The following is a 57671-nucleotide window of genomic DNA, read 5'->3' as shown; positions in this document are numbered from 1 at the left end:
TTAAGTTTCCGGCGACCATTTCCCACCAGGCCGCGCTGCGCAACTGCGGGGACTTAACGGAAGAATTTTTCACGCGCATGTCGCCGCTGGCGAACCGAATTGGACAATACTGGCTCCAGCTTCCCGCCACGTTTGGCCCGCGCGATCTGCCCGCCCTGTGGCAGTTCCTGGATGCCCTGCCCCGCGAATTCACCTACGGCGTGGAAGTCCGACATCAGGACTTCTTTGCGAAAGGCGAAGCCGAAAAAACGCTCAACCGGGGCCTGCTGGATCGTTCCGTTAACCGGGTGATCCTCGACAGTCGTCCGGTGCACAGCGCGGTACCGCATAACGAGGCCATCGTTGATGCTCAGCGTAAAAAACCGAAAGTGCCGGTCCACGCCATCGTGACCGCACAGAACCCGATGGTCAGGTTCATCGGCAGCGACAATATGCAGCAAAATCAGGCGATGTTCGCCGTCTGGCTGCAAAAACTCGCGAGCTGGGAGCACACCACCACGCCGTACCTCTTTTTGCACACGCCGGATATTGCTCAGGCGCCCGAACTGGTCGATGCTCTGTGGCAGGCCTTGCAGGCCGCGGTGCCGTCCGTGGGCAGTGTCCCTTCCATCCCACAACAATCTTCTCTTTTCTGATATCACCCCCTATCATAGTGAAGTGCCATCTGCCAAAAAACAGGGAGTTAGTATGGTCAGCGCGCTGTATGCGGTGTTAGGTGCATTACTGCTGATTAAATTTTCGTTTGATGTTGTGCGCCTCAGGATGCAGTACCGCGTCTCTTACGGCGACGGCGGTTTCTCCGAACTGCAAAGCGCTATTCGCATTCACGGTAATGCGGTGGAATACATTCCCGTTGCTCTCATCCTGCTGCTGTTTATGGAGATGAATGGCGCGGAAACCTGGATGGTGCATATTTGTGGCCTGATGCTTATTGCTGGCCGGTTAATGCATTATTACGGCTTTCACCACCGTTTATTCCGCTGGCGTCGTTCCGGCATGAGCGCGACCTGGTGTTCGCTTTTGCTGATGGTGCTGGCTAACCTGTGGTATATGCCGTGGGAGTTGGTTTTCTCCCTCCATTAGCGCACAATACGCCACTTTATTTTTCCCGGATTTTTACGTTATGTCAGATCGCGACACGCTTTTTTCCGCGCCTATCGCCAGCCTGGGCGACTGGACCTTCGATGAACGGGTAGCCGAAGTCTTCCCGGATATGATCCAGCGCTCTGTTCCCGGTTATTCCAATATTATCTCTATGATCGGTATGCTGGCTGAGCGCTTCGTTCAACCCGGTACGCAGGTCTATGACCTGGGCTGCTCGCTCGGCGCGGCAACGCTGTCGGTACGTCGTAACATTCATCACGATGGCTGCCGAATCATTGCCGTCGATAACTCCCCGGCCATGGTGGAACGCTGCCGTCGCCATATTGACGCGTACAAAGCCCCCGTTCCGGTGGACGTGGTGGAAGGCGATATCCGCGAGATCGAGATTAACAACGCCTCGATGGTAGTGCTGAATTTTACCCTGCAGTTCCTGGTGCCTGAAGACCGCCAGCTGCTGCTGGACAAAATTTACCAGGGGCTGAATCCCGGCGGCGCGCTGGTGCTTTCTGAAAAATTCAGCTTTGAGGATGCCAAAGTAGGCGAGCTGCTGTTCAACATGCACCACGATTTCAAACGGGCGAACGGCTACAGCGAGCTGGAGATCAGCCAGAAGCGCAGCATGCTGGAAAACGTGATGCTGACGGACTCCGTGGAAACCCATAAAGCGCGCCTGCACAAAGCCGGTTTTGAGCACAGCGAACTGTGGTTCCAGTGCTTTAACTTTGGCTCTCTGGTGGCGCTAAAAGCCGGGGATGCCGCATGATTGAATTCAGAAACTTTTATCAGCTGATTGCTAAAAATCATCTTTCCCACTGGCTGGAGACCCTGCCGGCGCAGATTGCCGCCTGGCAGCGCGATCAGCAGCACGGTCTGTTAAAGCAGTGGTCAAATGCCGTGGAGTATCTGCCGGAGCTAACACCGCATCGTCTGGATTTACTGCACAGCGTGACGGCGGAAAGCGCAGAGCCGCTCCCTGCCGGGCAGATCAACCGCATCGAAACGCTGATGCGTAATTTAATGCCGTGGCGCAAAGGGCCGTTCTCGCTGTACGGCGTGAACATCAATACCGAGTGGCGCTCAGACTGGAAGTGGGATCGCGTACTGCCGCACCTTTCCGACCTGACCGGGCGCACCATTCTGGACGTAGGCTGCGGCAGCGGTTACCACATGTGGCGCATGATTGGCGCGGGAGCCCATTTGGCGGTCGGCATCGACCCGATGCAGCTCTTCCTGTGCCAGTTTGAGGCGGTGCGAAAACTGCTCGGCAACGACCAGCGCGCGCATCTGCTGCCGCTGGGCATAGAGCAGCTCCCTGCCCTGAAAGCGTTCGATACCGTCTTCTCGATGGGCGTGCTGTATCATCGTCGTTCCCCGCTTGAACACCTGTGGCAGCTCAAAGATCAGCTGGTCAGCGGCGGCGAGCTGGTGCTGGAAACGCTGGTGATTGAAGGCGATGAGCATGCGGTTCTGGTTCCGGGCGATCGCTACGCGCAGATGCGCAACGTTTACTTCATCCCGTCCGCGCTGGCGCTGAAAAACTGGCTGGAGAAATGCGGATTTGTGGATGTGCGCATTGCCGATGTTTGCGTAACGTCTATCGAAGAGCAGCGCCGCACCGACTGGATGATCACCGAATCGCTGGAGCAGTTCCTCGACCCGGCCGACCACAGCAAAACCGTTGAAGGCTATCCTGCACCGATGCGTGCGGTGTTGATTGCGACCAAGCCGTAGTTTTCCCCTCTCCCCTGTGGGGTGAGGGGATAAAAAAAGGCCCCTGTTGAAATTGCAGGGGCCTGGTACAAGCAAGCATCATATTGGGCGACATGATGCGCGGTAAAAATCGGTACGTTGCTACACGTGATGACGCTCAATCAGCGACTTCATTTCCGCAACCGACTCTCCCTCTACGCCGTAGCGAGAATATTCATCCGCTTCAGCATCCGTCGACATTGACAGCCCTGTATTGCGATAACGCATGGGTGAAGGTATCCATTTCCCCGCAGAGCTGTGAAGCTCTTCCACCCCGGCGTTTAAAAACCGTTCCAGATTGCTGGCACGGACTCCCGCCCCCGCCATTATTATTGGAACACCGGAATGTGCTTTTAGTTCCGTAATTAATTGCAGACCTTTTTCCGCCGAAGACTGCTGTCCCGATGTCAGGACGCGCGCTACGCCAAGTTCGGCAAGCGTATCAAACGCTTGCAGGGGATCTTTGCACATATCAAACGCACGATGAAAGGTGACGGCCATTCCTTTCGCGGCGTCCATCACCTTACGCATCCGCGGCAGGTCGACGTGACCATCTTCATCAAGCAGGCCGGTAACCAGCCCCGGGAAGCCCAGGTCACGAACCAGCGCGATATCTTCAAGCATGGCACTGAACTCGCCCGCCGTGTAACAAAAATCGCCGCCGCGAGGCCGAATAATCGGGTGGACCGGGATGGTGACGGCCTGGCGGGCAGACTTCAACACGCCGTATGAAGGCGTTAACCCCCCTTCTTTCGGGGCGGCGCATAGCTCAATACGGTCAGCTCCCATCTGTTGCGCCGTAACGGCACACGCCACGCTGTAACAACAAATCTCCAGCAGCGCCATCTGCTTCTCCTTAAAATCAGCTTAACGCGCCATCATGGCACGCCTCTCGTTTCGTGTCTCAGCGACGAATCACAACTCTCAGGCTTCGCTGGCAACGATCTGCTCAATGGTCCAGGGATGAAATTTCACGGTCACCTGCCCGTCCGTCACGGCCAGCGTCGGGTTAGGCAGACGCTCGCGCTCGCCTTTGGGTGAACTCGTCTTCACAAAAATTCCCGGCTTGCTTAACCCGTCGTCTGACAGCAGGGCCAGAGCCCGCGAGTTCAACGTTTCCGGCTCACCCGGCAGGACGATTTCGATATGCTCCCAGCCTTCGTGCGGATAGCGTTTCTCGCCCGGCCACGGCAGTTCAACCACGGTGAACTGCCAGTGCGCCACGTTCACCGGCTCATGCAGTTTGAACAGGCAAATGGGGCGTCCATTGATGATGTTCTCAGAGAGCAGCTCGCCGCACTGTTCAAACCCGCGACGCCAGCGCTCGGCGGTGGCATTCTGGTGGCAGCGCAAGGAAATGTGATCCGCCTCAAGCGGCACGATATCCAGACCAAGACGGGTGGCAAGTTCTGTGAACGCCTTTGTGAAGCGCGGTAAATCTGCGGAAATATCATGCAGTTCGTCAATGGATTGCCAGTTCGCCATAAGTCAGTCTCTTTTCGTGTCGCAAAGCCGCTAATTTACTCCGTTGCCCCGTTTTGACCAACCGCAGAATCCGGCTTTTTATGACTGCATGGTTATGCACGCTTTCTTAGCCTGGATTCTGAGCAATCTTCGGGCCCCGCAATGCTGACGCCAGAAGGCATTTGCAGTATACTCCCGCCCTAAATTCTTTAACTGGCGCGGGCGGTTGTAAGCCCGCATCAAAAACGTAAGGTATCCAGGTGAATATTCAGGCTCTTCTCTCCGAAAAAGTCAGTCAGGCACTGATTGCCGCAGGCGCACCTGCGGATTGCGAACCGCAGGTTCGTCAGTCAGCAAAAGTACAGTTTGGCGACTATCAGGCTAATGGCGTGATGGCAGTGGCTAAAAAACTGGGCATGCCGCCGCGACAGCTCGCTGAGCAGGTACTGACGCATCTGGATCTCTCCGGCATTGCCAGCAAAACCGAAATTGCTGGTCCGGGCTTTATCAATATTTTCCTTGAGCCTGCGTTCCTGTCGAGCCACGTTGACGCGGCGCTGAAGTCTGACCGTCTGGGCGTTTCCCAGCCGGAAGCGCAGACCGTGGTGGTCGACTACTCAGCCCCGAACGTGGCGAAGGAGATGCACGTAGGCCACCTGCGCTCCACCATCATCGGTGACGCCGCGGTACGCACCCTTGAGTTCCTCGGTCACAAGGTGATCCGCGCGAACCACGTGGGCGACTGGGGCACCCAGTTCGGCATGCTGATTGCTTACCTGGAAAAACAGCAGCAGGAAAACGCGGGTGAAATGGCGCTGGCGGACCTGGAAGGGTTCTACCGCGAAGCCAAAAAGCACTATGACGAAGACGAAGCCTTTGCCGAGCGCGCGCGCAGCTACGTGGTGAAGCTGCAGGGCGGGGATCAATACTTCCTCGAGATGTGGCGCAAGCTGGTTGACATCACCATGTCCCAGAACCAGCTTACCTATAACCGTCTGAACGTGACCCTGACTCGCGACGACGTGATGGGTGAAAGCCTGTACAACCCGATGCTGCCAGGCATTGTGGCGGACCTGAAAGCCAAAAACCTGGCGGTGGAGAGCGAAGGCGCAACGGTAGTGTTCCTTGATGAATACAAAAACAAGGAAGGCGAACCGATGGGCGTGATTATCCAGAAAAAGGATGGCGGCTATCTCTACACCACCACGGACATCGCGTGTGCGAAATACCGTTACGAAACCCTGCATGCGGACCGCGTGCTGTACTACATCGACTCCCGTCAGCACCAGCACCTGATGCAGGCGTGGACTATCGTGCGTAAAGCCGGTTACGTGCCGGACTGCGTGCCGCTGGAACACCACATGTTCGGCATGATGCTGGGTAAAGACGGCAAGCCGTTCAAAACCCGCGCGGGCGGTACCGTGAAGCTTTCCGATCTGCTGGACGAAGCGCTGGAGCGCGCCCGTCGCCTGGTGGCAGAGAAGAACCCGGACATGCCTGCTGACGAACTGGAAAAACTGGCCAACGCCGTCGGTATCGGCGCGGTGAAATACGCGGATCTTTCCAAGAACCGCACCACCGACTACATCTTCGACTGGGACAACATGCTGGCGTTTGAAGGCAACACGGCGCCGTACATGCAGTACGCCTATACCCGCGTGCTCTCCGTGTTCCGCAAGGCGAACATTGATGAAAGCGTGCTGGCTAATGCGACAGTGACCATCACGGAAGATCGTGAAGCACAGCTGGCGGCGCGTCTGCTGCAGTTCGAAGAGACGCTGACGGTTGTCGCGCGTGACGGCACGCCGCACGTGATGTGTGCTTACCTGTACGATCTGGCGGGTCTGTTCTCCGGCTTCTACGAGCACTGTCCTATTCTCTCTGCAGAAAATGAATCGGTGCGTAACAGCCGCCTGAAGCTGGCTCAGCTGACGGCGAAGACCCTGAAGCTGGGTCTGGATACCCTGGGTATCGAAACCGTAGAACGTATGTAAAAAAGAAACCCGGCGGTCGCCGGGTTTTTTTATGAATGATTGCGGTTAGTCGTGAACGAGCACCTGGAAGGTATCTAATTCATACTCTCTGCCGTTATAACCGATGCAGCATCCTCTGCTAAGGTGGCTTCCTGCTTTACCAACAAAGAGGCCATTATCGAATTTTGCACGTGCAACGTAGAGCTTAGCACCATTGGCTTCATGCCCCGCCTCAACCATATTCGGTGGGAAATTTTTCCCCTTAACGTCTACCCATTTTAACGCGCCCACGTAAATTTCAAATTCATTACACAGGTGCTCGCTCCCTCCCCACGGGACCCAAGCAGTATTGCCGAACACCCATTTACCCGGATGAATACCATTATTCAGTTTTGCGCGAATAACAAATAACGGTGAAGGTCCTTTAATACCTGGCACCCCAATTTCATAACCGGCCACAGGCGCGTCCAACGGAATAAATTCATCTCTTTTCGCTGATTTCCACATAATGATTTCCTTTTCAGTTTAAATAATTATCCGTAAATAAAATGATTAGAATTCTGAGATCGAATGAATAGCCAACTCATTGTTCAGGCTTTGAAAAATAATGACCTTAACCAGTGATTTTTCCTGCCCCTTTGCATGCATGAAACGGCGAAGCGCAATAAAGGTATGCAGTTGGCCAGCCACGAGCTGGCTACCGACAAACAGTAGCGGGGTATAGCCCGCGCCGTCGATATCATTGAAAACCGATTCGAACATTTGAAGATGTTCATCCGACATTTTATCGGCATGCATATTTACAGAAGGATTAATAACAATACTGCCCATTGCATTTTCCATTGCGTCACTCCTTAAATGTGTATTGGAAGAGTCTTAATGCAATTAAAAAATAGGATAAATACGGAATGCATTTTGTGAAGAAAATCACATATTAATAACAGCCTGAATTTATTTTAATTGTATTATTCATGTCGTAAATATAAACGGAACATCATATTTATGGCGTATTATATTTACCCGCCGTTATTATAAAAAAAGCCCCTTTAAGGAGGGGCTTTGCAGTAATGAAATTATTAAGCAGCCGTCAGAAATATTTGCGTAAATACTCCGTCAGGCACAGAATCGCCATTGCCTGGCCATACGGCATCGACGTCAGCGGTATTTGACGATAAAAATCGAGATCGCTGCCCATTCCCGTCCCGAACGAGGTTTGCAGCAGCTCCCCTTCCGGCGAGATATTTTGCACAATACCGCGAATCGCTTTCTCCGCCACCTCAGCGTACTCTGCGCCGACATAACGCTTGCGCACGGCCTTCAGAATTCCGTAGGCAAACCCTGCCGTGGCCGACGCCTCCAGATAAGAATCAGGATCGTCCAGCAGCGTATGCCACAACCCGCTTTCGTCCTGACATTTTGCCAGCGCGGCGATCTGCGCATTCAGCACCTGCACCAGATAACGGCGCACGGCGTTGTTTTCAGGCAGATCAACCAGTTCGAGGAAGTCGGGGATCACGATGGTGAGCCAGCTGTTGCCGCGCGCCCAGCGGGCCCGGGCAAAGTTATGGTTGCCGTCGTAGCTCCAGCCGTGGAACCACAGCCCCGTCTCCCGGTCCATCAGGTTCTGCACGTGGAGCAGGAACTGATAAATCGCCTCCTCTACGTACTCCGGCTTATTCAGCAGCCTGCCGATTTTCGCCAGCGGCAGCACCGTCATCATCAGCGTGTCGTCCCACATCTGTTGATGATTCTCTTCCGCCAGCGTGATGTGCTGCATGCCGCCGTGTTCGGTGCGTGGCATTTCAGTCATCGCCCACTCCGCCCAGCTTTCCAGCCACGGCAGCCAGGCCGGGTTTTTGCTCTCTTCGTAGCGATAGGCCAGCGTCAGAAACGGCGACATCGTATTGACGTTTTTGGTGGTGGCGCCTTCCGCAAAGCGGTCGGCAAACCAGCTGTCGATAATGTTGCGCATCCCTTCGTCACCGGTCTGGCAGTAGTACTGCCAGATGCCATACAGGCCGACGCCGTGCGTCCACTCCCATCCGGCCCAGCCTTTGGTGTCGATCACGCGCCCGTCGTCCAGCCGCAGCAAAAATTCACCCGTTTTGTCGTGGATATTGACCAGGTTGTGCGTCACTTTTTGAATCAGTGATTTCAGCTCGTCCCGGGCGATAAAGCGCTCTGGCTGACGCAATAGCGGGCTATGTTTGACAGGCCAAACTTTCATCATCTTAACCTCTGTTGTATGTCGAATTGAGTACCGCGCGATCCTTCAGCGAAGATGCAGCTGGCTTATTGCGATTCAGATAACCGATGTTGTTATTGCCCCACAGTGACTCATAAGGCATACCGGCCAGCATCTCGACGGTGGCGCGGGCGTGTGGCGTCGCTGACTCCGGCATCGCATGACCACACTCACGCATTTTCGCGGTCTCCTCGCGCAGCGTGCTGTGGGTCTGCAAATTAAGCCTGAAGCGCAGGGAAACGAGGAAACCGCAGAACAGCACCAGGATGGTGCCCACGCTCAGGATCAGCAGAATGGTGTGGCTCACTTCCGCAGGCTGTACCTTCTGACCGCTGACAAAGCCGGACATTTGCATCACGATGCCTACCAGCATCACCGCACCGGCCTGTGACGCCTTACGGGTCAGGGTCATGATGCCAGCGAAAATCCCTTCCCGGCGCTGGCCGGTGATCGCTTCATCCACGTCAGCAATGTAGGTATAGGTATTCCATGGCACGTAGTTAATACCGCCGCGACCCAGCCCAGCCACCGCAGAGATCAGCAACAGCAGAGCGTAGACGTCGCTCAGACCGGCGTAATAGAGCATGGCGTAAGAGAGAGACGCCAGGCCAAACAGCACCACCACCATGCGGTAGGACGGCGCAGGTCCGAAGCGAATACACAGCGGGATCATCCCGATCACGGCGAGGAACTGGAAGATAGCCATCGTGCCCAGCAGGTTGGACGCCATTGACGCTTCCTGCATCAGCACAAACACCACGTAGTAGGTGAAGACTGCGTTAAATACGTCCTGTGCGATGTAGCCGCCGAGGTACATGCCAAGATGCTGGCGGAAAATCTTGATGCGCAGCGTAGAGCTTAATTCGACAAACAGACGATTGATGCTTTGCCCCAGCGTCAGTTTCTTCTTCTCTTCTTCGGCACGCAGCGCCGCTTCAGACCACTCCTCACGCGGGCGCTCCCAGGTAAAGAACCAGACAAAGGTCAGCATCAGGGCGCACAGCACGGAGAAAACCAGGCTTGCGTAAAAGAATGAGATGGCGTTGTCTTTACCGAAGTGGGTGAGCAGGATCCCCGGCAGGAAGGAGGCCAGAATCGCTGACATCTGCGCCATAGAAATACGCGCCCCGGAGAACTTGGTTTTCTGTTTGAAGTCGTCGGTCATTTCCGGCACCAGCGTCTCGTAAGGCACCAGAATCATGGTGTAGACAATATCAAACACCAGATAGGTCAGCAGGTAGTACCAGAAATTCATGTCCCCTACCCACATCAACGAGTAGCTGAACACGCACGGAATGCCTAGCAGGATAAAGAACTTACGGCGACCAAAGCGCTTTCCAGGCCAGGTCGTACCGAAGTTATCCGTCAAAAAGCCCATTAACGGGCTGACAACAGCATCCAGCACCCTCGCAGCGGCAAAGATGAAGGTTGCTTCAATCGGTGTGAGTCCACAGAAGGTGGTATAAAAATACAAAAGCCAGGCCGCCGTCAGAGCGGTCGTACCAGCCCCGAGAAAATCGCCTGCCCCGTAAGCAAGATAATTTGCGAGTCCAATTTTACGTGTTTTCATTGCCGTCAACCCTAAGCAAATTTGGGAGACTCCCTGCAAGTAAGGCTCATCGGGGAGTTTTTACACGGCTACAGTAAATGCAACGACGTCCTGATACCTTTCTGTTTCTGCCATCACGGGCAGGGTAAATGGCAAAAATGCAAAGAGTCGCGTCACGCGTGTCACTAATTTATAAAACAGCGTTTCTGTTGCATCAAAAGGTGAGGTCAATTTTGCGAGACAGCCATCAGAATTGACTGATGGCTGGTGACAAAGGCAGGCAGCTAGCGGTAGTTGACGATGACAGAATTGCTCTGCACCTTCAGCGCCGGGATCAAACGTCCTCCGCCCGGCACTTCCCAGATAAAACGTAAAGGTTCAATGGCCGGCACGCCGTTGAACGCCTGCGTTGTGCCATTTTCGCCGTCGATTTCCGTGCAGCGGGTCTGTGAGCAGAGGCGCACCCGCAGTCCGGCTGGCGTTGGGCCAATCAGCCTGTAGTTCCACACCACCATCCCCATCTGACCAGAAACCGTTTCAGAGGGCGACAGCGGATTAGAAGACATGGCGACACCCCGGTTGCTGAGGGTCACGCCCATGCTGCTTGCCTGCCAGGTCCCTTCCCCGGCGGCCTGAGCCGCCAGCGGGAAGAGCAAAATCCATAGCCATTTCATTATTTTCCTCCAATCGTTGCCGTCATGCGGATATGGCGGTTATCCGACAGTTCCAGATTCGACAGCACAACAAGCTGATTCAGGCTGCGGCGCAGGAAGCGCGACAGCAGCGGACGCAGCGCGTGGTTGACCAGCAGCACCGGCGGCGCGCCCAGCATCTCCTGACGCGCCAGCGCCTCCTGAGTTTGCTCCAGCAGGCGATCCGCCAGGCCAGGCTCGAGGCCGCCGCCGCCCTGCAGGGCCTGCAGCAGCAGGCGTTCAAGCGGCGTATCGAGGCCAATCACCTGGACTTCGCCGGTTCCCGGGAACCACTGCTGGGTGATCGCACGCCCCAGCGCCACGCGCACCACCGCTGTCAGCTCGTGCGGATCGCTCTGCAGCGGCGCATGCTCGGCAAGGGTTTCCAGGATGGTACGCATATCGCGGATCGGCACTTTTTCCTCAAGCAGGTTTTGCAGCACCTTGTGCAGCGTGGTTAACGTCAGCACGCCCGGCACCAGGTCTTCCGTCAGCTTCGGCATCTCCTGCGTCACGCGATCGAGAAGCTGCTGCGCTTCCTGACGGCCAAACAGCTCTGCCGAGAATTGCCCAATCAGATGATTAAGGTGGGTTGCCACCACGGTACTGGCTTCGACAACCGTATAACCCTGAATTTGCGCCTGCTCTTTCAGCGCGCTTTCAATCCAGATTGCCGCCAGGCCAAAGGCCGGATCGACGGTCTGCTCGCCCGGCAGCGTGCCTGCTGCAGTGCCAGGGTTAATCGCCAGCCAGCGTCCCGGGTAAGCATCGCCGCTGCCAATTTCAACACCCTTCATCAGAATACGATAGCGCGCAGGCGGCAGGTCCATATTGTCCTTGATATGCACCACCGGCGGCAGGAAGCCCATGTCCTGGGCGAATTTTTTACGGATGCTGCGGATGCGGCCGAGCAGCTCGCCATCCTGCTGGAAATCCACCATCGGGATCAGGCGATACCCCACTTCCATTCCCAGGGAATCTTCCAGTTGAACGTCGTTCCAGGTCGCTTCTACGGCCTGGGTGTTCTCCGGCATTTTCACCGGAACCGGATCCGCAGCTGGCCTGGTCTCACGGCCACGCATCCACCAGGCCAGCCCCAGCAGCCCCGCCGTAAACAGCAGGAACACGAGGTTTGGCATCCCCGGCACCAGGCCGAGCAGCCCAAGCACCGCAGCCGCCAGCAGCATCACGCGCGGGTTACTGAAGAGCTGGCCCACCATCTGCTCGCCAACGTCCTGATCGGTACTGACGCGGGTCACGATAACGCCCGCCGCAGTGGAGATAACCAGCGCCGGGATCTGTGCGACCAGACCGTCACCAATGGTCAGCAGCGTATAGCTTTCCGCCGCGTGGCCCATGTCCATCCCGTGCTGCAGTACCCCCACCAACAGGCCGCCGACCACGTTAATCACCATGATCAGGATGCCCGCGATGGCATCCCCGCGCACAAACTTACTTGCACCGTCCATGGAGCCGTAGAAGTCCGCTTCCTGGGTCACTTCCGCGCGGCGCTTTTTCGCTTCATCTTCGGCGATAAGCCCGGCGTTCAGATCGGCGTCGATCGCCATCTGCTTGCCCGGCATCCCGTCCAGCACAAAACGCGCGCCCACTTCCGCGATACGCCCGGCACCCTTGGTGATAACCATAAAGTTGATGATCACGAGGATAACGAACACCACGATACCGATAGCGAAGTTCCCGCCCACCAGGAAGTGGCCGAAGGCCTCGACCACCTTACCCGCCGCTGCCGCGCCGGTGTGGCCCTCCATCAGGATGATACGCGTGGAGGCCACGTTCAGCGCCAGCCGCAGCAAGGTGGTAAACAGCAGAATGGTCGGGAACGCGGCGAACTCCAGCGTGCGCTGGGTGAACATCGCCACCAGCAGCACCATAATGGACAGCGCAATATTGAAGGTGAAAAGCAGATCGAGGATGAACGCCGGGAGCGGCAGTACCATCATCGACAGAATTAACAGGATGAGGATCGGCCCGGCAAGGATCTGCCATTGGGTCGATTTCAGGTTGCCGGGCAGGCGCAACATTGCCACCAGATTAGCCATCAGTGTCCTTCTCGTTCATAAAATCCAGCGCGGCAGGCACCGGAAGGTTCTCAGGTTTGACAGGCCGTTGACCGCCGGCCAGACGCCAGCGCTTCAACTGCCATACCCAGGCCAGCACTTCCGCCACCGCGGCGTAGAGCTGACCAGGGATCTGTTGTCCGATATCCGCGTGGCGGTAGAGGGCTCGCGCCAGCGGAGGCGCTTCCAGGATCGGCACGCGATTTTCGGTACCAATTTCCCTGATGCGCAATGCAATCAGCCCCGCCCCTTTTGCCACCACTTTCGGCGCGCTCATTTTGTTTTCGTCATAGCGCAGCGCCACGGAATAGTGCGTCGGGTTGGTAACGATGACGTCCGCCTTCGGCACATCTTCCATCATGCGGCGACGGGCGGCGGCACGCTGCATCTGCCGGATGCGCCCCTTCACGTGCGGGTCACCTTCCATCTGCTTATATTCGTCGCGGATGTCCTGACGTGACATTCGCAGTTTCTTGAAGTGGGAATAGAGCTGGAAGATAACGTCAAAACCCACCATCGGAATAATGCTGAGCACCACCAGCAGCGCGCAAAGCCCGACCAGGTTCAGCGCATTGCTCATCGCGGTAAGGGGCGACTCGCTGATAAGGCGCATCATTTCGGGCCAGTGGTACCAGAGGAAAAATCCTGCGGAACTGCCCATCAGCACCGATTTGAGAATAGCCTTGAGCAGCTCGGCCCCGGTCTGCGCCGAGAACATTTTCGCAATGCCCGGCAGCGGGTTCAGTTTTGAAAATTTGGGTTGCAGCGATTTACCGCTAAAGACCAGCCCGCCCAGCATCACCGGGGAGACCAGCGCCACCAGCACCACGCCGGTAATCAGGGGCAGTAGCGCAACCATGGCCCCTTTTATCAGCTGAATAATCTGGCTGAGGATCAGATTCGGGTCGTTGACCATGCTGTGGTCAAAACGTAAGCCGGTGGAGAGCATCCCCGCCAGCTTGCGGGCGAGCGACTCCCCACCCCACCAGATAATGCACACGCCTACGATAAGGATCAGCAGGGAGGTCAATTCTCGGGATCGGGGGATCTGCCCTTCCTCACGCGCCTTTTCAAGTCGGTGGGGTGTGGGGGCTTCCGTTTTGTCGTCGTTCTCTTCTGCCACAGTGCATGCTCAGCCCATTACGTCACGGGTATCATGCCAGCGCAGCGGAAATCCAATGGCGGGAAAAGCCCGTTTATTCGGGCTCTTTTCGGTGATTTTGTCGTAAACCGCCTCAGGCGGCGTAACCCCCCTGAGGCGGAATGGACAATCAGAAGCCGAGGCTGTCCAGCAGGTCGTCCACCTGGTCCTGGCTTGCCACGACGCCCGCCTTGCTGGCGTCGAGCTGCGGGCCATTGAGCAGGCTTTCGTTCTCGCGTTTTGGACGGGCAGCCGGTTCCGGGATGTTCTCCAGCAGCACCATCAGCAGCTGGCGCTCAATCTCCTGAATCACATCCATCATGCGCTTGATGACCTGACCGGTCAGATCCTGGAAATCCTGCGCCATCATGATGTCCAGCAGTTGGGCGTTGGTGAAGCTGGTGTGGCCCGGCACATCCCCCAGGAACTGACGGGTGTCGGTCACCAGTTCGCGGGCATCCGCCAGCTCGATGGGATTCTCAAACCACTCATCCCAGCGTTGGGTCAGGGCTTTCGCGCCCTTTTCCATCGCATCCTGGTGCGGCTGTGAGGCTTCAACGCTGTTCAGCGCGCGTTCAGCTGCCTGAGCGGTCATCTGCACAACGTAGTCCAGACGGTCGCGGGCGTCCGGGATCGCTTCCGCCGCTTCGGCAATGGCCTGATCCAGCCCCAGTTCACGCAGGCTGTCACGCAGCATGCGCGTCAGGCTGCCGATGCGGACGATGATGTCGCTCGGCGAGTGTTCTTCAACGGGTTTCATTGCAGGTTGCATCATCACCAACACCTCACATGCCGAGTTTCTCGAAGATCTTACCGAGCTTCTCTTCCAGGGTCGCTGCGGTGAATGGCTTCACCACGTAGCCGCTTGCGCCCGCCTGTGCAGCGGCAATGATGTTCTCTTTTTTCGCTTCTGCAGTGACCATCAGCACCGGCATAGACGCCATGCCCGCGTCTGCACGAATGGTTTTCAGTAGCTCCAGACCGTCCATATTCGGCATGTTCCAGTCGGAGATGACAAAACCAAACCCGCCAGCCTGCAGTTTGTTCAGCGCATCCACGCCGTCTTCTGCTTCTTCAACGTTGTTGAAGCCCAACTCTTTCAGCAGGTTGCGCACAATGCGACGCATGGTGGAAAAGTCATCCACAACCAAAAACTTAAGCTCTTTATCCGCCATAAAATAATACTCCTGAGTCAAATACGTATTGCCTGTCCGGCACTGATTTTCGCCAGCATCTGCTGGCTTACCTGGCTAAGATCGACCACTTCGCTCACGCCACCCATATTGATGGCCTCGCGCGGCATGCCGAACACCACACAACTTGCTTCATTCTGCGCAATCGTCCAGGCGCCAGCCTGGTGCATTGCAAGCATTCCGGCGGCACCGTCGTTGCCCATCCCCGTCAGGATCACCCCAACGGCGTTGCGCCCCGCATGTTTCGCCACCGAATGAAACAGCACATCCACCGACGGACGGTGCCGGTTAACCGGCGGTCCGTCATGAATTTTGATTTGATAGTTAGCGCCGCTGCGCGCCAGTTCCATATGCTTGTCCCCCGGCGCGATATACGCATGTCCCGGCAGCACGCGCTCGCCGTCTTCCGCCTCTTTCACGCTGATCTGGCACAGCTTGTTCAGACGTTCGGCGAAGGAGCGGGTAAAGCCAGGCGGCATATGCTGCGTGATCAGAATACCCGGACTTGAAAGCGGCAATGGCTGGAGTACATGGCGAATTGCCTCTGTTCCTCCGGTTGACGCCCCAATAACCAGCAGTTTTTCCGAGCTGAGTAACGGTCCGGCCTTCAGGGTTGCCGGCGCGGCCATCGGCTTGTGGGCCGCGAGCTTCGCGCGCGAGGCGGTGCGAATTTTCTCGGCGATCATCTCGCTGTACGCCAGCATCCCCTCGCGAATGCCGAGCTGCGGTTTGGTGACAAAATCCACCGCTCCCAGCTCCAGCGCGCGCAGAGTGATTTCCGATCCTTTCCCGGTCAGGGAGGAGACCATCACCACCGGCATGGGACGCAGGCGCATCAATTTCTCAAGAAAATCTATGCCATCCATGCGCGGCATCTCGACATCCAGCGTTAGTACGTCGGGGTTATATTTTTTAATTAAATCCCTCGCTACCAGCGGATCGGGCGCAGTGGCCACCATCTCCATGTCGCTGTGGCTATTGATGATTTCAGTCATGATCTGACGCATCAGCGCTGAATCATCGACAGACAATACCCTGATTTTACTCATGCTTTTTCCTTACTCAGCGCATATACCGTTTGCCCACGCAGGCTAAACTCACGCGCGAGGTTGCTGAAGTTTTCCGAATGCCCGGCAAACAGTAAACCGTCAGGCTTGAGCAACGGAACAAACCGACGCAGAATGTCCTGTTGCGTCGTTTTATCAAAATAGATCATGACGTTACGGCAAAAAATGGCGTCGAAAGGCCCCGGCACGTTGTACTGCTTATCGAGCAGGTTAACGGGCGCGAATTCGACGCAGTTCGCCAGCTCCTGGCGTACGCGAACCAGGCCTTCATGCGGCCCCGTACCGCGCATGAAGTAACGCTGCAGCTGCTGCGGCGACAGCGTTTTCAGCTCGTCCTGGCGATACACGCCGTTGCGCGCTTTCTCCAGCACCTCGGTGTCGATATCGCTGGCGTAGACTTTCCAGCGTCCCGGCGCCATGCCCAGCGTGTCTGCAAGGGTGATCGCCAGCGAGTACGGCTCTTCGCCCGTTGAGGCGGCCGCACTCCATACGCGATACTCCCCGGTGCGACGGCGCGCGTGCTCGGCCAGAACCGGAAAGTGGTGGGCTTCACGGAAAAAGGCCGTCAGGTTGGTCGTGAGTGAGTTAATAAAAGCCTGCCACTCCGCGCTGTTCTGGTTCGCTTCGAGCATGCTCAGATAGCGGCCAAAATCATCCAGCCCCAGCGTACGCAAGCGCCGCACCAGTCGGTTGTAGACCATGTCCCGCTTATGATCCGCAAGCACGATCCCCGCACGCTGGTAGATTAACTGACATATCCGACGAAAATGCGCGTCGGACAGCGCGAGGCGCTGTGTCATCTGCAACAATAATGACGTTTGCCCAGGGGGCATTGGTGATGTCATAGCGCCTTCTTAATTACATTCAGGATACAACTGGCACGGCCTGCGACCGCCCGACTTCTGTTACTGCTTCAACGTGCTCTTTCACATTAAATACCGCGACCAGCCCGGTGAGACGATCCGCCTGGCTGGCCAGCTGATCGGTTGCCGCTGCCGCTTCCTCAACTAACGAGGCATTCTGTTGCGTCACCTGATCCATCTGGCTAACGGCCTGAGCCACCTGCTCTATCCCGCGACGCTGTTCGTCCGACGCCGAGGCAATTTCGCCCATGATGTCGTTAACCCGCGTCACCGAGGTGACGATCTCGTGCATGGTATGCGCCGCCGTATCCACCAGGGCAGACCCCTGCTGGACGCGAGAGACCGACTCTTCAATGAGGGACTTAATCTCTTTCGCCGCGTTGGCGCTGCGGCTCGCCAGGTTTCGCACTTCACCTGCCACCACCGCAAACCCACGTCCCTGCTCGCCGGCGCGCGCCGCTTCCACGGCGGCGTTCAGCGCCAGGATGTTGGTCTGAAACGCAATACCGTCAATCACGCTGATGATGTCGCCGATCTTCTGCGAGCTGGCGGCAATCTCCTGCATGGTGCTGGCCACGTGAGAGGCCTGATCGCCCCCTCTCTTCGCCGTCAGCGCCGCCTGTTTTGACAGGTCAGACGCCTGGCGCGCGTTATCGGCGTTCTGGCTTACCGTCGCGGTCAGTTGTTCCATACTGGCCGCCGTCTGCGCCAGCGACGCCGCCTGCTGCTCGGTGCGGGACGAGAGATCGTTATTCCCCGCCGCAATCTCTGAGATCCCCGTATGCATGGCGTAACTGCCCTGACGCACGTCGGATACCGTTTCCCGCAGCGACCCCTGCATGGCCTTCAGGCTGGCAAAGATCGCCGAAATTTCGTTTTTGCCAAACACCGCCACCGGACGCGCCAGATCCCCCTTCGCAATACTGTCGAAGTGGCTGCTGATAATCGCCAGCGGCTGCACAATCATTCTGCGCGCCCAGAGCAGCGCCCCGCCGGTCAGCAGCCCCGCCAGAATCACAACGACGGCAAAGATAACGCCAGACATGTGATAGCTGGTGCGGCTTGCTTCACCGGCGCGCAGAACGGACTGATTGATATCCTGCTGCCACGCGTCAAAGCTGCCGTCAAACGCCGCCTGAGACGCCTGGACCGGAGCGGTCATGAAGTCCGAAAGCTGGTTGTTCTCAAGCCAGGTCGCCTGGTGGTCCAGATCGCTGTACCACTGCTCAAAGTTCTTTTTCATGGCCGCCTTCAGCGCTTTCTCTTTCTCGCTGTCGGCCGCCTGCGCCGTGAAGGCCTTAAACTGTGCGTCTGCCTGCTTCAGGCTGTCGCGCGCCGTTGCCATCAGCGCCTTAATGTCATCCGGCGGATAGCTGAGCGCGGTTAAGGTTCCTGCCTTGTTCAGCGCAGTACTTGCCTGCAACAGCACGGCACGCGTTTGTGCCAGTGCGGAGCGCTGCTGATTACTCGCCTCAACGTCCTGCAAATTCTGATAGCCATCGCGAAACGCCCAAAAAGACAACCCGTTACTGCCAACCTGCAACACACCGCAAAGGATCAGAATCAAAAACAGTGTGGTCGAGATACGAATACGATTTAACATCCACGCTCCCATCAAGCGGCAAGCAGCCGCGGTTTAATTGTCAGTCAAAATGTTTCCCAGTTTTCATCTTGTCCGGTCGTTGCAGCACGGGTGCGGGTGACCGCCGTGTCGGCGGCTGGCGCGCGGTACGTAGCCTGCGCAGTGACCGTATTTCCAGCGAGTGAAGCGAGACGAAACGCCGAGACGGCCATCTTCAGACGGCTCGCCTGGTCTTCCAGCGCAGCGGCCGCCGCAGCGGACTCCTGCACCAGGGCGGCGTTTTGCTGTGTCACGCGGTCCATTTCCGATACCGCCAGGGCAACCTGGTCGATACCACGACTCTGCTCATCGGACGCAGAGGCGATTTCACCCATGATGTCCGTCACGCGGGTGACGGCATTCACGATGTCATTCATGGTCTCCCCGGCGCTTTCCACCAGCACGGAGCCGGTATCCACGCGGGAGACGGAGTCTTCAATCAGGGATTTAATCTCTTTTGCCGCGTTGGCGCTGCGGCTGGCCAGGTTGCGCACTTCTCCGGCCACCACGGCAAACCCGCGTCCCTGTTCGCCCGCACGCGCCGCTTCCACGGCGGCGTTCAGCGCCAGAATGTTGGTCTGGAAGGCAATGCCGTCGATGACGCTGATGATGTCGGCGATTTTCTTCGAGCTGTCGGCGATTTCGTGCATGGTTTTCACCACGCCATCCACCACGCGACCGCCGCGCTGCGCGGTTTCGGAGGCGCTTTCCGCCAGCTGAGACGCCTGGCGGGCGTTATCGGCGTTCTGCTTCACGGTTGCGGTGAGCTGCTCCATGCTGGCGGCCGTCTCTTCCAGCGCCGACGCCTGCTGCTCGGTACGAGATGAGAGATCGTTATTCCCCATCGCGATTTCGCTGGTGCCGGTATAGATCGCCTCGGATCCGTTACGCACGTTGGCGACGGTCTCGATCAATGAACGCTGCATGTGGTCGACGCTGTTGGCCAGCTCGGTGATCTCGTTACGTCCGGAAACGGTCAGCGTTTTGGTCAGATCGCCAGAGGCAATCTCGCGAATATGGGCAATCACGCGGCCGAGAGGGTTCAGCAGGATGTGGCGAATGCCGTACCACACAGCGAACAGCACAATGACCAGCGCCAGGGCCAATACCGCCATCTGCCATTTCGCAAAGCGGTAGTCATTCTGGCTTTCAGTAAAGGCCGAGTGATACAGATCGCCGCTGGCCTTCGCGTATTCCCCCAGCGCCGCGCCGAGTGCGTTTTGCATCCCCTGCGTCGGCTGTGCGAAGTAGGCGTCCATATTGCCGCTCTCCAGGAACTGGATCAGCTCCGTCAGCCCGGCATAGTAGGCGCTGTATTTTTCATCAATGTTCTGGCTCACCTGCGCCATAGCAGGCTGCGGTGCGATTTGCCTGAAGGCGGCGTAGTGTTTAGCCGCGTCGGCCAGCGTAGCCCGGGCATTTTTTAGCAGATCGGTTTTCGCGCTGCTCTGCTGATTGTTCGGATCCATCATCATGCGCGCGGACGAGCGGCTCAGGTTGATGCGCGTTTGCAGCATCAGATCCCACGTCGACGTAAGCTCACTCTGCTGCAGGCGGAGATCGTTCGAGGCGGCGAAGCTGTCCTGGTTCTGTTTTAACGACGAGAAAAAAAGCCCGCCGGAGATAAGCTGAAGTAGTGCGAAAATGACCAGCACCATCATTAGCATTGTGACAACGCGGATACGGTTCAACATACAACACCTTCTCATAGATTTATTAACGGTGTTATCGGCACAGGCCACAGGAACTTTACATTTGCGAAAGGGAAAAGCGCGGGGTTAAAACGCGACGTCAACAATCAGCGTATCGGTGTAGGTACCGGCGGGTGGCGTGGCCTGATTCGTCAGGACTTTGGCGGTGTAGTTATAGGTACGCAGCAGGCCGTCGGCGCTGACCAGCGAGGAGGTCGCGCTGGTCCAGCGTTCGCTGCCGCTGCTGCCCCAGCGGTTAGTCGTGGCTTCTTTATAGATGTCATAACTCAGGTAGTTACTGCCGCTCACCATCCGGCGCACGTTATTCAGCGCGTTGGCACCATTGTTAATCCCGATGGTATAGGTACTGCCTTTGGTACAGGTGACGGCAATCGCCTGCGAGACCGTGGGGAAATTTTGCACCAGCGGCGCACTGCTAAAGTTGACGTCCGGCGTGGTCATGGCGCTGCAGTCGTTGGTGACGGTCAGGTTAAGCAGAATACTGGTCGTCGCGGTTCCCGTTTGATTGATGGTGCAAATACCGAGCGCCCCCACGGAACAGACGCTGTAGTTAACGCTGAAGGTTAACTGCACCTGATACGGCCCGGCAGAGACGTTTTGTCCGGCGACGGTGCGGAAATAGAGCGGAATGTTGTACTGCTTTGACCCGAGCAATCCCAGCAAGGTATTTCCGCTCCAGGTATACGATTTACTTATCTGTACCTCACTGCTGCTCGCGCAACCCGAAAGTCCACACAGCCGGGTGGGGATCACGTCCGTGATGGCGGCATTATCGGTGCGTTTCAGGGTCGCACGACTGTTGGCCGATATCGTTGCTGCGGTGTAGTTCAGCGTCACCGAGTCGTTCGTCAGCAGGTTGAGTATCGCATCACACGCCACCACCAGCGTGCCGGTGGTCTCCACCTCCCCGGAGCCGCTCAGCGCAAACGACGTGACGCTGCCGAACGACGCATTGACCGTGCTGACGGTACAGGCCGCCCAGCTGCCGCCGGAGAGCAGCAGCAGGAGCAACATCACCCAGCGCTTCATGGCCCCTCCCGGCAGACCAGCGGGCCGTAGGTTTGCAGCCTGTGGTCCGGGTTCGCGCCGATGGTCAGCGTTGCCCTGCAGCGTTTGCCTGTCGGCGTCGTGACGTCGAGCAGATTGACGTCGCTGAGGTTTTCCAGCCAGGCAATCCCGTCATATCCCACCACCGCATTGCTGCGCGAGGCGCGTCGAACCTGGCTTCCCACCGGAATGGCCTCCCCCTGCGCGTCGTGCAGGATGACGCTCGCTACCCGCTCCTGTTCCATCGGGAAATCCACCAGATAACCGCTGTGGCGGCGGATCGCCACCCGCCGCTCGGTCTCTTTCAGCCGTGTGTCGGCAGGCAGGTTGAGGGTATTAATACTGTAGCTTGCCGGGTAATAGGCCGAGACGCCGCTCACCAGCAGATACCCGTTGCGGTTGGTTTTACCAACCGGCTGGTTTTCATAGCTGACAGGGACATCCGGCTGTCCATCGGTGCTGATGACCACAAACGCATCGTTGATTTTGTTTGCCGCAAACAGTTCGCCGTCCATCAGCACCAGGGAGCCCATCGCTTCGCTCCACCAGGTCATCATGCCCTTCTCGCCGTACCCGCCCCCCTGCAGCTCGATATTGTTATTGCGCCAGCCCACCGTTCCCTGCTGGTAGTTATTCGATCGCGACTGGTTCGCCCACGCCATATTCCAGCTGAAGCCGCCGTCGGAGGGCATCGAGTGGTTGTAGTTGATGCGCTGCGTGCTGCCTGCATCCGGGGTATTTTCCACGGTGAGCGCCGCGCTGTCGCGTTCGCCCAGCGGCACCTGGAATGACATCGCGACCGTCCAGTCGCCCCGCTGCTGGTCCCGGCTGGCGGCGAGGTAAATGCTGCTGGAGCCCCACAGATTTCGGCTCCAGGAGAGGTTAAGTAGCTCGGTTTTCTGGCTGTCAAAGCTCTCCACGCCGATCCAGGCCGCCCCGATGTTGCCGTATTCCCCCAGGTTGAAGGTCAGGGAATATTGATCGGTATTGCGGCTAAAGCTGGCGATGGGGCGGTCATTTTCGTCGTACACCGTCGGCTGGTCATACAGGGCCAGGTTACCAAAGCCGCGATCGCGGCGGGTATGCTGGGTGGCGAGGCTGAACTCGCTGGTGCTGTACTGGTAGCCCCAGTTGATTTGCCCGCCGTCATCTCCGCGCATCCGGCTCTGGCTGTACGAGGTATTCACCACGCCAAAACGCCCCAGCTTGACCACCGTCCCCGCACCGGCGAGCGCCAGTTCCTCCGCGCCTTCGGCGTGCCCCTCCAGCGTCAGCCAGTCCGTCAGGCCGTAGCGATACGATCCGCTCCCCGCCGCCGGGCCGTAGTCAAAATTCTTAATGCCGTAGTTGCGCCGCAGGCTCCCCAGGGTAACGGCCCCGTCGCTCAGCCCTTCTTTCAGCAGATCGCTGGTGACGTAAAACGGCAGCGTGGTACTCACCTGGCGCCCCAGCGCATCGGTGGTGACCAGCACCGCATCCCCGGCGCCGTTAATGTAGGGCAGGTTCGTCAGGGTGAACGGCCCGGGCTGCAGCTGCGTGGACCCGGAGCGGTAGCCGTTGATGAAGAGGTCGACCGAGGTCGGCACCGCCGCTTCACCTGAAAATTCCGGCAGCGGCCAGGTCACCAGGTCCGGACGCAGGGAGAAATCACGCCCATAGCTGATCCCGCCCATGCGGACGCTGCTGCTCCAGCTCAGGGCATCGCTGATGACATCCCCGGCGGTCCAGGTGGTGGCGTCCTCCTCGTTGGTCACCAGAAGGGTGGTGTCATAGCGGACATAGCCCTCCTGCTGACCGTCGTTGCCGGTGAAATTTTCGCGGGCGTAGCCGGTGGAGGAGAATGAACCGTTTTCATTGAAGTAGCGGAATTCATGCCAGAGCGAGGCCTGCCCGCCGACGTGCTCGGTATGGTTGGTATAAAAATCGTAATTGAGCAGCGCGCCTCTGCCATTGTGAGGCTTACTCTGCGTCGGCTGGCCGCCAAACGGGGTGACGCGGGAGGTTATCCACTCACGGGGCACGGTCAGCAGCAGACGCTGGGCGGGACTGTCGTACTCCACCCGCACCGCCGGAAGCGTGCTGAGATTGACGTCGCCGTTGGGCACATGTTCAGGCGGAAGCCCGGCGCGCAGCAAATCGGCGCTGGAGATATAGTAAGCGCCGTCGCGTTGCGTCACGGGAACCACCAGCCCGGTGTCGTAGTGGTTCAGTACCAGGGCGAGCTGGAAAACCGCCTCCCCGTTTATCGCCTGCGCTTGCGGCGGCGGCGGTAAGCTGTCATCACCCGGTTCGGCCCAGGTACTGGTACTCACGCAAAGCAGGATCATCATTGCGGGCTTCAGTTGACGGGCGTCGACTGCCATTGTGCATCCCTGGCATTAATCTGCGCGCTGATCTGGCTGGGCTGGCGGATCCCGGCCGGAATCGGCCAGCTGCGGGTGCTGCCCGGCAGCACATAGCCCAGCAGGCCATCCGCAATCATGCGCTTTTGTCCCCCCTGCTCCAGCGCCACCTGGCTGAGCCTGACGTGAACATCGCCCTGATTGCGCACTTCAATGGCAGGCTGGCCCGCCACCTGCGTGACGCGCCAGCTTAGGTTACGGGTATCCACGAGGGCATGATGCGCCCCCTCTTTTATTGTCGGGATCCCCTGTCCGTAAACGAACAGCGGTATGGAATAGCGCATCTGCAGTTTAAGGCCGATGGCGGGGTCGGCCTTCGCGTCCGGCTGGGGAATTTCATCCACGATAATGCGATAGGCTTGTTCAACGCCCATCGGAACCGTACCCTGTTTGATCAGGCGGATCAGCTGTTTACTGCCTTTGCCGATGGTGACGATGGGCGGGCTGGCGACCACGTCCTGCTGGGCGGTATAGCGCTCAAAGCCCCCCTCCTGCTTCCAGCGCACAATGCGCACCTGCATCGTTGTGGCACTGTTTCCCTGATTCTGGATCCACAATTCAGTCGCTTTGCTGTCGGCCGACAGCCACGGATCGATGGGCCATAACAGAATGGTCGCCGCCGCCTGCGCCTGTCCTGCCGCCATGGCGGTCACGCCCAACATACTCACCAGGTACCAATGCCTGAATAGTGGCTTCATCGAATGTTCTCCCTTTTTCACCATGACAAGGTCACGGTGAGCTGATCGGAATAGGTGCCTGCCGGGCTAAATCCCGTCAGCAGCGCTACGCCAAAAAGTGGTAGTGCAATATTGTTGCTGTTGGTGTAGGTCACCGGGATGGCCTGGTTGACCCCAATCTCACTGTTCGCCGCCAGTGAACTGCTGCTGTAAAGCCGGTAGCCCACCACGTCGGTGCCGCCTGAACGCGTCATGCGGCGCACCGAGGCGTAGTTTTGCCCGCCGTTGATGCTCATGCTCAGCGCCACGCCCGGCGTGCAGGCGATGGACAGCGCCCCGTTGGGCACAAAGCTGGTGCTGACCGGGGCACTCTCCACGCCGGTATGGGTCCCAAAATCCAGCGTCCCGAAGATCCCGCCGGTCCCCGTCGTGACAGAACATCCCGGCACGACGGTCGCGCTCACCTTAAACGACTGCGACGTCACCGCGCCGGCCCCGGAAACCAGGGTCAGCCCCAGCGCCAGCGCAAAAAAAGGCTGCACGATCCCCTCTGCGCAAGCGCGCAGACTTAAAAAGGAGGCCTTCATGGCTGGAGCTAGTAGGTGACGCTGACGTTGATCGTGTCGGTATAAGTGCCCGGCACCACCGTGACGCTGTTACCGCCGCCGGTGATGCGCCCGTAAAGGGTGTAGCTGTTGACCCCGCCCGCCGTCGACGCGACCGGCAGCGCCGCGTTGTTGGCGATGACGTTGTTAAATCCGCTGTCGCTGTACAGACTGTAAGCCACGCCCTGCGCCGCATTGGCGGTATTGATCAGATAGCGCGCAGGCGTGCCCGGCGTGCCGACCACGGTACCGGGTGCGGTGGAGTTAGTGTTGCCGGTGATCGCCACCGTATAGCTGGCGGTGGTGCACTGAATGGTGAACGTATTCCCGCCGCTGGCGCCGGTGAGCTGGGTGGTCAGCGTGGAAAACGTGGCGGGATGGGTACCAAAATCGAGTGTCCCGAAGTTAATACCGTTTTGCGTGGGCGATCCGTTAATCAGACACCCGTTTGTGAGGGTCAGCGTCGCACCGATGGTGCCGCTGCTGGTCACGGCCAGCGCAGGATGTACCGTTGTCGCCGCCAGTAACGCGCCAGCGCAGATTAAAAGGCGTTTTCTTTTCATTTTCCACCCTCCGGAAGTCAAACGCGTTCCCTTGCCACATTTTATTTATGCTGTTCAAGATGTTAGCCCCGCTTAAGGTTCCTCTGAGAGGGGTTAATGAGAATTTAGTTTACGGATATCGCTTCCACCACCCGCCCCAAAACGCATAATCCTTGTGTCCTATTGACTTAATATTCTTATAAATAACAATGAATTAAAATTATTTTGGCCGCATTTTTATTTTTTCAGAAGAGAATATATCCCTTATAGTGTGATCACCATCACAATATATCGTTATGCCACCAACAACAAAATCAATAAAACTTAAAAACTTGTTGTAACCCCCTACGCTTTGCGTCAATTTATGTGCCGAATATTTTCCCGCGCAGCAATAAAAAATTTATATGTATCGGCGCGGGCGACATCTGATAGCGCATAGAGGGTCTTTTTTCGTGGCAAGTGCAAACAAACTTACACTCTTCATCGTGATATTCATGCTGGCGGGTATTCTTTCAGGGGCGGCAATTCACGAGTACGCATCTGCGGATGCCATCAAAGCCTGGTCGGATAATATTACCCTTCTGACCGATATTTTCCTCCGTCTGATCAAAATGGTTATTGCGCCACTGGTCTTCAGCACGCTGACCGTAGGCATTATGAAGCTGGGAGAAACCTCCACCATAGGCCGGGTGGGCGGCAAAGCGATGGTATGGTTCATCAGTTCATCCGTGCTTTCTATTCTGGTCGGACTGTTTATCGTCACACTGGAGCGTCCGGGAAGCGGCCTGAACCTGACTATTCCAACCGAGGCGGTGGATACCGGTCTGGCCGTGGGCGGGATGACGCTGAAAGCGTTCCTGTCTCACACCATTCCCACCAGCATCGCGGGGGCGATGTCGAACAATGAGATCCTGCAGATTGTGGTGTTCTCGATGTTCTTCGGCATCGGCGGCGCGTCGCTGGGGCAGAAATTCAACGCGCCGCTGGTGGCCGCACTGGATGTGGTTTCCCATATCATGCTGAAGGTAACGGGTTATGTGATGTACGTTGCGCCACTGGCCATCTTCGCGGCGATCTCCTCCGTCATTGCCACACAGGGTCTGGGCATCCTGTTGAACTACGCCTCCTTTATTGGCGGCTACTACGTTGCCATTCTTCTCACCTGCATGGTGCTGCTGGCCGTGGGTTACATGGTGCTGAAAAAAGAGGTGTTTCGCCTGGTCAGCATGCTGAAAGATCCGGTGCTGGTCGCATTCACCACCAGCAGTTCTGAAGCGGCCTACCCTAAAACGCTGGAGCAGCTGGAGCGCTTTGGCTGCTCGCGCAATATCGCCTCTTTCGTTCTGCCGATTGGCTACTCCTTCAACCTCGTGGGGTCAATGGTGTACTGCTCGTTCGCCTCGATGTTTATTGCGCAGGCGTACAACATTCACCTGAGCTTCTCTGAGGTGACGGTGCTGATGTTAACCCTGATGCTGGCGTCAAAAGGCATTGCGGGCGTGCCGCGTTCTTCGCTGGTGGTGCTGGCCGCAACGATCCCAAGCTTTAACATTCCGGTGGCGGGGATCCTGCTGCTGATGGGGATCGACCACTTCCTGGATATGGGGCGTTCCGCGATTAACGTGCTGGGGAACGGGATTGCGACGGCGATGCTCTCGCAGAATGAAGGTGCGCGGGAAGCTGAAGCTGAACTGGTAAAGCAGGAAGCGTAATGGCATGAAAAAGGGTGAGGCCTGATGCCCTCACCCCAGCCCTCACCCACAGGGAGAAGGAGCAAACACTAAAAACGGCAACCTGGGTTGCCGTTTTGCATTTACCTACGCTACATGATTCGCCGCGATATCCAGCAGCGCCATCTCTTCGCTGTTCAGCAGCTTTTCGATGTTCACCAGAATCAGCATACGCTCGCCGAGCGCCCCCAGGCCGGTCAGGTATTCGGTCGACAGCGTGACCGCAAACTCCGGCGCAGGACGAATCTGGTCAGAGGTCAGGGAAAGCACGTCAGATACGCCATCCACCACGATACCCACCACGCGCTGTCCCAGGTTCAGGACGATCACGACGGTATTGTCGTTGTAGTCAACGTCGCCCTGGCTGAACTTCACGCGCAGATCCACGATTGGCACAATCACGCCGCGCAGGTTGGTGACGCCTTTAATAAACGCTGGCGTGTTAGCGATGCGGGTAACCTGGTCGTAACCACGAATTTCCTGCACTTTCAGGATATCGATGCCGTACTCCTCATCGCCCAAAGTGAATACCAGGAACTCCTGCCCTGATGGCTCGCCCGCCAGTTTCGTTACATTACTCATACCGGTCATGTTATTACCTTCTACTTAATCAGGCGGCTGTGTACGCCACACGTTGTTCACGATTTAATCCCTGAAGCGCCGACACGTCGACGATCAGCGCCACGCTACCATCCCCCAGAATGGTGGCAGCAGAAATACCCGGCACCTTGCGGTAGTTGCTTTCGAGGTTCTTCACCACCACCTGGTGCTGACCAATCAGCTGATCGACCAGCAGCGCGTAGCGACGGCCCGCGCTTTGCAGGATCACCACGATACCCTGCGTGGCCTCGGTCTTCGCCCCGTCCACTTCGAACACTTTCCACAGCTCAACCAGCGGCAGGTACTCACCGCGCACTTCGAGAACGCGCTCGCCGCCTGCCAGCGGATGCAGATCTTCTTCACGCGGCTGGAGGGATTCCATCACCGCGTTCAGCGGCAGAATGAAGACTTCGTCCGCGACTTTGACCGACATGCCGTCGAGGATCGCCAGCGTCAGCGGGAGCAGGATGCGGATGGTGGTGCCGGAGCCCTGTTTAGACTGGATCTCAACGTGGCCGCCCATCTCCTGAATGTTACGTTTCACCACGTCCATGCCGACGCCGCGTCCGGAAACGTCCGTCACCTGCTCGGCGGTCGAGAAGCCCGGCGCGAAGATCAGCATGCCCACTTCTTCGTCGGTCATGTTTTCATTCACCGCCATCCCCTGTGAAATGGCTTTCGCCAGGATGCGCTCGCGGTTAAGGCCCGCGCCGTCGTCGGTCACTTCGATGCAGATGTTCCCGCCCTGATGTTCCGCAGAGAGGATCAGATTCCCGACCGGCGATTTCCCGGCAGCAATGCGGTTTTCCGGCAGTTCAATACCGTGGTCGAGGCTGTTACGTACCAGGTGCGTTAACGGGTCGATGATGCGCTCGATCAGGCTCTTATCCAGCTCCGTAGAGCTGCCCATCAGGGTCAGTTCAATCTGCTTATTCAGCTTGCTGGCAAGGTCGCGCACCAGGCGCGGGAAGCGGCTGAAGACATATTCCATCGGCATCATGCGGATGGACATCACCGATTCCTGCAGGTCGCGGGCGTTACGCTGCAGCTGGCCCATGCTGGTGATCAGATCGCCGTGCGTGACCGGGTCCAGTTCGTTAGAACGCTGCGCCAGCATGGACTGGGTGATCACCAGTTCGCCAACCAGGTTAATCAGCTGGTCAACCTTCTCAACGGCAACGCGAATGCTGGTGGACTCACTGGAGCGCGCGGCCGGTTTTTCACCACGGCCAGGCGCTGCGGCCTCTTTTGGCACCGCCTTCAGCACCGGGGCCGCTGGGGCCACAGCCGGTGCGGCGGCCTGGGCAACGACGGCAACCTCTTCTTCTGCAGCCGGAGCTGCTACCGCGGCGGCTTCCGTTTCGAAGGCGATCTGGTCGGCTTCAATGACAAAGCACAGCACCGCCACGATATCGTCCTGACTGATACCGTCATCGAGGGTCGCCGCGAGGCTGTCTTTGCCTTTCACTACGTTACTTAATTTCGCCAGGTTACCCAGCTCTTCTTCCAGCAGGTTAACTTCGCTCTCTTTCAGGCGTGACAGCACAACGCGCAGCTTGCCCGCTTGCGCAGCGGCTGGCGCGGCCTCTTCAGCAGCCACCGCATCGACAACGCTCAGCTTTGTCGCAGGGACAACGGCTGCAGCGACCTCACCTTTTGCTTCCAGGGCGAGCTGGCGCAGCGCATTGCAGATGTATTCAAAGCTGGCGGCATCAGGCTCTGCCGAACTTTTATAGGCGTCGAGCTGTTCCTGCATAATATCTTTGGTTTCCAAAAACAGGTTGATAATGTCGGTATTGAGCTGCATCTCACCGCGTCGTGCTTCATCAAGCAGGTTTTCCATTAAATGGGTCGTTTCCTGCAGGATGGTAAATCCAAACGTTCCGGCTCCGCCTTTAATAGAATGCGCCGCGCGGAAGATGGCATTGAGCTGCTCGGAGTCCGGTGCTTCGGGCACCAGATCGAGCAAATGTTGCTCCATATCCGCCAACAGTTCGTCGGCTTCATCAAAGAATGTCTGGTAAAAATCGCTAATATCCATGCTCACGCTATCACCTCGGATTGGCTGGTGGCGATGTTGGAACGGCAGCCGCAGGGACGGCCCCAGGCTGTTTTAAATCGTCCAGTGACTCATTCTGACTTTCGGCGTTTTCGTGCAGGATGGCCTGCTCCGCCTGCTGGTTCAGCACTAAAAGACTGATACGACGGTTGATGGCGTCATCCGGCCCGCGGTCGGAGACCCGCATGGTTGCTGCCATGCCGACCACGCGCAGTACCTTGCCATCATCAAGCCCACCTGCCACCAGCTCGCGACGCGAGGCGTTGGCACGATCGGCAGAAAGCTCCCAGTTGCTGTATCCCTTCTCCCCACTGGCGTACGGGAAGTCATCCGTGTGGCCCGACAGGCTGATTCGGTTAGGAATGCCGTTCAGCACCGGCGCAATGGCGCGTAAAATATCGCGCATGTACGGCTCAACTTCCGCACTCCCGGTTTTAAACATCGGGCGGTTCTGGCTGTCGATAATCTGAATACGCAGCCCTTCCTGGACCAGATCGATTTTCAGGTGCGGCCGCAGCGCGCGCAGTTTAGGATCCGCTTCAATCAACTGGTCGAGATCGCCACGCAGTTTTTTCAGACGCGCCTGCTCCATCTTGCGTTTCAGCTCGTCGATGTTCGGCTCTTTTTTCACCTCACCCTTCTGCTGGGTGTAATCATCGCCGCCGCCAGGGATCGGGCTTTCGCTGTTAGAGATACGCGGCCCACCGGTCACCGCCGTCGCCAGCGGGGTACGGAAATATTCGGCAATCTGGATAAGCTCCTTCGGGCTGGAGATGGAGATCAGCCACATCACCAGAAAGAACGCCATCATTGCGGTCATAAAGTCGGCGTACGCGATTTTCCAGGAGCCGTGGGAACCGTGCCCACCGCCCTTGTGCTTGCGTTTTTTGACGATGACGATCGGATGGGACTGGTTTTTCATGCGTCCTCAGTTGTCGTCTGTTGGTTTGGGTTTTTCACCGCGCGCACGTGTTCTTCAAGCTCGATAAACGACGGACGCTCGCTGGAGTAAAGCGTTTTACGGCCAAATTCAACCGCGATCGGTGGCGCGTAACCGTTGAGGTTAGAGAGCAGCGTGATCTTTACGCACTGCATCATTTTGGTGGTTTCCGCGCTTTTCTGGCGCAGCACGCTTGCCAGCGGAGAGATAAAACCATAAGCCAGCAAAATACCGAGGAAGGTACCCACCATCGCATGGGCAATTAGCGCGCCCAGTTCAGCCGCCGGGCGGTCCGCCGAGGCCAGGGCGTGTACCACCCCCATGACCGCCGCCACGATACCAAACGCCGGAAGGGAGTCGCCCACCAGCGCCAGGCTGTTGGCCGGCACTTCAGATTCGCTTTCGTGGGTTTCGATCTCTTCGTCCATCAGCGCTTCAATTTCGAAGGTATTCATATTGCCGCTGATGATGAGACGCAGGTAATCGACGATGAAATCCAGCATCATGGCGTCCGCCAGAATGCGCGGATAGCTGGCAAAAATTTCGCTCTCTTTCGGGTTTTCGATATCCCGTTCAAGCGAGAACATCCCCTGCTGACGCGACTTCGCCATCAGGCGATAGAGCAGCGCCAGCAGATCCATATACATGCTTTTGGTGTATTTCGAGCGACGGAACAGCAATGGAATTGCTTTCAACGTGCCCTTGATCGATTTACCGTTGTTGCCAACGATAAAAGCCCCTACCCCTGCGCCGCCGATGATAATAAGTTCAGCCGGTTGATAGAGTGCTCCAAGGTGCCCGCCGGTCATCATGTAACCGCCGAAAACTGTACCGAGAACTACCAGGTAACCTAATAAGATAAGCACGACATCATCCTTCCGCTAGTGACTATGGCAAGGACGTTCAGCTCGCAGCGTTTACCGTTTACGGGGTAAAAAAAAGCAGCGGTAATCGCTTACCGCTGCTGGAATCTTTCCCACACGTTCGGGTTAAACAGCTTGTTCGATCTGTTCATCCAGCAGTTGTGGAATAATATCGGCAGCATCCCGGGAAAGTTTACGTCTTTTTACTGCGCGGGATGGAGGCTGACATAAACTACAGGCGAAGCTGCCTGCAGGCTGATGAGCATGGGTAATAAAATTGCCGTCGCAGCAATTGCAGCGCGACAGTTCAAGCATTCCGCTCTCAACAAAACGCACCAGCGTCCATGCGCGGGTCAGCGCCAGCAGAGGGCCTTCTTCCTGCTGTGGGCATTGTTCAAGGTAAAGTTTGTACGCTTTGATCACGGCGTCTACGCCGCTACACAAACCGGTTTTGAGAAGATACTGCCAGGCATTACAGAACATGGAAGCGTGGATGTTCTGCTCCCAGGTCATAAACCAGTCCGTAGAAAACGGCAGCATGCCTTTCGGCGGGGGACTACCGCGTAACTCTTTATACAGTTTGATGAGGCGACCACGGCTCAGCTGAGTCTCGCTTTCCAGCATTTGTAAACGAGCACCCAGCGTAATCAGCTCCATGGCCAGCTGTATGTCACGCGCTTCCTGAACAATGCTTTTTTCGCTCATTGCTAGGCCCTTTTCTTACGGGCTGCGTCATCAGGCTGACTGATGTCGCTAAGCAAGCGAGTGGAGAGCAGGATACCGGTATGGATCTGTTGCAGATCGTCCACGCGGGATTCCTGCGTCAGACGCGTTATCGTCTGCGGATTATCAAAACGGAACTGGCACACCAGTTGATTCGTTTCCGCCAGTTTTACCATCTGCGGGAGGGTTAATCCACCCAGCATGGTTGCCATTTCTTCGTTAATACCCAGACGAAACATCGCGGACGCTTTGTCCTGACTAATTAAACGCTGCGCGAGCAGTAAATATGACAAATTGATGTCATAGATATGTTTTAGCAACTCGGATGTATGCATTGTTCCCATCCCGAATAACCAACTATTATTTTTATGCGGAAAGACCGCACCCCGTGATGTCGCCGGGAAATCACCCGGTATAAAAAAGAAAAGGCTAAATGCATAGTTGAATCTAGGTTTGTATTCATCCAAACGCGTAAGGGATGCAACGCGGTTACATCTCTTACAGGTTTTATCATTTCTTACAAATAACTAAGATTTTTCCTAATTCGACGCAAACTCTACTCGCCAGATTTGACACATACAATGCAGCCACCCTCAAATTTAAAAAAAATGTGATCCGCGTCACACAATTTAAGTGAATGTTACCCATAAATCCATCAGTATGACTTCTAATTTGCTCATTTTTTAAGCAATCAGCACTGTTTTGTATTCTTAATCGACGAATACTCATGCATACGCGTGAGAATAAGTGGCACGCAATGTGCTTTTACCCGTGCGTGCGGTATCAGCAATCGTTTACATCGCGTATGCGTCAGGGACACATTTTGATTACTTCGATAAAACATACAGTTATGCATTTCTGGCAAAAAAATTGTTTCATTGCGTGATCATTCGAAATGCGTTTATAACTTGTTAGAACGATTTAATAGTGAAAGCGAGGATTTGTGTGACTTACGTTAAGTTGTTAATTTTTTTCATTTAGGCGCATTTATCAGTTATTCTTCTTATAAGAATAATTAATGAATAATTATGATAAGCTTCACACTAATGTCGTATTCAAGTCTTGCGAAACCAGGAAATTCGCGGTAATGGTGATGAAACGCTGTCTGTCAGGCATCTAAGGAGTGCGCCATGAGTTACTCCCATCTTCTTGTTTCTGTTGCCGTTTCCCCCGAAAGCCACCAGCTTGTCGCCCGGGCCGTTTCCATCGCCCGGCCGCATAATGCGCGCATCAGCCTCATTACCCTCGCGGCCGAGCCCGAGATGTACAATCAACTGGCGGCCCCGATGCTGGAAGATATTCGTGAGGTTTTGCAGGAGGAAACGCAGCAGTTTCTGCGAGAGCTTGTCGAAAAAGCAGAGTACCCCATTGATCAAACCGTTATTGCGACGGGGGAACTGAATGCCCATATTCTTGATATGTGCCGCAAGCAGAATATTGATTTAGTGATTTGCGGGAACCATAACCACAGCTTTATATCGAGGGCTACCTGCGCGGCAAAATCTATTATTGCCTCAAGCCAGGTTGACGTGCTGTTAGTGCCGCTTGGGGGGGCTTAACCCCCCCAGAGGAATATCAGGCGAGTTTAGGGAAGGTCGCGATCTTTTTTTGCAGATCGCCTTCGTGACTTTGCGGGGCTATTTCGCGTAGATCCTGAATAAAACGCGCCTGCCAGTGATTTATATCGTTATTCCGGATCGTCTCCATCATTTCGGCATGGCGGGAAATTCGCTCCGTCAGCGGCATGGTCAGCGCGCGGTTGAGGGCATTTGCCACATCATCCCGATCGTAAGGGTTAACGAGCAGAGCTGAGGTCAGTTCGTTCGCTGCCCCGGCAAACTGGGAAAGCACCAGCACGCCCGGATCCGCCGGGTCCTGAGCCGCCACATACTCTTTTGCCACCAGGTTCATCCCGTCACGCAGCGGCGTAACCAGGCCAACGTCGGCGTAGCGGAAGACCTTCATCAGGATCTTACGGTCAAAATGCTGATTCAGATAAAAGAGCGGCGTCCAGCCCAGTTGGCCGTAGCGCCCGTTAATGCGCCCCGCTTCGGTCTCCAGCTGATGACGAATATCCTGATAGGCCTGCACTTCCCCGCGCGACGTTGGCGCGATCTGGGTATAGCGGATTTTACCGTGGTGCTGAGGGTATTTATCCAGCAGTGTTTCATACGCCAGGAAGCGTTCCGGCAACCCTTTGGAATAATCCAGACGCTCTACCGAGAAGATATTCTTCACGTGCTTGAGTTCATTCTTAAGCTGGGCCAGCTTCGGCGGCAGCGGGCCCGAGGCCTGTTCCGCAATTTCGTCGGGTTCAATACCAATCGGATAGACCTCGGTGTGGAAGGTTTTTCCCCACGCCGTATGGGTTTTGCCGCCGTTGGTTACCAGGCGCGTTTTGCCTGACACGGAGTCCAGGAACGCGAGACGGTCATTTTCGGTCTGGAAGCCCAGCAGGTCATAATCACACAGCGCCTCCAGCAGTTCTTCATGCGGCGGCAGCGCGGTGAAAATTTCCGGCGTCGGGAACGGAATGTGCAGGAAGAAGCCAATTCGGTTATTGACTCCCCTTTTACGCAGCTCTCTGGCGAAGGGGAGCAGATGATAATCGTGGATCCATAAAATATCGTCTTCCTCAATTAAAGGCAGCAGTTTATCCGCCAGCAGCGCATTCACCCGCGAGTAGCCCTCGAAGGATTCACGCTGGAATTTCACCAGGTCAAGACGATAGTGAAACGCAGGCCACAGGACCGCGTTGGAGAACTGCGAGTAATACTCGTCATAGTCTTTCTCTTTGAGCGCAAATGATGCCCACGTAATGTTCCCGCGCGTTACCTTTTTAAGCGGTTTCTCTTGTTCATTGATTTCACCGCTCCAGCCAAACCACAGCCCGCCAGCAGCTTTTAAGGCACCTAATACCCCTACCGCCAGGCCACCTGCACTGGCTTTTTTATCATCAGGCGGTGCAATTCGGTTAGAGACGACGACTAAGCGACCCATAATGGTTTCCCCCTTTGTTTTGCGCTATTTGTTGTTGTTGCTGGTTAGCGATATCAGAAATCCACTGCCAGACGGCCTCGACATTCGCCAGACGCCACTCTGCGACAGTGTCACCAGGCCCTACCTTGACGGCGATCCCTCCGGCCTGTTTCACCACGCGAAAACCGGCCTCATCGGTCAGGTCATCGCCAAAAAATACCGGTGTACGTCCCTTAAATGGCGGTTCCGCCATAAACGCCGCAATAGCGGCTCCCTTATTGATGCCCTCAGGTTTTATCTCAACGACGCACTTCCCCGGCTGCAGCGCGAGCTGCGGATGTGCATCGGCCACGCTGCGGGCAATCGCAAAGATCGCCGCTTCGTGATGCGGAGCCTGCCGATAGTGCAAGGCGAACGCCATGCCTTTCGCTTCCAGTTCCGTGCCCGGGAGCGACGCCAGCGCAGAGGAGAGTTCAGTATGTAACGCCTGAATTAAGGTATCGGGGAGTGATACAACATGCAGTTGATCATGGATATCGCGGCGCTCCGCTCCGTGTACACCGGCCAGCGGAAAGTGGTAAGGACTGGCGAGCACGTCCAGCTCGGCCATTGAGCGCCCTGAAATCAATGCCAATGCGCCCTCGTTCAGTCGAGAGAGCTGCTGCAAATTCTCTAGCACCGTATCCGGTACGACCACGTCGTCAGGATGCGGCTGGATCCCGGCGAGCGTCCCGTCGAGGTCAAAAAAGAAAGCATATTTTCCGGGCAGTACAGGCGGTGCGGTTAACAAGTCAGCCACCCTAATCCTCCTTACGGTTTACGAGAGGTAAACGCCTTTACCTCTTTCATAGCCATGTAAGTATAGACAGTGTGATGGGCCTCGCCATTTGACAACCGCCCCGCCAGCAAAACTGGCGAGGCGGTTCAGAGGTCAACTATGGTTATTAGTTGAGCAATAAAAAGTCAGCGCTGGGGTTACACGGTACGCTTCGCTTTTTGCTTGTAACGGTCGAAAATCACGGCTGCCAGCAGGATCAGGCCGCGCACGACGTACTGAGAGAACGGCGAAATATTCAACAGGTTCATGGCGTTTTCCACCGTGCCCAAAATCAGGATACCGGCCACCACATATGAGATTTTTCCGATGCCTCCTTTAAGGGAAACGCCCCCTAAAACGCACGCCGAGATGACGATCAGCTCATAACCGATAGAAGTCATTGGCTGGCCGCTGGTCATACGCGACGCCAGAATAATCCCCGCCGCGGCGGAGACCAGCCCGGAGAGCACGAAGATAATAATCTTGGTGCGTACAACCGGCACCCCTGCCAGACGAGCCGCTTCTTCATTGCCGCCGATCGCCAGCGTATTACGGCCAAAGGTGGTGCGGTTCAGCAGGAAGCCGAACAGGATCAGGCAGGCCACGGTGAGCCAGATAGGCGCAGGCAGGCCCAGCCAGTTGGCGTAGCCCAGCGTAAAGAAGCGCTCGTCTTCAATCCCTACCGCTTTACCGTCGGAGATGATATAGGCCAGACCGCGGACTATCTGCATCGTTGCAAGCGTGGTAATCAGGGCATTAATCTTCAGGCGTGCGATAACAAAACCGTTCACCAGACCGCTGATCACGCCGAGCAACAGACCGGCAAAAACGCCAATCCACAGGCTTTCCGTCATGTTGATCACCACCGCCGTGGTGACGCCCGCGCAGGCGATAACCGAGGCCACCGACAGGTCGAAATCACCGGAGGCCAGACAGAAGAGCATGCCGCAGGCCACCATGCCGGACATGGAAATCGCCAGTCCCAGCCCTTTCATATTAATGAAGGTGGCAAAATTAGGGACGAAGATTGCACAGGCGATGAAGAGTGCGGCAAAGACCACCAGCATGCCGTACTGATCCCAGATGCGTCCAAAACTAAAAGCCGACTTCGGCGCTCCGGATGTAGTAACAGAGGACATCATTAACTCCTTACTCAGGCGACAGCCTGGCTGACTTTAGGCATGGCGAGGTTCAACGCCTGTTGTTCATTCGCCTGTTCATGAAGTAATTCACCGGCGATTTCGCCTTCGCGCATCACTACAATGCGGTCAGCAACGCCAAGCACCTCAGGCAGATCGCTGGAGGCGAACAGCACCGCCACGCCGCGTTTTGCCAGTTCATATATCACGTTGTAAATCTCGTGTTTTGCGCCCACATCGATACCGCGCGTCGGCTCGTCCAGCAGAATGACCTTCATATCCTCCGACAGCCAGCGGCCTAAAATGGCCTTCTGCTGGTTTCCTCCTGACAGATTCATAATCAGCTGTTCTGGTCCCGGCGTTTTGATATTCAGCGAGCGAATATGATGGTCGGCGTTGCTCGACTCCCAGCCGTCGTTAATCAGGCAACCCGCGCGGATAAATTTACGCCGGGCGGAAATGTTGATGTTGTCGCGCACCGAATGCACCGGAATGATCCCCTCCGCCTTGCGGTCTTCCGGGCAGAGCATCATCCCGGCCCTGATTGCGTGGGCGGGTTTCTGGATATCCACCAGCTCGCCGTCAATGGAGACCTGCCCTGCGGTAATGCGTGTACCGCCGAACAGCCCTTTCATCAGCTCGCTGCGCCCCGCCCCAACAAGGCCAAACAGACCGACGATCTCACCGCTGCGTACGGATAACGAAACCGGCTTTCGCACGCCCGGCGCTTTGACGTTGTCCAGACGCAGGCGCTCGGGGCCGTACTCGCGCGGTTTCCAGTGATAGATATCGCCCAGATCGCGCCCGACCATCGCCTGAACAAGCTGGTCATGGTTAACCTGCTGCATATCGGTAAAGGTGCGCACATAGCGCCCATCCTTAAATACGGTGATGGCATCGCTCAGGGCAAATATCTCCTCCATGCGGTGCGAGACGTACAAAATGGTGCGGCCTTCCTGGCGCAGCTCGCGGATCACGCGGAACAGGTTTTCGATTTCACGCGCGGAGAGCGAACTGGTGGGTTCATCAAAGGCAATAACCCTGGCGTTACGCGCCAGCGCCTTGGCAATTTCAACCATCTGCCACTGGCCGATGGAGAGGTATTTCAGCGGGGTCTGGGGATCGACGTCCAGACCAAGATGCTTAAGCTGCAGCCCCGCTTCATAATTAAGTAGCGAACGATTTACCACGCCGCTTTTGTGCGGAAGCTGGCCTAAATAGATGTTTTCGGCCACGGTCATCTCAGGGATGAGGTACAGTTCCTGATAGATAATGGCGACGCCGGCGTTGAGCGCCGCCGTGGTATCGGCAAAGGCCACCTCTTCACCGCGAATGGCCAGCGTGCCGGTTGTTGGCGCGTAGTTGCCGCTGAGGATTTTTAGCAGCGTGGATTTCCCCGCTCCGTTTTCCCCCATCAGGGCATGAACCTGGCCGGCATAGCAGTCGAAGCTGATATCGGTCAGCGCGTTAACACCGGGAAACGTTTTCCCGATGCCGCGAAAAGAGAGATACGGATTAGACTGTTGCATAACGACTCCGTGATTCCTGTAGTGTGTACGTCTGGCCCCTTACGGCGAGTAAGGGGCACAATCACAGCGTATTACTTACCGCCCAGTCCCTTTTTCGCCAGTTCCTCTTTGAAGTTGTCGCGGGTAATCAGCACCACGTCGGTCACTTCGGTAAATTTCGGCGGTTCAGCCCCTTTGGTGACCCAGTTGTAGAGCATTTCGCTGGATTTGTAGCCGTGAACGTCCGGGCTTGGCAGCAGAGAGCCGTAGAAGCCGGTGGCCTGCGCTTTGGACAGCTCGCTCACCGCATCCACGCCGTTGATGCCGATCCCGATAACGTCAGGCGCCTTGAAGCCCTGACCTTCCGTCGCACGCACGCCGCCCAGCACGGTGTTGTCGTTCATGCCGACCACCAGCCAGTGCTTCACTTCCGGGTGCTGGACCAGCATAGAGTTCGCCGCGTCAAAGGCGCCCGGGATGTCGTTAGATTTGGTTGGCACTTTATAGATCTGTTTTTCAGGGAAGCCAGCCGCTTTCAGCGCGTCCATTGAACCGGTCGTACGACGACGCGCCGTGTCCAGCTCGTCTGCGGTGATGGCCATGACGGCGGTCTCTTTCACATCCCAGCCGCGTTTCTGCATCTCTTTATAAAGCTCCTGCCCCTGACGTTCACCGATTTTGGTCGCCGCCATCATGACCAGCGGAACGCTGTCCATCGGTTTGCCTTTGGCGTTAACGAACTGATCGTCAACCGCAATAACCTTCATGTCGTAACCGCGGGCTTTCGCCGCAATTGCCGATCCGAGTTTTGGATCCGGCGTGCAGATCACAAAACCTTTCGCGCCGCTGGCCGCCAGGCTGTCGATGGCGTTCAGGGTTTTTTCACCGTCCGGCACGGCGATTTTAATCACTTCAAAACCTAAATCTTTTCCGGCTTTATCAGCGAATTTCCATTCGGTCTGGAACCAGGGTTCTTCCGGCTGTTTTACCAAAAAACCGAGTTTTAAATTCTCAGCGATAGCGGATTGTGACATAACGGCAGCCAGACCGATGGCCGCCAGCGCTTTAGTAAATTTGTGCATGGTAAACTCCAGCTTTAGCATTCTTTTCTGTAGGGAAGATTTGCGTGCTTCTTATTTAATCGGACTTAAAACAAGGCATTAGCGCTTACCTCGTCATAAGCGTTATTGCTGGTGATAGTTTTAGCGGGAAATTAATCATCCATAAGAGAGCCCCATCACACCGCAGAATTACAGTAATTGCGTACATAAATTCAGCGAAAAATGACATAAAAAAGGCAGGAATTGTCTGACAAATGAAAGCAGGGTAAGCAGAATTATCCATAAGATTAGCTAAGAAATCCCTGATGCCTTACGGCGGATGTCGCTGCGGCTCTCCCCTGACGGGGAACCATGCTTTTCATCAAAAAAACGAACGCGTCATAAAAAGGCGTTATTCCGTTAAAATTGACTTAGCGCAAATTCAGCAACGCATCATATATTTGAAATGAATAATCTGTATTTATTTTTCTTACAGAGCATTATTCCGGCTAAATGCTCACGAAAGTAAATCAGTATCCATCGAAAGACACTTAGCCTTTAATATCAACAGGTTAATAAAATTTCATTTGGTAGCTATATATTTGTATTTTTGTACTATATTAAACTTTGTAATGTATGGTAAACACAGCCTAATTAAGAGTTTTCTTAATCATAAGACAAAGGTATGCTTATTTATATCGAACACAGGAAGTGAATTTTCGATCGATTTTAGTCACTGCAAAAATTGCAATTCTGTTTTTCTTCGTATTTGCCTGGCTGTCAGGTTAAGCAGCGGATATCACGTCCCACAGTCTATAAGGATATGAGTATGGCTACCCAAACGATGATGCAAAAACTTAACGCGCAGATGAACCTTGAGTTCTACGCCTCGAACCTGCACCTTCACTTAAGTGCATGGTGTTCTGAAAAAAGTCTCACGGGCTCTGCCACGTTCTTTCGTTCACAGGCACAAAGCAACGTCACCCATATGATGCGCGTCTTTAACTTCCTGAAGGCCGCGGGGGCTAACCCGGTTGTTAAAGCCCTTGATGGGATCAACGAAAATTACTCTTCTCTGGAAGAACTGTTCCAGAAAACGCTGGAAGAGCATGAGCAGCGCTGTACGACGCTCAACAAGCTGGCCGATGAAGCCAGAGCACAGCATGACATCATCACTCTTAAATTTTTACGCGATATGGATAAAGAACAGCAGCAGGACGGTGTGCTGCTGAAAACGCTGGCGGATGAGATCCACAATGCGCGCCAGGCCGGTTTACGCCCGGAGCAAGCCGACCGCCACCTGCTCGATCTTGTGACGGTGCAGCACCACTAAGCGTTTAACCTGCCTTGGCCCTGGTTCAGGGGGGCAGGTTCCTTCTTATCTCCCCAACCCTCTGATTTGCTGAAATTTAACAAATCAGATCTCGCTCTCAATGATTAACCTTACAAAATGTAATGATTTATTTAATTACATAATCATTGACGAGGGAAAAGCATGATCACCATTGAGTTTGTTGTCATTCTCCTCTGCCTGCTGACGGGAACACGTTTCGGCGGCATGGGGCTTGGGTTAATCAGCGGTATTGGCCTTTTTATTTTGTGTTTTGTCTTTGGGCTCCAGCCCGGCAAGCCTCCGGTTGACGTCATGTTAACCATTCTCGCGGTGATAGGCTGTGCCGCTACCCTGCAGACCGCGGGTGGCCTCAACGTCATGATGCAGTTTGCTGAACGCCTGCTGCGCAAACACCCGCAGCACATCACGCTTCTCGCCCCTTTTACCACCTGGATGCTGACCTTTCTGTGCGGCACCGGGCACGTGGTCTACACCATGTTCCCCATCATTGCGGATATCGCCCTGAAAAAAGGGATCCGCCCGGAACGCCCAATGGCGGTGGCATCGGTGGCATCCCAGATGGCGATCACCGCGTCTCCGGTTTCCGTCGCCGTTGTGTCGCTGGTCTCCATCCTGGCCGCACAGCATGGGATTGGGCACGCCTGGGGGATCCTGGAAATCCTCGCCGTATCGGTTCCCGCTTCGCTTTTCGGCGTCGCGATAGCGGCCCTGTGGAGTTTACGTCGGGGGAAAGATTTGGCTGACGACGGGGAGTTTCAGGAGAAACTGAAAGATCCCAAACAGCGCGAGTTTATCTATGGCGGCACGGAGACGTTAATGAACCAGCGTTTTCCGAAGCAGGCCTACTGGTCGACATGGATTTTCTTTGCCGGTATTGCGGTGGTAGTCCTGCTCGGGGCTTTTCCCGAACTGCGCCCGGCCTTCGAGCTGAAAGGTAAAATGACGGCCCTGTCGATGAACCTCGTCATTCAGATGATGATGCTCATTGCCGGTGCCGTGATGCTGATGGCCTGCAAGGTCAATGCCTCAGCCATCTCAAACGGTGCGGTATTCAAGGCCGGTATGGTGGCGATCTTCTCGGTGTTCGGGGTGGCGTGGATGAGCGATACCTTTTTCCAGGCGCATCTCGATGAGTTAAAGCTGGCGCTGGAAGGGGTGGTGAAAAGCCATCCGTGGACGTATGCCATCGTGCTTTTCCTGGTGTCGAAGCTGGTAAACAGCCAGGCGGCGGCCCTGACGGCCGTGGCGCCGATGGGATTGATGTTGGGCATCGATCCAAAAATGCTGATCGCCTTCTTCCCGGCGTCCTACGGCTATTTTGTTCTGCCGACCTACCCGAGTGATTTAGCCTGCATCGGCTTTGACCGCTCGGGAACAACCCGCATCGGCAAATTCATCATTAACCACAGCTTTATTCTGCCGGGGCTAATTGGCGTGAGCTGCGCCTGCGCGGCGAGCTACCTGCTGGTCCAGACCTTCTTTTAACGATATCAACGGGCGACACGCGCGGTCGCCCGTTCGCGTTTTAATGAGACTCGCCCTGCGGCGTAAAGCGCAGTTCAATCAGCGCGATGGCTTTCTGGATCGCGCGAAGCGTCACCGGGTCGGCAGCCGCGGGATGGCTGGCAAAATCGATGTTTTTCAGCTGCGTGGACATCTTCTCGCGCACTTCAACCGGTGCAATAACGTCCAGAACATCAAGAATTTGCTTGATAACCAGCTGACAGGCGACAACGTCAGAGACCAGTTCCTGATCGGCGCTCAGGTTTTGTGACATGGGGCTTTCTCCTTATTCAAAGGCCGCCATAGTATCAAAACGTGGCCCGTGACATCTGCCCTTCATTGCCGCAGGACACAAAAAAACCCGCCGAAGCAGGTTTTTTTTATCAGAACATGGCGCCAGGCGGCACGTCTTTAAAAGTGCGGCAGTAATTGGCCCACATACTTTTCAGGATTTTGCGCAGTTTCATTGTGATGCTCCATTAACTTGTTATACAACTTTATCGTCAATGTGCCTATAATATGACCATCGTCACAAAAATCAATATTTTTGTGACGAATATCACAATTTAAACTGCGCAGTGCGCATTACCCCACGATACTGCGAACAAAATCCTCGATCGCTTTATCCTGGCAATTTTCAAAGAAGCACTGCTGGAAACGCGGGCCGGAAACAGCGGTCTTCACCAGCTCAGGATCGATGGCGCGCAGCGAGTCAAGATAGTTATCTTTTACCACGGCCGCTTTTACCTGGTTCAGAATACCGGCGTTACGCACCTGCGGCTCTTTACGCTCTGGAGGATAACCCTCCCCTTTTCGGCCGGTAAATGCCTTTTCAAAGATAAAGCGAACGTTTAGCTCCGCTCCCCAGCCAAACCCTTTGGCAAAAGGCAGAGAGAGCGCATTGCCGTTATTGATTTGCGCGAAGAGAAACGCGTCTGCGGGATCGATGCAGTAGCCGCATATCACGCCAGGGTGGATGTTTAACGACATCAGCGCCCCCTGCCCGGTGCCGCAGCCGGTGACCACGAAATCCACCGCTTTCGCATTCAGCAAAATGCTCGCCATAATGCCCAGGTGGATGTAGGTCAGGTGATGATCGTTTTCGTCGCTCATACCCACGTTGTAAACCGGGAACCCTTTTTCATCGGCTACCGTTTTCAGCTCTTTTAATATGACTGGGTTTTTAGCCGCCTGGCTGTTTTCCATCATCAGTGCAATTTTCATCGTGTCTCTCCAGAATGCGCTGCGGGCACTCCCCGCCATGGATACCTGTTCCCGTTCATTCTGGCATCAAATAAACAGACTTTCAAAGTAAATGAAATGCAGTTTTAAAAACTAAATGCACGCTCACAATTTTGTGAAGGGGAGGATCTACGCCGTCCGTTGCAAAGAGTGAGGGTAGATCGTCCGGCTATTCCTGGCATTGCAGCGGGCATCTGCGGGTACGATAACGTATTTCCATCCACTCAGAGCGAACCATGAAAAGAGCCATCGTAGCCGCTACAGTCCTGCTGCTCGCGGGATGCAGCGTTAAACGCCAGGCGGAAATCAGCAGCCTCGACGCGCCGAACGGCATTGTCCGCCTCGACTATGGCCAGGCCGTGCTGCAAAACGCCTGGTCCGATGAATATGTTAATAACGGTACCGCGGTAAAAGCCTGTCAGAACATGGGCTATGCCACCGCCTCTGCCTACGGGCAACCGGTCAAAACCTGTACCCTGACAAGCGGCTCTTTGTGCCTGAACGAGAGCGTTACTATCCAGTATAAGTGCATAGGGTATGCCGTTAACCCTAAGGCAAATAATCCCTGGTATTAACCAAAGCTGCCAGCGTTTGCTGGCGCTTTATTTAACTAAGAACAAAAATAATTCGCATTAATAAAAATAAATATCGCCAATGCGTTTTATTCCCATTCGTATTTTAAAAGAACAAATATTTAATTTTACGTTTTGCAAATAATTAAATAACAAATTATAGTGTCGCTCATTATGAACCCGTTATAATAATCCGGAGCGCCACCATGCTGAAAACTGAAATGATCGACAAGCTCAATGCACAAATGAACCTTGAGCTCTATTCATCCCTTCTCTACCAGCAGATGAGCGCCTGGTGCAGCTATCACAGCTTTGAAGGTGCGGCCGCGTTTCTGCGTCGTCACGCCCAGGAAGAGATGACCCACATGCAGCGCCTGTTTGATTATCTGACCGATACGGGCAGCCTGCCGCGCATTGAGAACGTGGCATCGCCTTTTGCTGAATATAATTCTCTCGACGAACTGTTCCGCGCCACCTACGAGCACGAACAGCTGATAACCCAGAAAATTAACGAACTGGTTCATGCGGCAATGATCGGCCAGGATTATCCAACCTTTAATTTCCTGCAGTGGTACGTTGCGGAACAACACGAAGAAGAGAAGCTGTTTAAATCCGTGCTGGATAAATTATCCCTGGTGGGTAAATCCGGCGAAGGACTTTACTTTATTGATAAAGAACTGTCGACTCTCGATACGCAGAATTAATATCAGCGCGGTGCCGGTTTCCGGCGCCGCACTAATTTACCTTTCCCTGCATTAAAACACGCATTTTATTCCCCGTACGCCCTATTTACGTCACGCCTGACCGTCGCCCCACTCAGGATGGGCAGTAGCGCAATACGTAAACCTTTCATTACACTCCTTGTAACGGTGGTTTGACGAATTACCGCTTTTGCCTTACTCTGCGCCGCAGATTTTGTTGCGGTTAAGCGTCGTTGTAGAGGAAAGCGTGAAGAACAGAACCCTGGGAAGTATTTTTATCGTCGCCGGAACGACGATTGGCGCAGGAATGCTGGCAATGCCTCTGGCTGCCGCGGGAGTGGGATTTGGGATGACCCTGCTGCTGCTTGGCACGCTCTGGGCACTAATGTGCTATACCGCACTGCTGCTGCTTGAGGTTTACCAGCATGTGCCCGCCGATACCGGGCTGGGTTCGCTGGCGGCGCGCTACCTGGGACGCTACGGCCAGTGGATCACCGGCTTTAGCATGATGTTCCTGATGTATGCCCTCACGGCCGCGTATATCAGCGGTGCCGGGGAGCTAATCGCCTCCAGCGTCAACGACTGGTTTGGCTCTGACATTACCCCTGCAACGGGGGCTATCTTCTTTGCGCTTATTGGCGGCGGCGTGGTCTGCGTGGGCACATCGCTGGTCGATCTCTTTAACCGTTTTCTCTTCAGCGCCAAAATTCTGTTTCTGGTTGTCATGCTGGCGCTGCTGGCACCGCACGTGCACAAGGTGAACCTGCTGACGCTGCCGCTGGAGCAAGGGCTGGCGCTTTCCGCCATCCCGGTCATTTTCACCTCGTTTGGCTTCCACGGCAGCGTGCCGAGCATAGTCAGCTATATGAACGGTGATGTCCGCAAGCTGCGTCGTGTGTTTGTTATCGGCAGCGCCATTCCGCTGATCGCCTACATTTTCTGGCAGCTGGTGACGCTGGGTAGCATTGACTCTTCAACCTTCGTCGGGCTGATGGCGCAGCACGCTGGCCTGAACGGTTTTCTGTTGTCGCTGCGCGAGGTGGTCACCTCGCCGCACGTGGAGCTGGCGGTTCACCTGTTTGCCGACCTGGCGCTCGCGACCTCGTTCCTGGGCGTAGCGCTCGGCCTGTTCGATTACCTGGCCGACCTGTTCCAGCGTCGCAATACTGCCGCCGGACGGTTACAGACCGGAGCCATTACCTTCCTGCCGCCGCTGGCGTTTGCGCTGTTTTACCCTCGCGGGTTTGTGATGGCGCTGGGCTACGCGGGGGTGGCGCTCTCTGTCCTGGCCCTGCTGCTCCCTTCCCTGCTGGCGTGGAAAAGCCGTCAGCAGCATCCTCAGCAAGGATATCGCGTCGCGGGAGGAAAACCGCTGCTGTGCGTTGTGTTTGGCTGCGGGGTAATGATTATTCTGGTGCAGGTGTTGATTGCCGCCGGGATGCTGCCGGAAGTGGGTTAAAGATAAAAGGGGCTATCATCAGCCCCTTTTTTTATCAGTGCAGGCAGCAGCTCTTAAACTTCTTCCCGCTGCCGCAAGGACACGGATCGTTACGCCCCACCTTCGTGCCGTTCACGACAGGCTTCTTCGCTTCCGGCTGCTGCGGGTTCTCCACCCAGTAGTTGTATAAGCGCAGGGCCGCAGGCTGGATGCTCTCGATGCTGGCGATATACTCCTCTTCGGACAGTTCATCCAGCTTCTCGCTGTTCTCTTCCGTTCCGTGCAGGGCAATCACGTCGAGATCGGCCTTCAGGGTTTCCGGCAAGGCTGACCAGTCCGTCAGCGCCACGCCGCGCATGTAGCCATAGCACCACTCTTCGACCACGGTGTAACTCTCACCGTCAACGTCGTTATAGCCGAACAGCGGCTCAAACTGATCCGGATATTCGCTCAGGCGCTCGGCAATGTCGTTCATATGCTTAAAGCAGAGATCGATAAAACGGTTCATCTCGCGATCGTTTTTCCAGCGCGGGATGTACTTCTCTCCGCCCCACACCGCCACCAGCCAGGCATCTGGCTCAACGACAACAGGGCCGGAAAGCACTGCAGTAAGCATGCCGTCCAGTTCGGACACGTCAATCACGGACGCATCGTCATGACCGTAAGACATTAATGTCTCTTCCAGCCACGCCATTTCGCTTTCATTTAATGGACCTTCCGTCATCGCGGACACTCCTGATAAAAAAGGAAAGGATCCTACCACAGATCGCACGCCTGCCCTGGCTGAAGTTTAGGTCTTTATTGCTGCAAAAGTGTGCAAATCGTGACCGTTGCACAACTTATGGGCTTTATTGTTAACGATGTGTGATCTCCGCTGTAAATTCTTCTCCTGGCGCAGGGCGGGATAACGCGGCGCTCTATACTCAAACATGTCATAACCCCGTCAAGGGGTTAACCATTCTGGCAACGTTTTTGCTTGCTGTTCTTCGCGCGACGCTGCGCATGGAAACCTCGCCGTATCACGCAGGATGCCGTTCGTTTAGTGCATTTTGTTCTTGCTCGTGTTTTTGGATTGGCTGCGCCCTGGGCGTTCAGGCTTACGCCGTGGTGCAAAAACCTCTTTGCTAAGGAACATAATAATGTCGCTGAAATTTATCAAAACGCCTGTTTCTCTTGTGCTGGCCGGTTGTCTGGTAACGGCATTTTCCGCCCGGGCAGATATCGTGATCGGTGTCGCCGGACCGTTCACGGGCCCTAATGCCACCTACGGCGATCAGTACTGGCACGGCGCAACGCAGGCCGCCGAAGACATTAACGCCGCAGGCGGTATTAACGGTGAGAAGATCAAGCTGGTTCAGGGGGATGACGCCTGCGAGCCTAAGCAGGCGGTGGCCGTCGCCAACCGCTTAGTCGACCAGGATAAGGTCAACGCCGTGGTCGGCCATTTCTGCTCCTCTTCCACCATGCCCGCCTCCGAGGTGTATAGCGACGCGGGCATCATCGCGATTACTCCCGGCTCAACTAACCCGCAGATCACCGAACGCGGCATGAGCGACATGTTCCGCATGTGTGGCCGCGACGACCAGCAGGGTCAGGTCGCCAGCGACTTCATTATCGACAAGCTGAAAGCCAAACGCGTGGTCATCATTCACGATAAAGACACCTATGGACAGGGGCTGGCAGACGCCACCAAAGCGGCGCTGGCGAAGCGCGGGGTGAAGGATGTGATGTATGAAGGTTTATCCCGCGGTGAAAAAGACTTTAACGCGCTGGTGACGAAGATCGGCGCGCAAAAACCGGACGTGGTGTTCTTCGGCGGCTGTCACCCGGAAGCTGGCCCGCTGGTTCGCCAGATGCGTGAACAGGGGGTGCAGGCGAAATTCTTCTCCGGCGACTGCATTGTCAACGAAGAGATGGTGACGGCAGCGGGCGGCCCGCAATATACCAACGGCATTTACATGACCTTTGGTAAAGATCCGCGCCTGATCCCGGACGGTAAAGGGGTTATCGACAAATTCCGCGCCGGTAAATTCGAGCCGGAAGGTTATACCCTCTACTCCTATGCCTCCGTACAGGCCATTGCCGCAGCCTTCAAGGCCACCGGCGGCAAGGATTCCGCGAAAGCCAGCGAGTGGCTGAAAGCCAATTCTGTCGATACGGTGATGGGCAAAAAAGCCTGGGACAGCAAAGGCGACCTGAAAGTGTCTGACTACGTGGTTTATCAGTGGGACGACAAGGGAAAATATAAGGAAGTGCAGTAACGGGACGGAATCACGCTCAACGTCGGCGGGCTTGCCCGTCGGCGCGTAATAAACATCAGGCTGCGCGCCTCGCGCAGCCTATAAAACGAGCGCGCTAAGATGAGTACATTCTTCCTGCAGCAGTTAGTCAATGGCTTAACGCTGGGCTCCGTCTACGGCCTGATCGCCATCGGCTACACCATGGTGTACGGCATTATCGGGATGATCAATTTCGCCCACGGCGAAGTGTATATGATTTCCGCCTATCTCTGCGCCATTGGTCTGGCGCTGCTCTCTTTCTTCGGGCTTGAGTCCTTCCCCCTGCTGATTCTGGGTACGCTGGTGTTCACCATCGCGGTAACTGGCGTGTACGGCTGGACTATCGAGCGTATCGCCTACAGGCCGCTGCGCAACTCCACGCGCCTGGCGCCGCTTATCTCCGCCATCGGGATGTCGCTTATCCTGCAAAACTACGCCCAGCTGAGCCAGGGCCCGCGCCAGCAAGGGGTGCCGACCATGCTCGACGGCGTGATTCGACTGCATCTTGGCGACGGGTTCGTGCAGATAACCTACACCAAAGTGTTTATTCTGCTCGCCTCGTTTGCCGGCATGCTGGTGCTTACGTGGATAATCAACCATACCCGGCTGGGGCGGATGTGCCGCGCGGTACAGCAGGATCGCAAAATGGCCTCTATTCTGGGGATCAACACCGACCGGATTATCTCCCTGGTCTTTGTTATAGGCGCGGCGATGGCCGGCCTGGCGGGCGTGCTCATCACCATGAATTACGGCACCTTTGATTTCTACGTCGGGTTTGTGATTGGCATTAAGGCCTTTACGGCGGCGGTGCTCGGCGGCATCGGTTCCCTGCCCGGCGCCATGCTCGGTGGCCTAATCCTTGGCGTCGCAGAAGCCCAGTTCTCGGGCATGGTGAACTCGGACTATAAAGATGTCTTCTCGTTTGGCCTGCTGGTCATGATCCTGATTTTCCGGCCCCAGGGTCTGCTCGGGCGTCCGGTTGTGGCCAAAGTGTGAGGAAGAGAATGATGACATCGCACGGTTTTTCTCTCAAGCGCTGCGTTCTGGACGCGATTTTTTCCGGGCTGATTGCGCTGATTATCTTCGGCCCGATTGCTGGCGTGGTGCTGGACGGGTACAGCTTTAACTTTGCCGGACAACGGCTGGCCTGGATGGTCGGCATTGTAATGCTGGGGCGTTTTCTCTTGAGCGCTTTTTTGGGTACCGCCGCGGGCGCTCGTTTCCAGGCGCGCTTCGAAGCCGATAACGCGGGCGTCTATGTTAGGTCTCCGGACTACAAAAGCCGCATGCGCTGGATTATTCCTCTGGTGATTGCGCTTGCGGTTTGCGTCCCGTTTGTCGCCACCAAGTATGTACTGACCGTCGCCATTCTCGGGCTGATCTACGTGCTTCTCGGTCTGGGGCTGAACATCGTAGTGGGGCTGGCCGGCCTGCTGGACCTGGGGTACGTCGCCTTCTACGCGATTGGCGCGTACGGTCTGGCGCTGGGATACCAGTATCTGGGGTTAGGCTTCTGGAGCATGCTGCCGCTGGCGGCAATCATGGCCGCCGCCGCCGGTGCCCTGCTCGGCTTTCCGGTACTGCGCATGCACGGCGACTATCTGGCGATCGTCACCCTCGGGTTCGGGGAGATCATTCGCCTGATCCTGAACAACTGGCTGACCTTCACGGGGGGGCCAAACGGCGTGTCAGCCCCTCCCCCCACCTTTTTCGGCCTGGAATTTGGACGACGCGCGAAAGAAGGTGGCGTGCCTTTTCACGAGTTTTTCCACCTGACCTACAACCCGAACATGAAGTTTATTTTTATCTACGCGGTACTGTTTCTGGTGGTGATGCTGGTGCTCTACGTCAAACACCGCCTGACGCGGATGCCGATTGGCCGGGCGTGGGAAGCCCTGCGAGAAGACGAAATTGCCTGCCGCTCGATGGGGTTGAATCACGTCCTGGTGAAGCTTTCCGCCTTTACGCTGGGCGCGTCGACCGCGGGGATTGCCGGGGTGTTCTTCGCAACCTATCAGGGGTTTGTGAATCCGACCTCCTTTACCTTCTTTGAATCCGCGCTGATCCTCGCCATCGTAGTGCTGGGCGGCATGGGCTCGACCCTTGGCGTGGTGCTGGCCGCCTTCGTGCTTACGGTAACGCCGGAGCTGCTGCGCAGTTTTGCTGAGTACCGTGTCCTGCTGTTTGGCATGCTGATGGTGGTGATGATGATCTGGCGTCCACGCGGCCTGATCCGCATTAACCGCAGCGGGTTTGCCGTGCGTAAGGGCGTGGCGCCATGAACGGGACGATATTGCGCGTGGAACATCTGATGATGCACTTCGGTGGGATTAAGGCGCTTAACGACGTTAATCTGGACGTGCAGCGCGGCTCCATTACCGCCCTTATCGGGCCAAACGGAGCGGGAAAAACAACCGTGTTTAATTGCCTGACGGGTTTCTATAAGGCTTCCGGCGGCAATATTTTATTTTCTACCCGCACTAAAACGACCAACGTTATTCAGGTCCTCGGACAAAAATTCCAGCCGGGCGACTGGATTAACCCCGCGCAGTTCGGGCAGCGCCTGTTCTACAAAATGTTTGGCGGAACGCACCTGGTGAACCGCGCCGGGCTGGCGCGCACCTTTCAGAACATCCGCCTTTTTCGCGAGATGTCTGTCGTGGAAAACCTGCTGGTCGCGCAGCATATGCGCGTTAACCGCAATCTGCTCGCCGGGATCTTAAACACGCCGGCATATCGGCGGGCGGAAAGCGATGCCCTGGACAGGGCCTTCTACTGGCTGGAGGTGGTGGACCTGGTGGAGTGCGCCAATCGCCTGGCGGGAGAGATGTCGTACGGGCAGCAGCGGCGTCTGGAGATCGCGCGGGCAATGTGTACCGGGCCCGAGATGATCTGTCTGGATGAGCCTGCCGCCGGGCTTAACCCGGTCGAAACGCATAAGCTGAGCAGCATTATTCGTTTCCTGCGCGATCGCCATGACATCACGGTCTTACTGATTGAACATGATATGGGGATGGTGATGGAGATTTCGGACGACATTATCGTGCTCGACCACGGCGATGTGATTGCCAGAGGTAAACCCGAGCAGATCCAGCATGATGAAAAGGTCATTGCCGCCTACCTGGGTACGGATGAGAGCGAGGTGTCCCTATGAGCGAACCGCTGCTGGCTTTTCGCAAGGTGGATGTGTTCTACGGCGCCATTCAGGCGCTGAAGCAGGTCTCCCTGGAGGTCAATAAAGGTGAGACCGTGGCGCTGATTGGCGCTAACGGCGCGGGTAAATCCACATTGCTGATGTCTATCTTTGGCCAGCCGCGCATCCGGAGCGGGCAGATTCTGTTCAATGGTGACGACATCAGCCATCAATCCACCCACTACGTCGCCTCCGGCGGCATTGCGCAGGCGCCTGAAGGCCGGCGTGTCTTCCCGGATATGACCGTCGAAGAGAACCTGCTGATGGGAACCATCCCCATCGGCAACCGGTTTGCGGCTGAAGATATGCAAACCATGTTCGACCTGTTCCCTCGCCTCAAGGAGAGGCGCAAGCAGCGCGCGATGACCATGTCAGGCGGGGAACAGCAGATGCTGGCGATCGCCCGGGCGCTGATGAGCCGTCCCAGGCTGCTGTTGCTGGATGAACCGAGCCTGGGCTTAGCGCCGATAGTGGTGAAACAGATCTTCCAGACGCTGCGCGAGCTGGCCCGCAACGGCATGACCATTTTTCTGGTGGAGCAGAATGCGCACCATGCGTTGAAGCTTTCCGACCGCGGATATGTGATGGTTAACGGGCAGATCCGGTTGAGCGGCAGCGGCGAGGAGCTGCTCGGAAATCAGGAGGTGAGGAAGGCGTATTTGGGCGGATATTAAAACGCCCGCGATAGCGGGCATAAAGATGCCGTATGGATTAACCAAACACCATTATCCAAACAGATAGTGGTTTAATTCCGATCACCCTTATTTACAAAAAACTGCAACTTCCAGGCGTAATGTTTCCCTTGTTAACCATTAAGTCTATAAGGGATTAAATTATGTGGAGTGCCCATAAAGCCGCAGTTTATGCCCGCCAGCATGCGGGCGAGCATAGCCAGAAAAGATGTGCAGAATTTGTTTCAAAAGCCATTCGCGCTGGCGGTGCTAATCTGCAGAACACACATTATGCTAAGAATATGAAAAGCAATTTGATTTTGGCTGGCTTCCATCAGATTTACGGCGAGCCTGTTGAGGGTGACGTGGCAGTGATCCAGCCTACAGCCCACCACCCCTATGGCCATGCATGCATCTATGGCGGGAACGGCGTCTGGTACTCTGATTTTGTTCAGCGAACAATGTATCCGGGAAAAGAATACCGGGAAGTAAAGCCAGCGTATGCAATATACAGGCATGACTAACATGAAAAAAATAATTCTTGCTGCCCTGCTTCTGCCCACTCTCGTATCAGCTGCACAGAAGCTACCCCCTGAGGCATCCGCCGCCCTTCAGTTTAATAAGTGGTACATCTCGCAGATTCTTAGCGGGAAAGAGCCAATAAAAAACTATGAAGCGCTGAGCCGATACGTTACCCGCGAAACAATCAGCAAGCTCAAAGCCATGGATAAGCTGGATCCGGATGAATATGACGTGCCTGACGTCGATATGTTCATAAAGGCCCAGGGATATGATGATGACTGGGGCATCGTCAGTGCGCGGGCATTAGATTACGATGCCGCATGCATGCAGGTGTATATATCATTCGGCAAAAAGCGGGATCACACCGTGATTGACTGCATGGTCAAAGAAAATGGCGCATGGAAAGTTCAGTCCGTGGCAAGCGTGAATATTTCTGACAACCTGAGCGCAGAATGATATCGGCGATATGACAGGGGTACTGATGCAATGCATCTTCGCGAATCCCTGTCGTATCGCCGACAAATACACCTTCGCTCTGGATAACTGAATAACTGAATAACTGAATAACTGAATAATAACAATGATGCAAGAAAGTAGATTTCAGGCACAAAAAAACCACCTTTCGGTGGTTTCACGACACTGCTTATTGCTTTGATTTTATTCTTTGTTTCCCATGGTACCCGGAGTGGGACTTGAACCCACACAGCGCGAACGCCGAGGGATTTTAAATCATGCGTGTTATCTATAACAATCAAATACATACATTTATTTTTCGCCATTAAATCTTAATTTTTAGATCATATGAATCAACAACTTACGCGTATCAAAAAGCCATAATGGCGAAGGAAGTTAAAGAAAAAATCATACGGCTGAACAATTTTCCTTGTATCATTTTTGGCAAATAATCATACATCTTTAATGGGGTGATTTTTGAGCAGTGAAGTTACTATGATAAAAGGACTTTGTCCGACATGTGGCGGGCAACGAAATTGCACTGTGCATGGACATCTCTTAGTTGCATGGGAAGATGATGTTCATCCTGTATACGGAACATATGATCATCACTTACTTCAATGTAACGGATGCTCTACCGTATTTTACCATTTGAATGAACACTTTAGTGAACATACTACTCATGACTACATAAATGGTGAATTCAAAGAGACGCCTATAGACATGATCACTACCTACCCAGCTTTTGATCACATACCAACTCCTTCATGGGTGCCAAAACTCGAATCAGTAGATTTTCAGCTATTTCAGATTTTCAACGAAATGTATTCTTCTTATAAGTCTGGTCATCTAATACTTGCCTCTATCGGACTTAGGACAATTTTTGACCGGACGACAGAAATCCTTCAAATTCATCCTGGTTTGTACCTTGACGAAAAAATAAAACAACTTAAGGATGAAGGTTTTATTGGGGATACTGAAGCCAGTATTTTGTCGACTGTAGTTGATGCAGGTAATGCCGCGGCTCATCGAGGTTGGAGCCCTACGAAAAGGGAATTCGATGAATTGCTAAACTCGATCGAACAGTTTGTTCAACGAACAGTCTTAAGTGTTAAAACAACTACGCATATCGTTGAGAGGATACCTCCTCGCGTGAAAAGACCAAAAAAATAACGCTCCGTCATGGGGTGTCGGGGGTCGGAGGTTCAAATCCTCTCGTGCCGACCAAAAAAACATTGAAAACCAGCCTCTTACGGCTGGTTTTTTGTTTTCGTAAAATTATGATGGCGAAACGATGGTGAAATGATGGTTGAACCCTGCTTTAAATTGTCGGGCAATCATCGTTACCAACCCGGTTAAGACTATGCGTTAGCACACCATATACAGTTACATCATCCAGCGCATCGCCTTCTATCGCTTCACCATCTTCAGTTATCAATGCCGCCCCGTATAGCTTTGCAAACTCTTTCCTGTTATCCATTCTTACCAGTAGCGTATCTCCCTGCTCTGGCCTCAGAGCAATGTTAATCACTGCCCAACCACAGGATGTTTCTATTACCCTGCAGTTTCCGTCAATTCCGCATAGCAGATCTATGGTTAACCGCTGTTCCTGGTAATCCATAGCCGGTGAAGGAAAGCCCATCAGAAAACCCTCCCCATATTACGCAAGATCCAGTAACGGTTATCGCTTCCATCCGTCGTCTTATCAGCAAAGTCTGGTTGGTATCTCTTAATCCATGCATTGGCATCTGCCTGGCTGAAATGCCAATTCCTAACGCGCAATTCAGTGATGAATTTGTCAGTGTTCAAACAAAGATATCCCTTTGGATTCTGTTGTATGGCCGCTAAAAAGGCTGCACGTATATCAGGTTGACGAGGCATAAGAGCACCCTCTATGGACTATTGACTGTATGCATATACAGTAGTATTTTTGTGATTACAGATCAAGTTAGCCAAGAGGGATCGTAATGTTTGTTGAACTGGTATATGACAAGCGTAATGTTGTGGGGCTTGCTGGGGCAAAAGAAATAATACTGGCTGAGCTGACGAAGCGAGTGCATCAGATTTTCCCTGATGCCGAAGTGAAGGTGAAGCCGATGCAGGCGAACGGCTTGAATAGCGATGCAAGTAAAAGCGATCGGGAAAAGCTTAACCGCATGCTGGAAGAAATGTTTGAAGAGTCCGATATGTGGCTGGTTTCTGAGTCCCCGACCGTGCGACAGGTTGGCCTGTAAATATTGGTCGGTTAATATTCCCGATGTTTGCTCGGGCATGAATACTGAGCAATCAGCCGCCGCCCATTCTTGCATACGATGGGAGGCGGCTTACTCACCTGGTGCCTGCGTAAATTATTTACGAACCTGACTGGCTAAGCTCAGAGGCAGCTTTCACCGCTTTAATAACATCACGAGCCTTGTCCGGATCGTTAAGCGCCAGTTCCACCAGGTTAAATAGTTCTTTGATTGCTTCAGTATGGTACGCGGCAGCTACGCCTGATGTATCGAGAAACTTAAAATTCTCGATCACCTTTCCATCGCTGAATTTACGGTCTCCGTATGTCTTAACTGCATCAGGACACCACTTTTCTACATCCTGAGCAATTAGGCCAACGCCCCGACCACCATCCTGAACATCATACGTTACGCCACGCAAAGAGAGTACGGCGGCAAGAGGTTGCGCTACCGGCTCAATATTCGACTTGTGACGCTCGTCAGAACCATTAACCCAGGCGCCCTGAGAAGTGGCGGAACCATCATAATTGAAGCTCCATCGTTTATCACCGGTGCCGTAAGAGGCGCCATTATAGTAAATCGAATACGTCAGCGTGTTTGTTCCTGAACCACGAGTAATCCCGGTAATCCATCCATCGGTATACCAGTTATATTGGAATGCACCTACATATCCTGTCGCGCCTGTATCACCATCTCCAGATACCACCAGTATATTATTGTTTTTGCCCGCCCCCTGCTGCACTCTTCCTCTTAACGCTAGTCCTTTTGCTAAATCAACATCAAGACCACCATTTGCAACAATAACCGAGTTACCGTCTGCCACAAGCGGTGCACTTACCAAATCCAGTTGTCCTGTAAGTTTCCCGCCAGTTTTTTGAAGGGCACCAGTGATGCGAGAATCATCGCCAGCAGCTACGGTACCAGTTACCGTCCCAACACTCCTGGTGGCGCTGTTTCCCAAACCGAGGTTTGTGCGAGCGTCTGCATCATTCGTTGCGCCGGTTCCGCCGTCTGCGACAGCAAGCGCACCGTTGCTCCCTTTCTGTGCCAGTTTACCGATGCCAGGGATGGTTACAGAGGTGCCGTTGATGGTTACGGTGATGCTCTGATTGGCTGAGGTTGTGGCGAACGTCTCCCACGCGCCAATATTCTCGTCAAACTCTTTGATGAGCTGCGACATGGCCTGTGCCAGTCCGTCTACAGAGATATTGTCGGACACCAGGATTCCATACTTCTGGCCACTAAGTGTCGGAGCGGCGGCAGGCGTAACCGTCATTGACGTGGCGCTATTCACGGATGAAATCTGGAACAGTTGCACCGGGTTAGACATCACGATTATCGTCTGGCCAGCGCGAATCTGGCTGGCCGGTGCCGTCCAGTTCGTGCCCGT

Annotated in this window: 59 protein-coding genes (1 of these 59 running past the window's edge); 21 read left to right on the top strand and 38 right to left on the bottom strand. The window is 55.2% G+C overall.

Annotated features, from left to right (window positions below; all coding sequences use genetic code 11):
- The 4 genes in view from IM313_RS16150 to cmoB are tightly spaced (at most 52 nt apart) and all read left to right on the top strand, a layout consistent with a single transcriptional unit that may run on beyond the window.
- Nucleotides 1-635, top strand: partial view of a DUF72 domain-containing protein gene (locus IM313_RS16150; RefSeq protein ID WP_048998640.1) — the 3' portion only. It extends 184 nt beyond the left edge of the window; 635 of the gene's 819 nt are visible here — the last part of the coding sequence; its start codon lies off the left edge, out of view; it ends in the stop codon at nt 633-635.
- Between the two features lie 52 nt (nt 636-687).
- Entirely contained in the window at nt 688-1083 is a 396-nt protein-coding gene (locus IM313_RS16145; RefSeq protein WP_028013630.1) for an MAPEG family protein, read from the top strand.
- Nucleotides 1084-1123: 40 nt separating this feature from the next.
- Nucleotides 1124-1867 (top strand): carboxy-S-adenosyl-L-methionine synthase CmoA, encoded by a 744-nt coding sequence (cmoA, locus tag IM313_RS16140; protein WP_045260318.1) that lies wholly within the window; start codon nt 1124-1126, stop codon nt 1865-1867.
- Nucleotides 1864-2835 carry a tRNA 5-methoxyuridine(34)/uridine 5-oxyacetic acid(34) synthase CmoB gene (cmoB, locus tag IM313_RS16135; RefSeq protein ID WP_192971754.1) on the top strand — a complete coding sequence of 324 codons (972 nt, stop codon included), beginning with the start codon at nt 1864-1866 and terminating at the stop codon, nt 2833-2835. The genes cmoA and cmoB overlap by 4 nt, the downstream gene beginning before the upstream one ends.
- A 120-nt stretch (nt 2836-2955) precedes the next feature.
- On the opposite strand, the gene cutC is transcribed toward cmoB, so the two are convergent.
- The gene (cutC, locus tag IM313_RS16130; RefSeq protein WP_028013633.1) at nt 2956-3699 is read right to left on the bottom strand and encodes a copper homeostasis protein CutC; all 744 of its coding nucleotides are present in this window, start codon (nt 3697-3699) and stop codon (nt 2956-2958) included.
- Between the two features lie 78 nt (nt 3700-3777).
- Nucleotides 3778-4338 (bottom strand): VOC family protein, encoded by a 561-nt coding sequence (locus tag IM313_RS16125; protein WP_059358200.1) that lies wholly within the window; start codon nt 4336-4338, stop codon nt 3778-3780.
- Between the two features lie 239 nt (nt 4339-4577).
- Between IM313_RS16125 and argS the strand changes: the two genes are divergently transcribed.
- Nucleotides 4578-6311: an arginine--tRNA ligase gene (gene argS, locus IM313_RS16120; protein WP_192971753.1), complete on the top strand. Its 1734-nt coding sequence runs from the start codon at nt 4578-4580 to the stop codon at nt 6309-6311.
- A gap of 45 nt (nt 6312-6356) precedes the next feature.
- Here argS and IM313_RS16115 read toward each other — a convergent pair whose 3' ends face one another.
- The 18 genes from IM313_RS16115 to IM313_RS16030 form a co-directional block, all read right to left on the bottom strand.
- Nucleotides 6357-6797 (bottom strand): DUF3421 domain-containing protein, encoded by a 441-nt coding sequence (locus IM313_RS16115; RefSeq protein WP_028013636.1) that lies wholly within the window; start codon nt 6795-6797, stop codon nt 6357-6359.
- 45 nt (nt 6798-6842) lie between these two features.
- Nucleotides 6843-7133, bottom strand: coding sequence for a hypothetical protein (locus IM313_RS16110; RefSeq protein WP_028013637.1), 291 nt, complete (start codon nt 7131-7133; stop codon nt 6843-6845).
- Nucleotides 7134-7377: 244 nt separating this feature from the next.
- On the bottom strand, nt 7378-8517 hold the full coding sequence (locus IM313_RS16105; RefSeq protein ID WP_192971794.1) for a glycoside hydrolase family 105 protein: 1140 nt from the start codon (nt 8515-8517) through the stop codon (nt 7378-7380).
- 4 nt (nt 8518-8521) lie between these two features.
- Nucleotides 8522-10105 carry an MFS transporter gene (locus IM313_RS16100; RefSeq protein ID WP_045631221.1) on the bottom strand — a complete coding sequence of 528 codons (1584 nt, stop codon included), beginning with the start codon at nt 10103-10105 and terminating at the stop codon, nt 8522-8524.
- Nucleotides 10106-10368: 263 nt separating this feature from the next.
- Nucleotides 10369-10761, bottom strand: a complete 393-nt coding sequence (locus IM313_RS16095) for a flagellar protein FlhE (protein ID WP_028013640.1) — start codon at nt 10759-10761, stop codon at nt 10369-10371.
- Nucleotides 10758-12836 (bottom strand): flagellar biosynthesis protein FlhA, encoded by a 2079-nt coding sequence (gene flhA, locus IM313_RS16090; RefSeq protein WP_028013641.1) that lies wholly within the window; start codon nt 12834-12836, stop codon nt 10758-10760. Before flhA ends, IM313_RS16095 begins: the two co-directional genes overlap by 4 nt.
- A complete protein-coding gene (flhB, locus tag IM313_RS16085) occupies nt 12829-13977 on the bottom strand; it encodes a flagellar biosynthesis protein FlhB (RefSeq protein ID WP_041909432.1) in 1149 nt (382 codons plus the stop codon). Before flhB ends, flhA begins: the two co-directional genes overlap by 8 nt.
- Before the next feature lie 148 nt (nt 13978-14125).
- Nucleotides 14126-14770: a protein phosphatase CheZ gene (gene cheZ / locus IM313_RS16080; RefSeq protein ID WP_028013643.1), complete on the bottom strand. Its 645-nt coding sequence runs from the start codon at nt 14768-14770 to the stop codon at nt 14126-14128.
- 10 nt (nt 14771-14780) lie between these two features.
- Nucleotides 14781-15170: a chemotaxis response regulator CheY gene (gene cheY / locus IM313_RS16075; protein WP_008500431.1), complete on the bottom strand. Its 390-nt coding sequence runs from the start codon at nt 15168-15170 to the stop codon at nt 14781-14783.
- A gap of 17 nt (nt 15171-15187) precedes the next feature.
- Entirely contained in the window at nt 15188-16237 is a 1050-nt protein-coding gene (locus IM313_RS16070; RefSeq protein WP_014884341.1) for a chemotaxis response regulator protein-glutamate methylesterase, read from the bottom strand.
- Nucleotides 16234-17100: a protein-glutamate O-methyltransferase CheR gene (cheR, locus tag IM313_RS16065; protein WP_014884342.1), complete on the bottom strand. Its 867-nt coding sequence runs from the start codon at nt 17098-17100 to the stop codon at nt 16234-16236. Before cheR ends, IM313_RS16070 begins: the two co-directional genes overlap by 4 nt.
- A 19-nt stretch (nt 17101-17119) precedes the next feature.
- The gene (gene tap / locus IM313_RS16060; protein ID WP_192971752.1) at nt 17120-18721 is read right to left on the bottom strand and encodes a methyl-accepting chemotaxis protein IV; all 1602 of its coding nucleotides are present in this window, start codon (nt 18719-18721) and stop codon (nt 17120-17122) included.
- A gap of 44 nt (nt 18722-18765) precedes the next feature.
- Nucleotides 18766-20433, bottom strand: coding sequence for a methyl-accepting chemotaxis protein II (gene tar, locus IM313_RS16055; RefSeq protein ID WP_047367823.1), 1668 nt, complete (start codon nt 20431-20433; stop codon nt 18766-18768).
- A gap of 84 nt (nt 20434-20517) precedes the next feature.
- A complete protein-coding gene (locus IM313_RS16050; RefSeq protein WP_045260325.1) occupies nt 20518-21480 on the bottom strand; it encodes a spore coat U domain-containing protein in 963 nt (320 codons plus the stop codon).
- Nucleotides 21477-23861 carry a fimbria/pilus outer membrane usher protein gene (locus IM313_RS16045; RefSeq protein WP_193034361.1) on the bottom strand — a complete coding sequence of 795 codons (2385 nt, stop codon included), beginning with the start codon at nt 23859-23861 and terminating at the stop codon, nt 21477-21479. Before IM313_RS16045 ends, IM313_RS16050 begins: the two co-directional genes overlap by 4 nt.
- On the bottom strand, nt 23837-24598 hold the full coding sequence (locus IM313_RS16040) for a molecular chaperone (protein WP_045260435.1): 762 nt from the start codon (nt 24596-24598) through the stop codon (nt 23837-23839). Before IM313_RS16040 ends, IM313_RS16045 begins: the two co-directional genes overlap by 25 nt.
- Before the next feature lie 17 nt (nt 24599-24615).
- Complete coding sequence (locus IM313_RS16035; protein ID WP_028013649.1) at nt 24616-25164, bottom strand: spore coat U domain-containing protein; 549 nt, start codon at nt 25162-25164, stop codon at nt 24616-24618.
- 8 nt (nt 25165-25172) lie between these two features.
- Nucleotides 25173-25745 carry a spore coat protein U domain-containing protein gene (locus tag IM313_RS16030; protein WP_028013650.1) on the bottom strand — a complete coding sequence of 191 codons (573 nt, stop codon included), beginning with the start codon at nt 25743-25745 and terminating at the stop codon, nt 25173-25175.
- Nucleotides 25746-26176: 431 nt separating this feature from the next.
- Here IM313_RS16030 and IM313_RS16025 point away from each other — a divergent pair, with 431 nt between their 5' ends.
- Nucleotides 26177-27436: a dicarboxylate/amino acid:cation symporter gene (locus tag IM313_RS16025; RefSeq protein ID WP_028013651.1), complete on the top strand. Its 1260-nt coding sequence runs from the start codon at nt 26177-26179 to the stop codon at nt 27434-27436.
- Nucleotides 27437-27541: 105 nt separating this feature from the next.
- Here IM313_RS16025 and cheW read toward each other — a convergent pair whose 3' ends face one another.
- From cheW to flhD, 6 genes are all read right to left on the bottom strand, one after another.
- Nucleotides 27542-28045, bottom strand: a complete 504-nt coding sequence (cheW, locus tag IM313_RS16020; RefSeq protein ID WP_014884351.1) for a chemotaxis protein CheW — start codon at nt 28043-28045, stop codon at nt 27542-27544.
- Between the two features lie 19 nt (nt 28046-28064).
- Nucleotides 28065-30101: a chemotaxis protein CheA gene (gene cheA, locus IM313_RS16015; protein WP_192971751.1), complete on the bottom strand. Its 2037-nt coding sequence runs from the start codon at nt 30099-30101 to the stop codon at nt 28065-28067.
- A 4-nt stretch (nt 30102-30105) separates the two neighbouring features.
- Entirely contained in the window at nt 30106-31035 is a 930-nt protein-coding gene (gene motB, locus IM313_RS16010; RefSeq protein ID WP_028013653.1) for a flagellar motor protein MotB, read from the bottom strand.
- The gene (gene motA / locus IM313_RS16005; RefSeq protein ID WP_008500417.1) at nt 31032-31919 is read right to left on the bottom strand and encodes a flagellar motor stator protein MotA; all 888 of its coding nucleotides are present in this window, start codon (nt 31917-31919) and stop codon (nt 31032-31034) included. The genes motB and motA overlap by 4 nt, the downstream gene beginning before the upstream one ends.
- Before the next feature lie 123 nt (nt 31920-32042).
- On the bottom strand, nt 32043-32621 hold the full coding sequence (gene flhC, locus IM313_RS16000; protein WP_013096051.1) for a flagellar transcriptional regulator FlhC: 579 nt from the start codon (nt 32619-32621) through the stop codon (nt 32043-32045).
- Nucleotides 32622-32623: 2 nt separating this feature from the next.
- Complete coding sequence (gene flhD / locus IM313_RS15995; RefSeq protein ID WP_028013654.1) at nt 32624-32974, bottom strand: flagellar transcriptional regulator FlhD; 351 nt, start codon at nt 32972-32974, stop codon at nt 32624-32626.
- A 795-nt stretch (nt 32975-33769) separates the two neighbouring features.
- On the opposite strand from flhD, the gene uspC reads away from it, so the two are divergent.
- Entirely contained in the window at nt 33770-34198 is a 429-nt protein-coding gene (gene uspC / locus IM313_RS15990; RefSeq protein ID WP_028013655.1) for a universal stress protein UspC, read from the top strand.
- A 16-nt stretch (nt 34199-34214) separates the two neighbouring features.
- On the opposite strand, the gene otsA is transcribed toward uspC, so the two are convergent.
- The 5 genes from otsA to araF all read right to left on the bottom strand — a co-directional run bounded on the left by otsA (nt 34215) and on the right by araF (nt 40164).
- Complete coding sequence (gene otsA / locus IM313_RS15985) at nt 34215-35639, bottom strand: alpha,alpha-trehalose-phosphate synthase (protein ID WP_028013656.1); 1425 nt, start codon at nt 35637-35639, stop codon at nt 34215-34217.
- Nucleotides 35614-36417, bottom strand: coding sequence for a trehalose-phosphatase (otsB, locus tag IM313_RS15980; protein ID WP_028013657.1), 804 nt, complete (start codon nt 36415-36417; stop codon nt 35614-35616). Before otsB ends, otsA begins: the two co-directional genes overlap by 26 nt.
- Nucleotides 36418-36593: 176 nt before the next feature.
- The gene (araH, locus tag IM313_RS15975) at nt 36594-37574 is read right to left on the bottom strand and encodes an arabinose ABC transporter permease AraH (RefSeq protein ID WP_032644894.1); all 981 of its coding nucleotides are present in this window, start codon (nt 37572-37574) and stop codon (nt 36594-36596) included.
- A 14-nt stretch (nt 37575-37588) separates the two neighbouring features.
- Nucleotides 37589-39103 (bottom strand): L-arabinose ABC transporter ATP-binding protein AraG, encoded by a 1515-nt coding sequence (gene araG, locus IM313_RS15970; protein ID WP_192971750.1) that lies wholly within the window; start codon nt 39101-39103, stop codon nt 37589-37591.
- A gap of 71 nt (nt 39104-39174) precedes the next feature.
- Nucleotides 39175-40164 carry an arabinose ABC transporter substrate-binding protein AraF gene (gene araF, locus IM313_RS15965; protein WP_008500409.1) on the bottom strand — a complete coding sequence of 330 codons (990 nt, stop codon included), beginning with the start codon at nt 40162-40164 and terminating at the stop codon, nt 39175-39177.
- A gap of 787 nt (nt 40165-40951) precedes the next feature.
- Between araF and IM313_RS15960 the strand changes: the two genes are divergently transcribed.
- Nucleotides 40952-41455 carry a non-heme ferritin-like protein gene (locus tag IM313_RS15960; protein ID WP_192971749.1) on the top strand — a complete coding sequence of 168 codons (504 nt, stop codon included), beginning with the start codon at nt 40952-40954 and terminating at the stop codon, nt 41453-41455.
- A 162-nt stretch (nt 41456-41617) separates the two neighbouring features.
- On the top strand, nt 41618-42961 hold the full coding sequence (locus tag IM313_RS15955) for an anaerobic C4-dicarboxylate transporter (RefSeq protein WP_028013661.1): 1344 nt from the start codon (nt 41618-41620) through the stop codon (nt 42959-42961).
- 40 nt (nt 42962-43001) lie between these two features.
- Here the strand turns inward: IM313_RS15955 and IM313_RS15950 are convergent, their stop codons facing one another.
- From IM313_RS15950 to IM313_RS15940, 3 genes are all read right to left on the bottom strand, one after another.
- A complete protein-coding gene (locus IM313_RS15950; RefSeq protein WP_008500405.1) occupies nt 43002-43253 on the bottom strand; it encodes a DUF2766 family protein in 252 nt (83 codons plus the stop codon).
- Nucleotides 43254-43362: 109 nt separating this feature from the next.
- Complete coding sequence (gene azuC / locus IM313_RS15945) at nt 43363-43446, bottom strand: stress response protein AzuC (protein ID WP_014884364.1); 84 nt, start codon at nt 43444-43446, stop codon at nt 43363-43365.
- A gap of 118 nt (nt 43447-43564) precedes the next feature.
- Entirely contained in the window at nt 43565-44203 is a 639-nt protein-coding gene (locus IM313_RS15940) for an RpiB/LacA/LacB family sugar-phosphate isomerase (RefSeq protein WP_028013662.1), read from the bottom strand.
- Between the two features lie 254 nt (nt 44204-44457).
- On the opposite strand from IM313_RS15940, the gene yecR reads away from it, so the two are divergent.
- From yecR to tyrP, 3 genes are all read left to right on the top strand, one after another.
- Complete coding sequence (gene yecR / locus IM313_RS15935) at nt 44458-44796, top strand: YecR family lipoprotein (protein WP_049001189.1); 339 nt, start codon at nt 44458-44460, stop codon at nt 44794-44796.
- A gap of 203 nt (nt 44797-44999) precedes the next feature.
- Nucleotides 45000-45497 (top strand): non-heme ferritin, encoded by a 498-nt coding sequence (gene ftnA / locus IM313_RS15930; protein ID WP_028013664.1) that lies wholly within the window; start codon nt 45000-45002, stop codon nt 45495-45497.
- Nucleotides 45498-45741: 244 nt separating this feature from the next.
- Entirely contained in the window at nt 45742-46953 is a 1212-nt protein-coding gene (gene tyrP / locus IM313_RS15925; RefSeq protein ID WP_041909407.1) for a tyrosine transporter TyrP, read from the top strand.
- Between the two features lie 34 nt (nt 46954-46987).
- Here tyrP and IM313_RS15920 read toward each other — a convergent pair whose 3' ends face one another.
- Nucleotides 46988-47656, bottom strand: a complete 669-nt coding sequence (locus IM313_RS15920; protein WP_049001195.1) for a YecA family protein — start codon at nt 47654-47656, stop codon at nt 46988-46990.
- A 415-nt stretch (nt 47657-48071) separates the two neighbouring features.
- Between IM313_RS15920 and IM313_RS15915 the strand changes: the two genes are divergently transcribed.
- The 8 genes from IM313_RS15915 to IM313_RS15880 all read left to right on the top strand — a co-directional run bounded on the left by IM313_RS15915 (nt 48072) and on the right by IM313_RS15880 (nt 55223).
- Nucleotides 48072-49193 carry a branched-chain amino acid ABC transporter substrate-binding protein gene (locus IM313_RS15915; protein WP_049001196.1) on the top strand — a complete coding sequence of 374 codons (1122 nt, stop codon included), beginning with the start codon at nt 48072-48074 and terminating at the stop codon, nt 49191-49193.
- A 99-nt stretch (nt 49194-49292) separates the two neighbouring features.
- Complete coding sequence (locus tag IM313_RS15910) at nt 49293-50207, top strand: branched-chain amino acid ABC transporter permease (protein ID WP_028013668.1); 915 nt, start codon at nt 49293-49295, stop codon at nt 50205-50207.
- A gap of 11 nt (nt 50208-50218) precedes the next feature.
- On the top strand, nt 50219-51493 hold the full coding sequence (gene livM, locus IM313_RS15905) for a high-affinity branched-chain amino acid ABC transporter permease LivM (RefSeq protein WP_192971793.1): 1275 nt from the start codon (nt 50219-50221) through the stop codon (nt 51491-51493).
- Nucleotides 51490-52365, top strand: coding sequence for an ATP-binding cassette domain-containing protein (locus tag IM313_RS15900; protein ID WP_048956507.1), 876 nt, complete (start codon nt 51490-51492; stop codon nt 52363-52365). Before livM ends, IM313_RS15900 begins: the two co-directional genes overlap by 4 nt.
- Nucleotides 52362-53078 (top strand): ABC transporter ATP-binding protein, encoded by a 717-nt coding sequence (locus tag IM313_RS15895; RefSeq protein WP_049001202.1) that lies wholly within the window; start codon nt 52362-52364, stop codon nt 53076-53078. Before IM313_RS15900 ends, IM313_RS15895 begins: the two co-directional genes overlap by 4 nt.
- Before the next feature lie 161 nt (nt 53079-53239).
- The gene (locus IM313_RS15890) at nt 53240-53599 is read left to right on the top strand and encodes a hypothetical protein (RefSeq protein ID WP_049001204.1); all 360 of its coding nucleotides are present in this window, start codon (nt 53240-53242) and stop codon (nt 53597-53599) included.
- 1 nt (nt 53600) lies between these two features.
- Nucleotides 53601-54053, top strand: coding sequence for a DUF3828 domain-containing protein (locus tag IM313_RS15885; protein WP_028013673.1), 453 nt, complete (start codon nt 53601-53603; stop codon nt 54051-54053).
- A 474-nt stretch (nt 54054-54527) separates the two neighbouring features.
- The gene (locus tag IM313_RS15880; RefSeq protein ID WP_226849380.1) at nt 54528-55223 is read left to right on the top strand and encodes a DUF4145 domain-containing protein; all 696 of its coding nucleotides are present in this window, start codon (nt 54528-54530) and stop codon (nt 55221-55223) included.
- A 148-nt stretch (nt 55224-55371) separates the two neighbouring features.
- On the opposite strand, the gene IM313_RS15875 is transcribed toward IM313_RS15880, so the two are convergent.
- Together IM313_RS15875 and IM313_RS22595 are read right to left on the bottom strand one after the other, a co-directional pair.
- Nucleotides 55372-55692 carry a hypothetical protein gene (locus tag IM313_RS15875; protein ID WP_193034360.1) on the bottom strand — a complete coding sequence of 107 codons (321 nt, stop codon included), beginning with the start codon at nt 55690-55692 and terminating at the stop codon, nt 55372-55374.
- On the bottom strand, nt 55692-55931 hold the full coding sequence (locus IM313_RS22595; RefSeq protein WP_047362811.1) for a hypothetical protein: 240 nt from the start codon (nt 55929-55931) through the stop codon (nt 55692-55694). The genes IM313_RS15875 and IM313_RS22595 overlap by 1 nt, the downstream gene beginning before the upstream one ends.
- An 86-nt stretch (nt 55932-56017) precedes the next feature.
- On the opposite strand from IM313_RS22595, the gene IM313_RS15870 reads away from it, so the two are divergent.
- On the top strand, nt 56018-56284 hold the full coding sequence (locus IM313_RS15870) for a DinI family protein (RefSeq protein WP_100170073.1): 267 nt from the start codon (nt 56018-56020) through the stop codon (nt 56282-56284).
- Between the two features lie 118 nt (nt 56285-56402).
- Here the strand turns inward: IM313_RS15870 and IM313_RS15865 are convergent.
- Nucleotides 56403-57671: tail fiber domain-containing protein (locus tag IM313_RS15865; RefSeq protein ID WP_193056100.1), on the bottom strand; the 1269-nt coding region annotated here is incomplete at its 5' end.

The organism is Enterobacter cloacae complex sp. P2B, assembly GCF_014895985.1.
Lineage (GTDB): Bacteria > Pseudomonadota > Gammaproteobacteria > Enterobacterales > Enterobacteriaceae > Enterobacter > Enterobacter bugandensis.
This window is presented reverse-complemented; position numbering and strand designations above follow the sequence as displayed.

Coding starts and splice junctions, on each gene's coding strand:
- IM313_RS16100 (WP_045631221.1), bottom strand. CDS start 10,105: ATGAAAACACGTAAAATTGGACTCGCAAATTATCTTGCTTACGGGGCA.
- cheR (WP_014884342.1), bottom strand. CDS start 17,100: ATGACATCACCAATGCCCCCTGGGCAAACGTCATTATTGTTGCAGATG.
- IM313_RS15920 (WP_049001195.1), bottom strand. CDS start 47,656: ATGACGGAAGGTCCATTAAATGAAAGCGAAATGGCGTGGCTGGAAGAG.
- IM313_RS16045 (WP_193034361.1), bottom strand. CDS start 23,861: ATGGCAGTCGACGCCCGTCAACTGAAGCCCGCAATGATGATCCTGCTT.
- cheZ (WP_028013643.1), bottom strand. CDS start 14,770: ATGATGCAACCTGCAATGAAACCCGTTGAAGAACACTCGCCGAGCGAC.
- flhC (WP_013096051.1), bottom strand. CDS start 32,621: ATGAGCGAAAAAAGCATTGTTCAGGAAGCGCGTGACATACAGCTGGCC.
- IM313_RS16040 (WP_045260435.1), bottom strand. CDS start 24,598: ATGAAGCCACTATTCAGGCATTGGTACCTGGTGAGTATGTTGGGCGTG.
- IM313_RS15940 (WP_028013662.1), bottom strand. CDS start 44,203: ATGAAAATTGCACTGATGATGGAAAACAGCCAGGCGGCTAAAAACCCA.
- yecR (WP_049001189.1), top strand. CDS start 44,458: ATGAAAAGAGCCATCGTAGCCGCTACAGTCCTGCTGCTCGCGGGATGC.
- cmoB (WP_192971754.1), top strand. CDS start 1,864: ATGATTGAATTCAGAAACTTTTATCAGCTGATTGCTAAAAATCATCTT.
- IM313_RS15910 (WP_028013668.1), top strand. CDS start 49,293: ATGAGTACATTCTTCCTGCAGCAGTTAGTCAATGGCTTAACGCTGGGC.
- IM313_RS16030 (WP_028013650.1), bottom strand. CDS start 25,745: ATGAAAAGAAAACGCCTTTTAATCTGCGCTGGCGCGTTACTGGCGGCG.
- cutC (WP_028013633.1), bottom strand. CDS start 3,699: ATGGCGCTGCTGGAGATTTGTTGTTACAGCGTGGCGTGTGCCGTTACG.
- IM313_RS16035 (WP_028013649.1), bottom strand. CDS start 25,164: ATGAAGGCCTCCTTTTTAAGTCTGCGCGCTTGCGCAGAGGGGATCGTG.
- araF (WP_008500409.1), bottom strand. CDS start 40,164: ATGCACAAATTTACTAAAGCGCTGGCGGCCATCGGTCTGGCTGCCGTT.
- IM313_RS16125 (WP_059358200.1), bottom strand. CDS start 4,338: ATGGCGAACTGGCAATCCATTGACGAACTGCATGATATTTCCGCAGAT.
- flhA (WP_028013641.1), bottom strand. CDS start 12,836: ATGGCTAATCTGGTGGCAATGTTGCGCCTGCCCGGCAACCTGAAATCG.
- uspC (WP_028013655.1), top strand. CDS start 33,770: ATGAGTTACTCCCATCTTCTTGTTTCTGTTGCCGTTTCCCCCGAAAGC.
- tar (WP_047367823.1), bottom strand. CDS start 20,433: ATGTTGAACCGTATCCGCGTTGTCACAATGCTAATGATGGTGCTGGTC.
- IM313_RS15875 (WP_193034360.1), bottom strand. CDS start 55,692: ATGGGCTTTCCTTCACCGGCTATGGATTACCAGGAACAGCGGTTAACC.
- IM313_RS15900 (WP_048956507.1), top strand. CDS start 51,490: ATGAACGGGACGATATTGCGCGTGGAACATCTGATGATGCACTTCGGT.
- IM313_RS16145 (WP_028013630.1), top strand. CDS start 688: ATGGTCAGCGCGCTGTATGCGGTGTTAGGTGCATTACTGCTGATTAAA.
- IM313_RS16105 (WP_192971794.1), bottom strand. CDS start 8,517: ATGAAAGTTTGGCCTGTCAAACATAGCCCGCTATTGCGTCAGCCAGAG.
- IM313_RS15915 (WP_049001196.1), top strand. CDS start 48,072: ATGTCGCTGAAATTTATCAAAACGCCTGTTTCTCTTGTGCTGGCCGGT.
- otsA (WP_028013656.1), bottom strand. CDS start 35,639: ATGGGTCGCTTAGTCGTCGTCTCTAACCGAATTGCACCGCCTGATGAT.
- IM313_RS22595 (WP_047362811.1), bottom strand. CDS start 55,931: ATGCCTCGTCAACCTGATATACGTGCAGCCTTTTTAGCGGCCATACAA.
- araG (WP_192971750.1), bottom strand. CDS start 39,103: ATGCAACAGTCTAATCCGTATCTCTCTTTTCGCGGCATCGGGAAAACG.
- tap (WP_192971752.1), bottom strand. CDS start 18,721: ATGTTAAATCGTATTCGTATCTCGACCACACTGTTTTTGATTCTGATC.
- IM313_RS16110 (WP_028013637.1), bottom strand. CDS start 7,133: ATGGAAAATGCAATGGGCAGTATTGTTATTAATCCTTCTGTAAATATG.
- IM313_RS15890 (WP_049001204.1), top strand. CDS start 53,240: ATGTGGAGTGCCCATAAAGCCGCAGTTTATGCCCGCCAGCATGCGGGC.
- IM313_RS16115 (WP_028013636.1), bottom strand. CDS start 6,797: ATGTGGAAATCAGCGAAAAGAGATGAATTTATTCCGTTGGACGCGCCT.
- IM313_RS15950 (WP_008500405.1), bottom strand. CDS start 43,253: ATGTCACAAAACCTGAGCGCCGATCAGGAACTGGTCTCTGACGTTGTC.
- flhD (WP_028013654.1), bottom strand. CDS start 32,974: ATGCATACATCCGAGTTGCTAAAACATATCTATGACATCAATTTGTCA.
- IM313_RS15960 (WP_192971749.1), top strand. CDS start 40,952: ATGGCTACCCAAACGATGATGCAAAAACTTAACGCGCAGATGAACCTT.
- ftnA (WP_028013664.1), top strand. CDS start 45,000: ATGCTGAAAACTGAAATGATCGACAAGCTCAATGCACAAATGAACCTT.
- araH (WP_032644894.1), bottom strand. CDS start 37,574: ATGTCCTCTGTTACTACATCCGGAGCGCCGAAGTCGGCTTTTAGTTTT.
- IM313_RS15955 (WP_028013661.1), top strand. CDS start 41,618: ATGATCACCATTGAGTTTGTTGTCATTCTCCTCTGCCTGCTGACGGGA.
- azuC (WP_014884364.1), bottom strand. CDS start 43,446: ATGAAACTGCGCAAAATCCTGAAAAGTATGTGGGCCAATTACTGCCGC.
- IM313_RS15885 (WP_028013673.1), top strand. CDS start 53,601: ATGAAAAAAATAATTCTTGCTGCCCTGCTTCTGCCCACTCTCGTATCA.
- motB (WP_028013653.1), bottom strand. CDS start 31,035: ATGAAAAACCAGTCCCATCCGATCGTCATCGTCAAAAAACGCAAGCAC.
- cheW (WP_014884351.1), bottom strand. CDS start 28,045: ATGACCGGTATGAGTAATGTAACGAAACTGGCGGGCGAGCCATCAGGG.
- cmoA (WP_045260318.1), top strand. CDS start 1,124: ATGTCAGATCGCGACACGCTTTTTTCCGCGCCTATCGCCAGCCTGGGC.
- IM313_RS15895 (WP_049001202.1), top strand. CDS start 52,362: ATGAGCGAACCGCTGCTGGCTTTTCGCAAGGTGGATGTGTTCTACGGC.
- livM (WP_192971793.1), top strand. CDS start 50,219: ATGACATCGCACGGTTTTTCTCTCAAGCGCTGCGTTCTGGACGCGATT.
- IM313_RS16050 (WP_045260325.1), bottom strand. CDS start 21,480: ATGAAGCGCTGGGTGATGTTGCTCCTGCTGCTGCTCTCCGGCGGCAGC.
- cheY (WP_008500431.1), bottom strand. CDS start 15,170: ATGGCGGATAAAGAGCTTAAGTTTTTGGTTGTGGATGACTTTTCCACC.
- IM313_RS15870 (WP_100170073.1), top strand. CDS start 56,018: ATGTTTGTTGAACTGGTATATGACAAGCGTAATGTTGTGGGGCTTGCT.
- IM313_RS16070 (WP_014884341.1), bottom strand. CDS start 16,237: ATGAGTAAAATCAGGGTATTGTCTGTCGATGATTCAGCGCTGATGCGT.